This is a genomic window from Vibrio sp. 14N.309.X.WAT.E.F5 (assembly GCF_030397615.1).
GTDB lineage: Bacteria > Pseudomonadota > Gammaproteobacteria > Enterobacterales > Vibrionaceae > Vibrio > Vibrio lentus.
Window position 1 is genome coordinate 1 of sequence record NZ_JAPNXR010000030.1, and the last position, 41543, is coordinate 41543.

At 44.6% G+C, this 41543-nt stretch carries 39 protein-coding genes and 1 tRNA gene; 22 read left to right on the plus strand and 18 right to left on the minus strand.

Annotated elements, in window-relative coordinates; all coding sequences use genetic code 11:
* The 7 genes from OW495_RS22010 to purF form a co-directional block, all read left to right on the plus strand.
* Positions 1-1900 (plus strand): FimV/HubP family polar landmark protein (locus tag OW495_RS22010; protein ID WP_289888386.1); only part of this gene is annotated, 1900 nt, incomplete at its 5' end.
* Between the two features lie 145 nt (positions 1901-2045).
* Positions 2046-2840, plus strand: coding sequence for a tRNA pseudouridine(38-40) synthase TruA (gene truA, locus OW495_RS22015; protein ID WP_017072545.1), 795 nt, complete (start codon positions 2046-2048; stop codon positions 2838-2840).
* A 176-nt stretch (positions 2841-3016) separates the two neighbouring features.
* Positions 3017-3943 (plus strand): acetyl-CoA carboxylase, carboxyltransferase subunit beta, encoded by a 927-nt coding sequence (gene accD, locus OW495_RS22020; protein WP_017106162.1) that lies wholly within the window; start codon positions 3017-3019, stop codon positions 3941-3943.
* A 42-nt stretch (positions 3944-3985) separates the two neighbouring features.
* Positions 3986-5248: a bifunctional tetrahydrofolate synthase/dihydrofolate synthase gene (gene folC, locus OW495_RS22025; RefSeq protein WP_102514513.1), complete on the plus strand. Its 1263-nt coding sequence runs from the start codon at positions 3986-3988 to the stop codon at positions 5246-5248.
* The gene (locus OW495_RS22030; protein WP_017106164.1) at positions 5249-5815 is read left to right on the plus strand and encodes an SPOR domain-containing protein; all 567 of its coding nucleotides are present in this window, start codon (positions 5249-5251) and stop codon (positions 5813-5815) included.
* Between the two features lie 61 nt (positions 5816-5876).
* Entirely contained in the window at positions 5877-6368 is a 492-nt protein-coding gene (locus OW495_RS22035; protein WP_009848678.1) for a CvpA family protein, read from the plus strand.
* Positions 6369-6401: 33 nt separating this feature from the next.
* Positions 6402-7916 carry an amidophosphoribosyltransferase gene (gene purF, locus OW495_RS22040; protein ID WP_017106165.1) on the plus strand — a complete coding sequence of 505 codons (1515 nt, stop codon included), beginning with the start codon at positions 6402-6404 and terminating at the stop codon, positions 7914-7916.
* A 78-nt stretch (positions 7917-7994) separates the two neighbouring features.
* Here purF and OW495_RS22045 read toward each other — a convergent pair whose 3' ends face one another.
* Positions 7995-8870, minus strand: a complete 876-nt coding sequence (locus tag OW495_RS22045) for a LysR family transcriptional regulator (protein WP_102514514.1) — start codon at positions 8868-8870, stop codon at positions 7995-7997.
* Between the two features lie 228 nt (positions 8871-9098).
* On the opposite strand from OW495_RS22045, the gene OW495_RS22050 reads away from it, so the two are divergent.
* From OW495_RS22050 to recR, 7 genes are all read left to right on the plus strand, one after another.
* Positions 9099-10202, plus strand: a complete 1104-nt coding sequence (locus OW495_RS22050; protein WP_102311162.1) for a response regulator — start codon at positions 9099-9101, stop codon at positions 10200-10202.
* 148 nt (positions 10203-10350) lie between these two features.
* Complete coding sequence (locus tag OW495_RS22055) at positions 10351-10488, plus strand: hypothetical protein (protein WP_017106167.1); 138 nt, start codon at positions 10351-10353, stop codon at positions 10486-10488.
* 74 nt (positions 10489-10562) lie between these two features.
* Positions 10563-10934: a YbaN family protein gene (locus OW495_RS22060; RefSeq protein WP_029225617.1), complete on the plus strand. Its 372-nt coding sequence runs from the start codon at positions 10563-10565 to the stop codon at positions 10932-10934.
* 163 nt (positions 10935-11097) lie between these two features.
* Positions 11098-11643: an adenine phosphoribosyltransferase gene (gene apt, locus OW495_RS22065; RefSeq protein ID WP_102514515.1), complete on the plus strand. Its 546-nt coding sequence runs from the start codon at positions 11098-11100 to the stop codon at positions 11641-11643.
* A gap of 17 nt (positions 11644-11660) precedes the next feature.
* Entirely contained in the window at positions 11661-13931 is a 2271-nt protein-coding gene (gene dnaX / locus OW495_RS22070; RefSeq protein ID WP_289888394.1) for a DNA polymerase III subunit gamma/tau, read from the plus strand.
* Positions 13932-14116: 185 nt separating this feature from the next.
* Positions 14117-14446: a YbaB/EbfC family nucleoid-associated protein gene (locus OW495_RS22075; RefSeq protein ID WP_009848672.1), complete on the plus strand. Its 330-nt coding sequence runs from the start codon at positions 14117-14119 to the stop codon at positions 14444-14446.
* 81 nt (positions 14447-14527) lie between these two features.
* Positions 14528-15127, plus strand: coding sequence for a recombination mediator RecR (gene recR, locus OW495_RS22080; RefSeq protein ID WP_017111149.1), 600 nt, complete (start codon positions 14528-14530; stop codon positions 15125-15127).
* 56 nt (positions 15128-15183) lie between these two features.
* Here recR and aqpZ read toward each other — a convergent pair whose 3' ends face one another.
* Both aqpZ and OW495_RS22090 read right to left on the minus strand, forming a co-directional pair.
* Positions 15184-15873 carry an aquaporin Z gene (gene aqpZ, locus OW495_RS22085; RefSeq protein WP_017106171.1) on the minus strand — a complete coding sequence of 230 codons (690 nt, stop codon included), beginning with the start codon at positions 15871-15873 and terminating at the stop codon, positions 15184-15186.
* Positions 15874-15966: 93 nt separating this feature from the next.
* Positions 15967-16215: a YkgJ family cysteine cluster protein gene (locus OW495_RS22090; RefSeq protein ID WP_017106172.1), complete on the minus strand. Its 249-nt coding sequence runs from the start codon at positions 16213-16215 to the stop codon at positions 15967-15969.
* A 159-nt stretch (positions 16216-16374) separates the two neighbouring features.
* On the opposite strand from OW495_RS22090, the gene OW495_RS22095 reads away from it, so the two are divergent.
* Positions 16375-16812: a YcgN family cysteine cluster protein gene (locus OW495_RS22095; protein ID WP_017067609.1), complete on the plus strand. Its 438-nt coding sequence runs from the start codon at positions 16375-16377 to the stop codon at positions 16810-16812.
* Positions 16813-16972: 160 nt separating this feature from the next.
* Here the strand turns inward: OW495_RS22095 and OW495_RS22100 are convergent, their stop codons facing one another.
* The 5 genes from OW495_RS22100 to rlmA all read right to left on the minus strand — a co-directional run bounded on the left by OW495_RS22100 (position 16973) and on the right by rlmA (position 23271).
* Complete coding sequence (locus OW495_RS22100) at positions 16973-18550, minus strand: alkaline phosphatase (RefSeq protein ID WP_102514517.1); 1578 nt, start codon at positions 18548-18550, stop codon at positions 16973-16975.
* A gap of 193 nt (positions 18551-18743) precedes the next feature.
* Positions 18744-20630, minus strand: coding sequence for a BCCT family transporter (locus tag OW495_RS22105; protein ID WP_017111140.1), 1887 nt, complete (start codon positions 20628-20630; stop codon positions 18744-18746).
* 167 nt (positions 20631-20797) lie between these two features.
* Positions 20798-21151, minus strand: coding sequence for a hypothetical protein (locus OW495_RS22110; protein WP_029225934.1), 354 nt, complete (start codon positions 21149-21151; stop codon positions 20798-20800).
* A 269-nt stretch (positions 21152-21420) separates the two neighbouring features.
* Positions 21421-22380: a ChaN family lipoprotein gene (locus OW495_RS22115; protein ID WP_102514518.1), complete on the minus strand. Its 960-nt coding sequence runs from the start codon at positions 22378-22380 to the stop codon at positions 21421-21423.
* Between the two features lie 75 nt (positions 22381-22455).
* Positions 22456-23271 carry a 23S rRNA (guanine(745)-N(1))-methyltransferase gene (gene rlmA / locus OW495_RS22120; RefSeq protein WP_102326402.1) on the minus strand — a complete coding sequence of 272 codons (816 nt, stop codon included), beginning with the start codon at positions 23269-23271 and terminating at the stop codon, positions 22456-22458.
* A 204-nt stretch (positions 23272-23475) separates the two neighbouring features.
* Here rlmA and OW495_RS22125 point away from each other — a divergent pair, with 204 nt between their 5' ends.
* On the plus strand, positions 23476-24450 hold the full coding sequence (locus tag OW495_RS22125) for a nucleoside hydrolase (protein WP_102514519.1): 975 nt from the start codon (positions 23476-23478) through the stop codon (positions 24448-24450).
* Positions 24451-24531: 81 nt separating this feature from the next.
* On the opposite strand, the gene OW495_RS22130 is transcribed toward OW495_RS22125, so the two are convergent.
* Positions 24532-25416: a D-hexose-6-phosphate mutarotase gene (locus OW495_RS22130; RefSeq protein ID WP_289888405.1), complete on the minus strand. Its 885-nt coding sequence runs from the start codon at positions 25414-25416 to the stop codon at positions 24532-24534.
* Between the two features lie 243 nt (positions 25417-25659).
* Complete coding sequence (gap, locus tag OW495_RS22135; RefSeq protein ID WP_029223576.1) at positions 25660-26655, minus strand: type I glyceraldehyde-3-phosphate dehydrogenase; 996 nt, start codon at positions 26653-26655, stop codon at positions 25660-25662.
* Positions 26656-27013: 358 nt separating this feature from the next.
* On the opposite strand from gap, the gene msrB reads away from it, so the two are divergent.
* Positions 27014-27412 carry a peptide-methionine (R)-S-oxide reductase MsrB gene (gene msrB / locus OW495_RS22140; protein ID WP_289888407.1) on the plus strand — a complete coding sequence of 133 codons (399 nt, stop codon included), beginning with the start codon at positions 27014-27016 and terminating at the stop codon, positions 27410-27412.
* A gap of 142 nt (positions 27413-27554) precedes the next feature.
* Here the strand turns inward: msrB and OW495_RS22145 are convergent, their stop codons facing one another.
* Positions 27555-28361 carry a DUF2989 domain-containing protein gene (locus OW495_RS22145; RefSeq protein WP_029223574.1) on the minus strand — a complete coding sequence of 269 codons (807 nt, stop codon included), beginning with the start codon at positions 28359-28361 and terminating at the stop codon, positions 27555-27557.
* A 113-nt stretch (positions 28362-28474) separates the two neighbouring features.
* Here OW495_RS22145 and OW495_RS22150 point away from each other — a divergent pair, with 113 nt between their 5' ends.
* Positions 28475-28756, plus strand: coding sequence for a DUF1315 family protein (locus OW495_RS22150; RefSeq protein WP_017107368.1), 282 nt, complete (start codon positions 28475-28477; stop codon positions 28754-28756).
* Positions 28757-28862: 106 nt separating this feature from the next.
* Here OW495_RS22150 and ansA read toward each other — a convergent pair whose 3' ends face one another.
* Both ansA and sppA read right to left on the minus strand, forming a co-directional pair.
* Positions 28863-29879: an asparaginase gene (ansA, locus tag OW495_RS22155; RefSeq protein ID WP_017111133.1), complete on the minus strand. Its 1017-nt coding sequence runs from the start codon at positions 29877-29879 to the stop codon at positions 28863-28865.
* Positions 29880-29997: 118 nt separating this feature from the next.
* Positions 29998-31848 carry a signal peptide peptidase SppA gene (gene sppA, locus OW495_RS22160; protein ID WP_102514521.1) on the minus strand — a complete coding sequence of 617 codons (1851 nt, stop codon included), beginning with the start codon at positions 31846-31848 and terminating at the stop codon, positions 29998-30000.
* Between the two features lie 279 nt (positions 31849-32127).
* Between sppA and OW495_RS22165 the strand changes: the two genes are divergently transcribed.
* Both OW495_RS22165 and OW495_RS22170 read left to right on the plus strand, forming a co-directional pair.
* Positions 32128-34137 carry an NADPH-dependent 2,4-dienoyl-CoA reductase gene (locus OW495_RS22165; RefSeq protein WP_029223573.1) on the plus strand — a complete coding sequence of 670 codons (2010 nt, stop codon included), beginning with the start codon at positions 32128-32130 and terminating at the stop codon, positions 34135-34137.
* Positions 34138-34336: 199 nt separating this feature from the next.
* Positions 34337-34885, plus strand: a complete 549-nt coding sequence (locus OW495_RS22170) for an NAD(P)H nitroreductase (RefSeq protein WP_012603510.1) — start codon at positions 34337-34339, stop codon at positions 34883-34885.
* A 165-nt stretch (positions 34886-35050) separates the two neighbouring features.
* On the opposite strand, the gene OW495_RS22175 is transcribed toward OW495_RS22170, so the two are convergent.
* A complete protein-coding gene (locus tag OW495_RS22175; RefSeq protein ID WP_102514522.1) occupies positions 35051-35887 on the minus strand; it encodes a hypothetical protein in 837 nt (278 codons plus the stop codon).
* A 256-nt stretch (positions 35888-36143) separates the two neighbouring features.
* Here OW495_RS22175 and OW495_RS22180 point away from each other — a divergent pair, with 256 nt between their 5' ends.
* Entirely contained in the window at positions 36144-38117 is a 1974-nt protein-coding gene (locus OW495_RS22180) for a DNA topoisomerase III (RefSeq protein WP_102514523.1), read from the plus strand.
* A 39-nt stretch (positions 38118-38156) separates the two neighbouring features.
* Here OW495_RS22180 and OW495_RS22185 read toward each other — a convergent pair whose 3' ends face one another.
* From OW495_RS22185 to OW495_RS22195, 3 genes are read right to left on the minus strand one after another with little or no spacing between them, the layout of a single operon-like run.
* Complete coding sequence (locus OW495_RS22185; RefSeq protein WP_289888411.1) at positions 38157-39158, minus strand: DUF3080 domain-containing protein; 1002 nt, start codon at positions 39156-39158, stop codon at positions 38157-38159.
* 7 nt (positions 39159-39165) lie between these two features.
* Positions 39166-39852, minus strand: a complete 687-nt coding sequence (locus OW495_RS22190; protein WP_289888413.1) for an SDR family oxidoreductase — start codon at positions 39850-39852, stop codon at positions 39166-39168.
* Positions 39853-39877: 25 nt separating this feature from the next.
* Positions 39878-40003 carry a hypothetical protein gene (locus tag OW495_RS22195; RefSeq protein WP_261891219.1) on the minus strand — a complete coding sequence of 42 codons (126 nt, stop codon included), beginning with the start codon at positions 40001-40003 and terminating at the stop codon, positions 39878-39880.
* Between the two features lie 111 nt (positions 40004-40114).
* Between OW495_RS22195 and OW495_RS22200 the strand changes: the two genes are divergently transcribed.
* On the plus strand, positions 40115-41035 hold the full coding sequence (locus OW495_RS22200) for a histone deacetylase (protein WP_289888420.1): 921 nt from the start codon (positions 40115-40117) through the stop codon (positions 41033-41035).
* Between the two features lie 65 nt (positions 41036-41100).
* Here OW495_RS22200 and OW495_RS22205 read toward each other — a convergent pair.
* Positions 41101-41191: transfer RNA gene (locus tag OW495_RS22205), tRNA-Ser, on the minus strand.
* Positions 41192-41543: the final 352 nt, after the last annotated feature.

Below are 41543 nucleotides of genomic sequence, written 5' to 3' on the forward strand. Positions count from 1 at the left end.
AGAGCCAGAGCCAGAGCCAGAGCCAGAGCCAGTTCGTGCAGCGCATATGCCTGAAATCATTCCAAATGAATTCGGTGTGCCAGAAGACGATGATTGGCTGATTGAAGAAGACACGGCTAAACAAGAAACATTGGCACAAGCTGATGAAGTAGCGGAAGAGCCTGTGGTTCCTGCTGTTGATTCTCTGTTAGATGCTGAAACCCAATTAGACGCTGAACCGCAAGTTGAAGCTGCACCACAAACTGAAGTGGCAGAACAAGTTGAAGAGGTAGGGCAAGAAGGCGAAGAAGAATTCTCTTTTGATGACTTTGAGCTTCCTGAGTTTAACGAAGAAGACGCTTTGGCAGAAGTCGATGCCGAAGTAACACCAGAACCAGTAGCACCTGCCGTTGAGCCTCTTTTAGATGTTGAAACTCAACTAGACGCTGAGCCGCAAGTTGAAGCTGCACCACAAGCTGACGTCGCGGAAGTTGTAGAACAAAAAGACGAAGAAGAATTTTCGTTTGATGACTTTGAGCTTCCTGAGTTTGACGAGGAAGACGCATTAGCTGAGGCTGATACACAAGCTGCGTTAGAGCCAACACCAACGTCTGTAGACGCTCCTGATAGCCTTGAGCCTGAAGTCAGCCCGTTAGTCCCTGAAGCAAGTGCTGTTGCTCCTGAGCTTAAAGCTGAAGAGCCGACAGTGGAATCAGAAGAGTTCTCTTTCGACGATTTCGAACTTCCAGAGTTTGGTGAAGACGATGCGTTAGCGGAAGTGGTTAGTGAACCTGATGAAGCTCAGTTAGAGCAAGACCTATCTGATGGTACTGAGAAGTTCGAATTCGATGATCTTGACCTGCCAGAATACGATGAAGAGAGTGCCAAAGCGGACTCAGTTTTAGACGATATTGAACAAAGCAGTGCAGAACCGATAGCGGAAGTCCAAGGCGTAGAGCTGGATGTGCTTGATCTGCCAGAATACGGTGAAGATGAAGCTATCTCTGATGCGTTTGCTGAGAAGCCAACACCATTAACGTCTTTCAGCCCGCAAGGTGAAGAGCAAGACGCGCTGTATGACTTGTTCTCAAACCCGCAAAGCTTCAGTCATGCTGATGATTTCTCGGATACAGACGCTTTCTCGGACGTATCCGATTTATCAGATGCAAAAGAGCCTGAACTGGCGGCTTTCGGACAATCAGATGAGTTACCGGGTTCGGCTTCAGAATTAGCGCCTGCAGAATCAAACTCAGCACCGACAGCGGTGCAAGACGAGCCTCTAGAAGGCTTTGATGATTTTGATGAAACCGCGCTGGCTGAGTTGCTTTCAGAAGATGTTCAAGACTCTGTCGACAACATGTTCGATAAACCATTGGATGCAACGTCGATTGATAGTGCAGGGCTTGATATTGATGCGATGCTTGAAGTTGGTGGTGAAGATTGGAAAGGTTTTAACTTAGCACCAGAGCAGCAATCGAGCATGCACAATGATGTGCCTGATGATCAACAAGAGATTTGGGCGTCAGCTGAGCAACAAGCTGAACCTAAAATTAAAGAAGAGAATTGGGCTCAGCAAGACAACCTAACTGAACCGGGTAGCAGTCGTGATAAGCAATACATGACGATTGATGAACTGATGGCTCAAGTGGAACAAGAGGGCGAAGACGCGATTAATCCAGATGACGAAGAGCTGAAGCTGGATGTTGGCCTTAACGAGTTCCCAGATGTAATCGGTGACATTGGTAATTATGATGTCGACAGCAATGCAGAAGCCGCAGGCAAGCTTGATTTAGCTAAAATCTATATCGAGATGAGTGACTCACAAGGAGCGATAAAGCTCTTAGAGGAAGCGATAGTCGACGGCAGTGATGATATTCGCCGCGAGGCTAAGAACCTTATCGATACGATTAACGGCCGATAAATTAAACGATACGTAAAGGGTAGCATTGGCTACCCTTTATTTTTTGTAGACCTTTCTTTTAATATTGAAGATTTGGCCCCATCCGATTTGGGGTAGAACTGATTTCCGTATATACTTCTCGCCCATTTTCAAAGAGAACAAGAACATGAAAATTGCTTTAGGTATTGAATATAACGGTACCCACTACTTTGGTTGGCAGCGCCAACGAGACGTGAAAAGTGTCCAAGAAGAATTGGAAAAGGCTCTTTCTGTTGTCGCGAATCACCCTGTAGAAGTTATGTGCGCAGGCCGAACGGATGCCGGTGTTCACGGTACGGGACAAGTCGTTCACTTTGAAACTAATGTCGATCGTAAAATGGTGGCATGGACTATGGGCGCTAATGCAAACATGCCGAAAGATATCGCTGTTCGTTGGGCGACAGAAGTGAATGAAGATTTTCATGCTCGCTTTTCTGCTACTGCTCGTCGTTACCGCTACATTATCTTTAACCATGCACTGCGCCCAGGCATTCTTAATTCAGGAGTGAGCCACTATCATGGTCACCTTGATGAGAAAAAAATGCATGAAGCGGGTCAGTACTTGTTAGGCGAGAACGACTTCACTTCATTCAGAGCGACACATTGTCAATCTCGTAGCCCATGGCGAAATATGATTCACTTAAATGTGACTCGTCACGGACACTACATCGTGATTGATATTAAAGCGAATGCGTTTGTTCACCACATGGTGAGGAATATTACTGGCAGCTTAATTGCGGTAGGTAAAGGTGAGCAGAAACCAGAATGGATCCAGTGGCTTTTAGAGGCTAAAGATCGAAAAGTAGCAGGCGCGACCGCAAAAGCGGAAGGTTTGTATCTGGTTGATGTTGATTATCCTAAACATTTTGAGCTACCACGAGAGCCAATTGGTCCTCTATTTTTACCGGATAATTTGAACTAAATGTGAGACTTAGGTTCAAAAATTATTACGGTTTCGTGCGTAAAATAGCGTGAGAAAATAGGTACAACCAGTTTTTTATCTACAGTCGCTGTTTTATGTGCTTTAATTCCCACGCATAATTCCCAAATTTATTTCTTTCGCAATCAAGCGGAGGAATCGAAACAAAAAGGTCTTCCATGAGTTGGCTTGAAAAGATTTTAGAAAAAAGCAACATCGTTACATCTCGTAAAGCGTCTATCCCTGAGGGTGTTTGGACTAAATGTACTTCTTGTGAGCAGGTTCTCTACCATGCTGAACTTGAGCGTAACCTAGAAGTATGTCCAAAATGTGATCATCACATGCGCATGAAAGCTCGTCGTCGTCTGGATACATTCCTAGACAAAGGTGAGCGTGTTGAACTAGGTGCTGATCTTGAGCCACAAGACAAACTGAAGTTTAAAGATTCTAAGCGTTACAAAGAACGTATCTCTACTGCTCAGAAAAACAGTGGTGAGACAGATGCATTAGTTGCAATGAAAGGCGAACTGCTTGGTTTACCTATCGTAGCGTGTGCTTTTGAATTCTCATTCATGGGCGGTTCAATGGGTTCTGTTGTTGGTGCTCGTTTTGTGAAAGCAGTAGACGCAGCTATTGAAAACAACTGCGGTTTAGTGTGTTTCTCTGCAAGTGGTGGTGCACGTATGCAAGAGGCGCTTATGTCTCTAATGCAAATGGCAAAAACCAGTGCAGCGCTAGAGCGTTTATCTGCGAAAGGCCTACCGTTTGTTTCAGTCATGACTGATCCAACAATGGGTGGTGTTTCTGCAAGTTTGGCAATGCTTGGCGATATCAACATCGGTGAGCCAAAAGCACTGATCGGTTTCGCTGGACGTCGTGTAATCGAACAAACAGTACGTGAAGACCTTCCTGAAGGTTTCCAACGTAGTGAGTTCCTACTTGACCACGGTGCTATCGACATGATTGTTGACCGTCGTGAGATGCGTCAGCGCGTTGCAAGCCTTGTTGCTAAAATGACCAACCAGCCTTCACCATTAGTAGTTTCTGTGAACGATTCACCGAATGAAGCTACTTATGAAGTACCAGAAGCGCCAGAAAAAGGGTAAAGTACCTTCTAACAAACCTACTTAATCATGGTTATGAGTTAGATGAGTCAACAACCTATTCCTCAAGCCACATCCTCTTTGGAGATGTGGCTTGATTATTTATCAAACATCCACACAAGCGCTATTGACCTTGGGTTAGACCGAGTTCAGGCCGTCGCCTCTAAGGCAAACCTCACCAAACCTGCTAAACACGTGATTACCGTTGCCGGAACCAATGGCAAAGGCTCAACATGTGCCCTAATGGAAGCAATCCTATTGGACGCTGGTTACTCCGTTGGTGTCTACAGTTCTCCTCACTTAATTCGCTATAACGAACGCGTTCGTATTAACGGCCAAGATCTGTCTGATGAAAAGATGGTTCAATCTTTCGACTTCATTGAGAAAGAGCGTGGTGAAATCAGCCTGAGCTTCTTCGAATACGGTACTTTAGCGGCGTTACGTGCGTTTCAAACCGAAGCGGTTGATGTTGTGTTGTTAGAAGTGGGCCTAGGCGGGCGTTTAGACGCGACGAACATTGTTGAGCATGATGTGTCTGTGATCACCAGTTTGGCTGTCGACCACGTTGATTGGCTAGGTGATGACATTAATGTGATTGGTTTTGAGAAAGCGGGTATCTATCGCAGTGGTAAGCCAGCTATCTGTGGTCAACCTAAGCCGCCAGCAACGGTTGCTGCACATGCCGATGACATTAAGGCTGAGTTTTACCAAGTGGGCATTCAATATACCTACGAAGTGAATGGCGATAGCTGGAATTGGAACAGCGGAGCATTTCGACTGGACGCATTACCTATTCCTAGCTTACCGCTACCGAACGCGGCAACCGCATTAATGGCGCTAGGGACTTCAGATCTTAGCATTAGCGATGTGAACGTCGTTAACGGCTTGAACAACGCGCAGCTTCCAGGGCGTATGCAACAAATTAGCGACCAACCCGTGATTGTGTTAGATGTGGCGCACAACCCACATTCTGCTGAGTATTTTGCACAACAAGTTACTCAAAAGTATGCAGGAAAAAATTTACACGTTGTAGTCGCCATGCTTCATGACAAAGATATTCCCGCGACATTGGAAGTATTAGCACCAGTTGCAACTTATTGGTACCCAGCTTCACTGCAAGGCCCTCGTGCGGCAACCGCTGCCGAGTTATGTGAAAGCTTACCTGAAGGCGTAGAGCAGCATACAAACCCTGTAACGGCGTTTGAAGCAGCTTTAGCTTCTGTTAAGGGTGATGATGTTGTGTTGGTGGTTGGTTCTTTCCATACTGTTGGTGAAGTCTTGGAGCATTGGCAGAAAAAAGGAAATTAAATGGCAAGTAAATTCCAAAGCCGATTAGTCGGCACCATCATTTTAGTGGCGATTGGCGTTATCGTATTGCCAGATGTACTTGATGGTAAGAAGCTCCACTATAAAGAGGAGTTTGCAAGCATTCCGATTAAGCCTGAGCTTGATAGTAATGTAGAGGTGTTTGAGGTTCTCGATCCTGTGGAAGATCAGATTGCATTACCGGACTCTCCGGTTGAGCAAGTGATTGAAAGTGGTGATTCAGAAACCCAAACTGCGTCGGCTTCAAATAATAAAGAAGCGGATAAAGTGAAAGTGGTGGTTAAACCGGTACCTGAAAAAAATGAATACCAAGACAGTGCTTGGCTCATTCAATTGATGGCTTTGAAGAATGCTGACAATGCAAAAAGCATGGTTAAGGATTTACAAAAGCGCGGTTACCAAGCCCACACGAAGCAAGAAAAAACTTTTACGCGAGTAATTATTGGTCCCGATGTCTCTAAATCCAAACTTGAGCGACAAATTAAGGAATTAGAAAAAATTACGGGTTCAAAAGGCCAATTGCTCAAATTTAAACCGTTAAATCCATAAGAAAACGTTTGCGTCAGCATTTTTTCTGTTAAAATGCGCGCCAACTTAAGATGAAGAATTCATGAATTGGTTAGATTTTGTCATTTTAGGCGTGATCGGCTTCTCTGCCGTGATCAGTTTAGTTCGTGGTTTCGCTAAAGAAGCGTTGTCATTAGTTATTTGGTTTGGAGCATTTTTTATTGCTAGCCAGTACTACGCTAAATTAGCAATGTACTTCACCAATATCGAAGATGAGATGTTTCGTAACGGAACTGCGATAGCAGCATTGTTTGTTGCAACGTTAGTTGTTGGTGCCTTAGTTAACTATGTCATCGGTCAACTAGTTCAGAAAACAGGTCTGTCGGGTACAGACAGAATCCTCGGTGTCGTTTTTGGCGGTTTACGTGGTGTTCTGATTGTCTCAGCAGTGTTGTTTTTCATGGATGCGTTTACTGCATTCCCAAGTTCTGAGTGGTGGAAGAATTCGCAGTTGGTTCCGGAGTTTAGCCGAATCATTGCGCCGTTCTTTGAGCATTTACAAGCAACATCTAGTTTCTTATCTGGCGCGCTCTAGCGCCAGTTAATGTCGAAAATCGAGGATTAGGACATGTGTGGTATTGTTGGAATCGTGGGTTCAACACCTGTAAACCAGTCTATTTATGACGCTTTAACGGTATTGCAGCATCGTGGCCAAGATGCCGCTGGTATTTGTACCATAGAAAGCAATCGTTTCCGTCTGCGTAAGGCGAACGGTTTAGTTAAAGATGTTTTTGAAGCAAAACACATGCAGCGCCTCCAAGGTAACGTTGGTATTGGTCATGTTCGTTATCCTACAGCGGGAAGTTCGAGTGCTTCTGAAGCGCAACCTTTCTACGTAAACTCTCCTTTTGGCATCACGTTGGCGCACAACGGTAACCTAACGAATGCAAGTGAAGTTCGTGAGAAGTTGTTCGAAAAAGACCGCCGTCATGTCAACACAACGTCTGACTCTGAAGTTCTACTCAACGTATTAGCTCATGAGATCGATACGGTTAAAGGTAATGTGACTTCAGAAGATGTATTCCGCGCCGTTGCAAACGTGCACCGTACTATTCGTGGTGCTTACGCAGTGACAGCGATGATCATCGGCCACGGCATGATCGCATTCCGTGACCCACATGGTATTCGTCCACTGTGTCTTGGTAAGCGTGAAATTAACGGTAAAACAGAGTACATGGTTGCGTCTGAATCAGTAGCGTTAGACGCTGTTGGTTTTGATTTTATGCGCGACGTTGCTCCTGGTGAAGCTATCTACGCAACATTCGATGGTGAGCTTTTCACTAAACAATGCGCAGACAACCCACAACTAAACCCATGTATTTTTGAGTTTGTTTACTTTGCTCGTCCTGATTCATTCATCGATAAAATTTCGGTTTACAGCGCACGCGTTGAGATGGGTGAGATGTTAGGTAAGCGTATTAAAGAAGAGTACGCAGACCTAGACATTGACGTGGTTATTCCAATTCCTGAAACATCAAATGATATTGCGCTACGCATTGCTCAAGCGATTGATAAGCCATATCGTCAAGGTTTCGTGAAAAACCGTTACGTTGGCCGCACGTTTATCATGCCTGGTCAGCAGCAACGTAAGAAGTCGGTTCGCCGTAAACTCAACGCGATTCGTTCTGAGTTTAAAGGTAAGAACGTTCTATTGGTTGATGACTCGATTGTTCGTGGTACAACATCAGAGCAGATCATTGAGATGGCTCGTGACTCTGGTGCAAGCAAAGTGTTCATGGTTTCTGCTGCTCCTGAGGTTCGTTTCCCGAATGTTTACGGCATCGATATGCCAAGCGCGACGGAACTCATTGCTCATGGCCGTGATAACGAAACGATTTGTAAGCAGATTGGCGCAGACGCTTTGATCTTCCAAACGCTACCAGACTTAATCTCTGCTGTAGGTATGGGCAATCAAGACATCTCTCGTTTTGATACTTCAGTATTCAACGGCGAGTATGTAACAGGCGATATCGACCAAGCGTACCTAGATTTCCTAGATTCTTTACGTAATGACGATTCAAAGGTTGAGCGTGAGATTCAACAAGATCTCGCGAACCTAGAGTTACATAACGAAGGCGCTTAGCGTACTCATAAAACATGAGTAATAAAAAACCAGAGCATCGGCTCTGGTTTTTTTGTTTGCGGGGAAGGGGATTGAATCTTAGTGAATGTGGTATGCGATCACAAAATCGATAAACAATCTAACCTTCTCTGGCAGGTGGTCTTTGTGGTTATAAAGCATGTAAATATCACGAGGGTTAGCACTCCAGTCTTCTAGGACTTGCACTAAGCTGCCATCTTCAATGTATTCACGGATCATGACATCAGGCATTAGGGTGATACCTAGGCCCTCTGAACAGGCTTGTCTCACGACATTAAGCGCATTCGCATTGAAACGACCTTTCTCGCTATTAATAACTGTCTCGTCATTCGAATTACTCAGTTGCCACTTAATCAGCGGGTAACCTTTGAGTAAAGAATGATTCGCCAGTTCTTCAGCGTGGCTTGGAGCTGGGTTCTTCGCTAAATAGTCAGGGCTCGCGATCAGAATGTCTTTGACTTCACTGATCTTTCTGGCGATTAAGCTTGAATCACGCTGCGGGCCAACTCTGAAAATGACATCCCACTCTGTTGGGTCGAGCTGATCAGCTTGGTTATTCATCATTAACTCAATATTGATATCAGGGTATTGAGTCATGAATTCGCTGAACATCGGCATCATCATGCGCTTGGTCAGGTTAGAGGGAGCGGTAATGCGAATCTTCCCTGAAGCACCCTTACACACGTCAGTAAGTTCTTCTGCAGTAGAAGATAGACGTTGTAGTAACGGTGAGCATTCATTGAAAAAACGTTCGCCAGCCTCTGTTAAAGAGAGTTTACGCGCGTGTCTATTGAGAAGCCTTAGGTTCAAAGAATCTTCTAAGGCTTGGATGCGTCGTGTAATGGTCGCAACCGGAATCATAGTCTTGCGCGATGTTGCGGTGTAGCTCCCATTTTCAACGACGAGTCGAAAGAGGTTTAAATCATCTAATTTCATAAATCCAGACACATTTGTTTACAATCTCATCTAATTTATACGTAATATTGAGATCAATGTTTGCGTTAAGTCAACTCGTTGCACTATTTACCAGTATTCCAACCCTTGTCACGAATTACCAGTAAAGAGTGCACATTTGTGTATTTAGCATTTTATTACTAAGTTTTATATTAGTTCTTAGAACAGATAACAATAATAATTCGACTTAGTTTTGTGAGGTTAGAGATTATGTACAAAACTCACAGTCAGCCAGTAATGACCTCGGCTCAGGAAGTTCCCAACCAGAAATGCGTTATGTTGGTTGATGATGATCCTATTTTTCGCCGTATAACCAGCGCCTATTTAGACAAGATTGGTTATAAAGTGGTTGAGGCTGAAAATGGACTGGACGCTCTGCAAAAGCTTAGAGACTCAGCGCCAGATTTAATTGTGTGTGACTTATCAATGCCGATTCTGGACGGCATAGAGCTGGTAGAAGAGCTCAGCTTGGAGTACCCGTCATTGCCTATGATCGTTGTGTCTGGCACCGATGATATGTCTGATGTCGCAAAAGCACTGCGTTTTGGTATCAAAGACTTTTTAGCGAAACCTCTAGAGGATCACGGTCACTTAGGAAGTGCAATTGCGAATACATTGACAGATTCGTTCGATAACATTTCAGACCAACGAGATTTTTCAAGCCAATGGTTTTGTGTCGATGATGGGGGAGAGATCCCAGAAGACCAAGAGTTGCATTGGCATCTAAACTACCTGCAAGAGAACCCGAGTGCTGCAAGAGACTTATTGCACGCGCTGCTTCCAGAGAAAGACACACGACAAGGCTCATGGCGTTGTAGCTATCGATTGTTACAGTCGACAGAAATGATGCCGCTTGTTTTTGATTACGCGTGGATGATGAACGGACAGTTTGCTTTTTACCTCGTCGACTCGTCTTCTTCCGATAATGGCAGCTCAGCCAGTACCCTGTTGGTAAGAGCGCTATTCCACGATTACATACGCAATAGAAAAGATTTTAACGTTGATCTCAAAGATATTGCTGAGATTCTAGAGAAAGGCATTCAATGCTCCAAATGTGCAACACCGGTTAACGCTTTGTTCGGTGTCGCTGATCTCGCTGAAGGTACTATTTCTATTTTGCCTGCGGGCTTAGACGGGCAGTGGTCAAATGGTGAGTTGAATCAACACATTGCTGCTGGTGAACGTTTGGGAGAAAATTGTAAGAAGAACTTCATTACTCGTGACTTGCCCATTCAACAGGGCTGTCAGCTGACATTAAGCCTACTGGGTTCTGCGAGTTTCAGCTTAGATATCCACCAAGGGTCAACCGATTAACCCTATTTTTCCTCGGTTTTTGTGAATAATTGATTAAGGTATAGTTGCGCAAATGGTGTGGCTATGCCTTTTTTGTTAAATGTCGATTTAGCAAAGAGGGTTTGGTTCGCCAGATACTTACCTTTACTAACAAAAATAAGAAGCAATCATGGCAGATAACAAAGACTTTAAAGACCCGTTTAATGTATTCTATTTTCTCGGTTTTTTAGCCGCATTTTTAATGATTCCATTGCTACCAGCAACACTAACGTTGATTCGTGTATTCAATGGCTACGCAACATTCTAGTTAAGTTATTTTAGTCAACCTATGATAGCTAACTCAAGGAGGCCACAATTAGCGTTCGAGTTCTAAGCCTGAATATTGCTGGTGGCCTTTGTATATTCCTCGCGGTTTTAGGTATTGTTTTACCTGTTCTGCCCACAACACCTTTCCTCCTTCTTGCTAGCGCATGCTTTATGCGAAGTAATCCTAAAGTTCACAAATGGATGCATGAGCATAAAACACTCGGCCCGCTACTGAACAATTGGTATCAACATGGTGCTGTGACCAAACAAGTTAAAACGCGTGGCGTATTCTTTATCTTGTTGAGTTTTGCGTTATCGATCTACTTTGCCCCGATCATTTGGGTCAAGGCCTTCCTAATTTGTGTACTTGTTATTCTTCTCACATGGTTTATGCGACTTCCAACCCATGAGTTGGTTGCTGACAGCAAAGAAAATCACTACCATTAAGCCAGTGTGCCTGCTTCAATAGCGGGCGTTTATTATTTCAGCAATCAGAGTTATGACTCTCGTTGCAATGAATACCAATCGTACCTTTCCTTAATCCAGTGCATTAACGTGTTCGACTCGTTAATGAGAGTTTGGAAAGCGGCCTAATGAAGTGCATAAGATTATGAACACAGAAAAAATCGCTCTGATCAAAGCAAGCATCAAAACCATTCCTGATTACCCAAAAGCGGGTATCTTATTCCGTGACGTGACAAGCTTGATGGAAGATCCAGCCGCGTACAAAGCGACGATCGAACTGTTAGCGGAAACTTATAAGGACATGGGCTTTACTAAGATCGTGGGCACTGAAGCTCGTGGTTTCTTGTTTGGTGCACCTTTAGCTTTAGAGCTAGGTGTTGGCTTTGTTCCTGTTCGTAAGCCAGGCAAGCTGCCTCGTGAAGTTGTGGCACAATCTTATGAGCTTGAGTACGGCACGGATACGTTAGAAATCCATACGGATGCAATTGTTGAAGGCGACAAAGTCCTTATGGTTGATGACTTGTTAGCAACTGGCGGTACGATTGAAGCAACAACTAAGTTGATCCGCCAACTTGGCGGTGTGGCAGAGCACGCTGCATTCGTTATTAACCTTCCAGAAATCGGTGGTGAAAAACGCTTACAAGGTTTAGATCTTGAAGTGTTTAGCATCTGCGAATTCGACGGTCACTAATCCTTTCGGAATTATTCATGAGCTATCTTGCGTTAGCGCGAAAATGGCGACCAACCAAATTCAAAGAAGTGGTTGGTCAAGCCCATGTTTTAACAGCATTAGAGAATGCACTTAGCCAGAACAGGTTGCACCATGCTTACCTGTTCAGCGGGACTCGAGGTGTCGGTAAAACGACCATCGGCCGCTTATTCGCTAAGGGCCTAAACTGTGAAACAGGCATTACCTCAACACCTTGTGGTGAGTGTGCAACCTGTAAAGAGATCGATGAAGGTCGTTTTGTTGATCTTCTCGAAATCGATGCTGCATCTCGAACTAAGGTTGAAGATACCCGCGAGCTTCTGGACAACGTCCAGTACAAGCCTGCACGTGGTCGCTTCAAGGTTTACCTGATCGATGAAGTACACATGCTGTCTAGGCACAGTTTCAACGCGCTTCTAAAAACCTTAGAAGAGCCGCCTGAGTATGTGAAGTTCTTGCTCGCAACGACTGATCCACAAAAGCTTCCGGTTACGATTCTCTCGCGTTGTCTTCAGTTTCATCTCAAGCCGATTAGCGTCGATAATATCCACGAGCAGCTCGATCATATTCTTGAACAAGAAAGTGTGACCTCGGAGTCTCGTGCACTTGGTATGATTGCCCATGCAGCTGACGGCAGTATGCGTGACGCACTGAGCCTAACGGATCAAGCTATTGCGTTGGGTAACGGTAATGTTGAGACAGACACTGTGGCTCATATGCTCGGTACTCTGGACACTGATCAAGCGATTCATCTACTTGAAGCTATCAGCAGTAAGCAGCCACAAGTGGCAATGGCTTGCATTCAAGGTCTTGCCGAGAATGGCGTGGAATGGGATGGGTTGTTGAGTCAACTTGCGACCCAGTTGCATCGTCTGGCCATGTACCAAGCGCTGCCATCAACCTTAGATAAAGCGCAGCCTGATGCTGAACGTCTAGAACTGCTTAGCAAAGCGTTGAGCCCACAAGATATCCAGCTGTACTATCAGATTGTGTTGAAAGGGCGTCAAGACCTTCCATTATCACCAACCGCTCGTGTTGGCATTGAGATGGTGGTTCTGCGTTTGTTGGCATTCAGACCGGCAGAGCAAGTTAGTGCGACGGCTATCTCGACTGAGTCGACTCGCCCAGCGCAAGCAGGTCAAGCTCCAACTCAAAGTGTAGCTCAGCCTGTGAGCCCACCTGCGCCAATGGCAGCTCCGAGACAGCCAGTTCAGGCTCCTGTGGTTTCACAGCCTCAAGTGCAGCAACAAGCGCCTCAACAAGCTCCTGTTCAGCAGCCTGTGCAACAGCAACAACAGAACCCGGCGCAATATTCAGATTCGCAAGGTTACGCTGATCATTCAGGCAACCAAGGTTATCCAGAACAGGATTACCCACACAGTCAGTATGATGCGCCACCTGCTTATGACGAACGTCCTAGCTACGGTGCAGAGCAAGCGATGAGTCCTGCGACTCAGCAAATGCCACCACAGCAGAATCAAGCGACGAATCAGAGCCAGCCTCAACAGGCTAGCACTGGACCGACGCAACAAGAGCAACCAGCACGCTCTTCATCGCCAGTAAGTGGTTTACGCCACCAACTGCGTTCTCAACGCAGAGGCAGTGCAGCTCCAGAAAGCAAAGGCTCAACGCCAAAAAAGGCTAAAGCGACACCAGCTAAAACTTCAGTTCTTGACCGAGTTGCTCAGCAACACGGTGGTTCTGAGCGGGTGTCGCAAGCTTCTTTAAAGACCTCTTCGACAGAAAATGTTACCAATGATAATGAACCTTATCGTTGGAAACCGTCTAAACCTGTAGTAAAAGAAGTCAGCAAAGAGCTTACACCTACTCAGATCAAGCGCGCGCTTGAGCATATTAAGACACCAGAAATGGTCGAGAAATTGCTCAAAGAATCTATTGCTCAAGATGACTGGTCCGCCACGATTCAAAAGCTAGAGACCGCGAAGCTTGTTGAACAGTTAGCGTTGAACTCCGTGTTTGATAAAAATGGCACTTCGATTGCCTTAACGTTGAGAGCGAGCCAAGCTCACTTGAATACCGACCGTGCACAAAGCGAGCTATTACAGTCGCTCAATGCTGTGCTCGGAGAAGAGTGTCATTTGAGTGTGGAAATCGGCGATGGTGGGGAAACGCCACTAGAATTAAGAGAAAGGCTGTATCAAAGCAAGTTGAAAGACGCGTTTTCCAGTTTGGAGAACGATGCCAACGTACAGTTTATCGAAAGACGTTTTGCTGCCGAGCTTGATAGAGATAGCGTTCGTCCAATATAACGTTCCTCCAATGCAACGTTCTATCAGGATAGAGAGATCTTTCATTTAGTGATGGGCATATCATCCTTGGAACGCAAATCAGAGAACTGAACTCGTGGGGTTGAATCACAAAGCTTTAACCCCCATTTAAGCCCTTAGTAGCTTAAATGATTTTATATAAACCAATTAGACCAGAGAGTAATAACATGTTTGGTAAAGGCGGTATGGGCAACATGATGAAGCAAGCCCAGCAAATGCAAGAGCGCATGCAAAAGCTTCAAGAAGAAATCGCAAATATGGAAGTTACAGGTGAGTCAGGTGCTGGCCTTGTAAAAGTTACGATTACTGGTAGTCACAGTGTTCGTCGCGTTGATATCGATGAAAGCCTAATGGAAGACGATAAAGAGATGCTTGAAGATCTTATCGCAGCCGCTTTCAACGATGCAGCTCGTCGTGTTGAAGAGACTCAAAAAGAGAAAATGGCTGGCGTAACTGGTGGGATGCAACTTCCACCAGGTATGAAAATGCCTTTCTAAGCGACTTATTTATAAGAGACTTGTCTCTATCAACGGCCTATTTTGAATAGGCCGTTACTTTAAAAGTTAGAACGGTTAAATATGCGTACCAGTCATATGCTGGAGCATTTGATGGAGGCCTTACGTTGTCTACCTGGGGTTGGCCCCAAGTCGGCGCAGCGTATGGCCTTTCATTTGTTACAGCGCGATAGAAAAGGCGGCCTACAGTTGGCTGAAGCTCTTAGCCAAGCAATGACTGAAATTGGTCATTGTAATGAGTGCCGTACTTTTACTGAAGAAGATACTTGCCACATTTGTACCAATCCTAAACGTCAGGATAACGGTCAAATCTGTGTAGTTGAGAGCCCTGCAGACATTGCAGCCATTGAAGCAACTGGCCAATATTCAGGTCGTTACTTTGTGCTTATGGGGCATCTTTCACCACTTGATGGTATCGGTCCAAGTGATATCGGTCTCGATGTTTTGGATTACCGTTTACGTCGTGGTGATATCACTGAAGTAATTCTAGCGACCAACCCGACAGTTGAAGGGGAAGCAACAGCGCATTACATTGCTGAGCTATGTAATGCGCATGAAGTGAACGCAAGTCGTATCGCCCATGGTGTTCCCGTTGGTGGTGAGCTAGAGCTGGTGGATGGCACCACGCTTTCGCACTCCTTACTCGGTCGTCATAAGATCTAAAAAAGCCGCTCATTGAGCGGCTTTTTATTTGTTCTAAACTCTTATCTATTTAATGCTTAATCCTTGCCACGTACTGCTTTGTAAATCATCGCGCCAATCACGGCGCCAATAATCGGTGCAACCCAGAATAGCCATAATTGCGACACAGCCCAATCACCGACAAACACAGCTACGCCAGTACTTCGAGCGGGGTTCACTGAGGTATTGGTTACAGGGATACTGATAAGGTGAATTAGGGTTAAACAAAGACCGATAGCAATAGGTGCAAATCCAGCCGGTGCTTTTGAATCGGTTGCGCCCATGATCACGAACAGGAACACCATGGTCATGACCACTTCACACACGAGTGCTGCGGTAAGTGAATAACCACCAGGAGAATGTTCACCATAACCATTTGAAGCAAAGCCTGATGAGACAACGTCAAAACCTGCTTGGCCGGAAGCTATGACAAATAGCACGCCACCCGCGATAATACCGCCTATCACTTGGGCGATAATATAAGGCGCAACATCTTTGCCATCAAAGCGACCACCACTCCATAGACCGATGGTGACAGCAGGGTTGAGGTGACAACCTGATATATGCCCAATAGCAAAGGCCATGGTGAGTACGGTTAAACCAAAGGCGAGGGAAACTCCGAGTAGACCAATTCCCACATCGGGGAAAGCGGCGGCCAAGACTGCACTACCACAACCACCTAACACCAACCAAAATGTACCGAACATTTCTGCGATATACTTATTCATAACTATCCTTATTAATCTTTACCAGTATCAATAAGATAGTTTAAATTTATCAAAGTTGTGAAATCTTGGGCATATATAAAAAGAAAAGTATTCTTAGGTTATTGCTTCGAGCTCAATAAGGTTATCAAGTGCTTCTTGATCTGTTTTTCCACAGATGACAGGACAAGCTTTAAATTGGTGACACACCTTGGGGCGTGAAGACTGACCAAATAGCTTACAGAGGTTTTGCTCATTTAATTGAATGCAACGCACGCCAGCAGGCTTGCCATTTGGCATTCCAGGAATAGCAGATGTAATACTTGGAGCAACACAGCATGCTCCACAACCTAGGCGACATTCCATCAAATTAAACTCACTAAATAACAGGGTGCGCGATAGTAGCAAAAAATGATGAGAGTGACAGCTGTTGATTGAATCAAAGAATGAACAATTATTATCCTTGAACTTTTTATGGGCTAGCGGTATAACACGCACCCCAGTAAAAGAGTAAGAAGTAATCCTATGACGAATCCATTTTGGCAAGAAAAGACACTAGAGCAAATGACCGAGAACGAGTGGGAATCACTGTGTGACGGTTGTGGTAAGTGTTGCCTACATAAACTAATGGATGAAGATAGCGATGAAGTTTACTACACCAACGTGGCGTGCAGCTGGTTAAACGACAAAACATGTTCGTGTAAAGACTACCCGAACCGCTTTACTTCAGGTGAAGAGTGTTTGAAGCTGACTCGTGACAAGATTCATGAATTCCACTGGCTACCAGATACTTGTGCTTACCGCCTTCTATCGGAATCTAAGCCGATTCCAGAGTGGCACCCATTGATCACGGGTTCTAAATCAGAGATGCATGCTGCTGGTGAAAGCGTTCGTAACAAAGTGGTATACGAAATCGATGTTGTCGATTGGGAAGACCACATCTTGAATCACCCGAATCGCTAGCTATTCTACAAACAGCCGCTCTTTAGCGGCTGTTTTGCTATTTGGCGTCGCCTAAATTTAAAACTTACTTAACTTAAAGGCTTAAATATTTAGAGCCTTAAAAATTAAAACAAAAAACGCCCCGAAGGGCGTTAAGTGAAACGAGCAAAAAAGATTCAGGCTAGTTTACTTGTTGTTTAATGTACTCACCCAGTTCTGAGTGGTGCATGATTTTCGAAACTGGCAATATCTTCTCGGCAGGGCCCCAAGCAAACACGTTTACTGGTGTGTGAGTATGTGTACCTGTACCCCAAACGATGTTTTGACCTGTTGCTTGTTCGCGGGCAAGCAAGTTGCCACGGTCGTTATAAGGGAAGAATGCATCGAAATCGTTGATAGCAGGCACTTCTTCTGCCGATAAATATTTGTGTTGAGCCAATCGGTATGGATTCGGCTTACTCGCTAACACGTTTTTCGCTTGTTCCGCTGTGATAGGGAACTCACTACTTTTGTTAACGATTTCAGCGAGCTTTTCAGGTGTTTGCTGCGCTTTATCCAGCTTCTGAAATTCACTGATCATGCCGTAGTAGCTTTGCTTCTGATTGTATAAACCATCAAGAATATCGAATGCGCCAAAGTTAAAGTTGGGTGCATAGTCGCGATCAGCGAAGGCTTCGCCAGAACGTTTCTGTGGTTTTGGAAGCTCATTAGAAGAGTAGCTGAACCCAAAAGAACCTGTTTCGTGGTCTGCGGTCACAATCACAAGCGTGTCTTCACGATCTTTCGCCCATTCATACACAGTTTGGATTGCTTCATCGAACTTAAGCAATTCATGCAGCATCGTACCTGCATCGTTACTGTGGCCTGCCCAGTCTATTTGGCCACCTTCGACCATTAGGAAAAAGCCATCTTCATCTTTGGATAGGATGTTGAGCGCTTTTTGTGTCATCTCTTTCAAGCTTGGCTGAGTTCGTTCGCCACTCTTTTTCTTATTGCTATAAGCGATGCCATCGTCCATGCCTGAGTAGGCAAACAGACCAAGTAACTTTTCGCCTTTAGCGTCGTCTAGCATGTTGCGGTTAAACGCTAATTGGTAGCCGTCTTTCTCTGCTTCAGTAAGAAGGTTACGGTTGTCTTTACGCTTTGATTTTAGGTAAACATCACCTTGAGTCAGTTGCTCAAGCTGCTTATAGGTTTCACCTTTGTCGTTGGTCGATTTAGGAATCCAATGACGTAGCCCTCCAGATAGCATCACATCAGCGCCAGTTGCAAGCATATCGGATGCGATTTGATTCTCTAAAGATCGGTGAGGTTGGTGAGCGGCAAAAGAAGCTGGAGTCGCGTGAGTTAAGCGCGTGTCGGAAACTAAGCCAGTCGCTTTGCCTGCTTTTTTCGCTTTCTCAAGTACTGTCTCAACATGGTTACCCTGGGAATCGATACCGATTACTTCTGAACCGCTGTAAATACCCGTTGCAAGCATGGTCGCAGAGCAAGCTGAATCCACTACGATTGCGTCTTCCGGATGTGTAAGGGATGAACCAATAACCCCTTCTTGAGCAAGTTGATAAAGGGCCGTTTTTTTCCCTTTATAGATGGAGTTTGGCGCTTGGTTTGCGTAGGTTTCCAATAAACCAACTTGCTGAGGTCCCATACCATCGCCAATCATCAGAATGACATTTTTGATTTCTGCTGAAAGTACGTTGAATGAGAGTGTAGAGGTTACCACTGCGGTAACAATTGGTTTCATAAAGTGCTTCATTAGTTATCCCTTTTTATATAAGCGGGATGATTAGAACACCGATTTGTGTCAAAGTCGTTTCATATTTGTTTCATCAATATGAAATTGAGCAATAACTCAAGTTTTTAGAAAAGCATAAAAAAAGGCTCACATTTCTGTGAGCCTTTGTCGTATTTAGGAGAGTCCAAATAAATGGACTGTGTCATGGCTAATGTCAAGCAAGTGGCAGTTCAGCAACCACCTGATTGAACGCGACTCGAGCTTTCTGAGCTTGCTCTGATAACTCAACTTTTTTCGCTTGAGCTGTACTTAGGCTGTTTTCAGCCTGCTCAAGTGCTTGTTGTAGGTTTTCAGGAAGTTCATGTGTTTCCATTTGCGCACCTTGTTCAAGAACATAAGCGCGGATTTCTTTCTTCACGTCGGCAAGGGCTTTGTAAGCTTCACGTTCAAGTTCTGCGGCATCTTGTGCTGCATCTTTCTCTTTCTCGAACTGTGCCAGTGCCATACCTTCTGCCGACCATGGGTCCATGTCTGGCAGCTCTTCGATGTTAATCGTTGGCTCGATGTAACTCTCTTGGTGACGTAAATCGAGGCTCGTTGCACGAACGGCTGAGATCATCAACATCACAGAGATAGCCAGTAGCGGTAAACCACCAACAATCGCAGCTGTTTGAAGCGTACTTAAACCACCAAGGAACATTAGAATCGTCGGTAGGAATGATAGGGTAAATGCCCAGAACATACGGTTCCAACGCATTGGCTCTTCGGTCACGTTATTCTGAACCACAGAAGCCAGAATGTAAGAAATCGAGTCAAAGGTTGTCGCAGTGAAAATAATACACAGCAGTGTAAATACTGCGATCACTAACGTGCTCATTGGCAGTTGTGCCAGCATTGAAAAAATCGCTTTGGTTGCGCCTTCTTCGTTTAGGATTGCGACAACATCGAGTTCACCAGATAACTGCAGGGATAAACCGTAGTTACCTAAGATCATGAAGAATAAGAAACAGCCTAATGAACCAAAGAAGATAGAGCCTGACACCATCTGTTTAATGGTTCTGCCGCGAGAGATACGCGCAACAAACAGGCCCATACTTGGTGCGAAAACTAGCCACCACGCCCAGTAGAAAATGGTCCAATCTTGTGGGAAATGTGTGTTTTCGAACGTGCCGTAGCCGCCGAATGGTTCAGCCCATGTTGCCATCACGAAGAAGTTAGACAATAGGCGACCAATCGAGTCTAAGCCTGTTTCAAGCATGAAAATCGTTGGACCAGCGATTAGGACGAATACCAATAATCCCATCGCACCCCAGAAGTTAATGTTACTGAGGATCTTGATGCCTTTTTCCAAACCCGCATACGATGAGTACGCGAATATCGCAGTACAAACCAGAAGCACCATAACTTGAGTTAGGTTATTTTTTGGCAAGCCGAATAGGTGGTTAAGACCTTCAGTAATAAGAGGAGCAGCTAAACCTAACGTTGTCGCAGCACCACCTAATAGGCCGAAGATAAATAGGATATCTACTACTTTACCGGCAACACCGCGGCTATGGTGTTCACCTAGTACAGGCATTAATGCGCTAGAAATTTTTAGTACAGGCTGTTTACGTACATAGAAAAAGTAGGCAATAGGAATTGCAGGGATTAGGTAAATAGACCAAGCAATTGGACCCCAGTGGAATAAACCATAGGTCGCAGCCCAACGAACGGCTTCTTCACTGCCAGGTTCTAGTTGGAAAGGTGGTGATTGATAGTAGTAAGCCCACTCAATACAACCCCAGTACAAGATACTTGCCCCGATACCACCACAGAAAAGCATTGCTGCCCATGATGCGGTTTTGAACTCAGGTTCTTCATCAGCTTCACCCAGTTTAATTTGTCCCATGTCACTGAACACAACGTAAACCATGAAGGCACAAGCTGCGAGTCCAAGCGCTAGGTACAAGAAACCAAGTTGGTCTGTCATAAATGTTTTAGCTACCGCAATCCAGTCTGCTCCTTGCGTCGGGAACATAATCAGCGGGAAGACGATCGTGAGTAGGAGTGCTATCGCACCAAAAAAGGTTGGCTTATCAATAAGCGCAAAAGAGTTTTTCACGAGTATTATTCCATTAAAATGAGAGCGGAATTATGTCGTGAACTCGTTTTTTAGGACAAATCGGGTCTGTTGTCGTGACGACAAATCGTTTTTGCAATGAAGAGGCTCAGTGCAATAGGGACAATGCACTTGGTGCAGAGAAAGGAATACAGTAAAGGTAGATAAAGTTAAATCAGAGCGAGAAGAATGCCACCAACCGTTGCCGCTGCGGATAAGTATTGCCCTGCTGAATAAGAGTTATCTTCCTCTTCTTCAATCTTATCTGGGTGATCCATACCAAGCGCGCCATGAGCAAATGACTCAACCTTATCCGTTACGGTTTCATTCTCTGCTGCAACTCTCTTCGCTTCTTTATCGATTTCTTTAAGGGCAGATAATAGGGCTTTGCCTTCATCGGAAAGCTTAACGGTATTTTGCTCAACCTTAAGAGGTGCAGGCTTTTCAGCTTCAATGCTTTTAGCTTGTGCGTTCATTTGCGAAGGTGAATACAGCTGAGTGTTACTCGTTCCTACTGGCGTCATATCGCTCTCCTTACCTATCCTTAAATATAGTATCGGCAGAGGTGTGAAAAACTTGTGCAATTAATCACCGTGCTGATGATTTTTTATTCGCACATTACATTTTCGTCTGCTTAGTCAAACTGCTTGGTAATTAAGCAATTCCTATGCCGATAACAATATTTATCTCAGGTCGCGATTGAAGAAACCTTTAGCGTACTAGGTTTCTCGCTTACCAGACTTCTCGCTTACCAGACTTCAACTTAAATAAAGCTTAAGTCTGGAGAGCGAGTTTAATCGCACTTGAGCTCGGATCCGCGCTTAGATAGGTGCTTGTATGCCTTCATTCGGTTCTCTTTTTTAACAAAGCGAGCCGGTGGCGAAAGCACTTCAAGCTGATAGTCACTGCTATCCGATGAGATTTCTTCAACTGGGCTGATGATGGCAATTTTCAAATCAGGGTTACGACGTAGAATTGATGCTGCAGTACCTAAACCACCTTCGGTGTGGAATTTACCCGCTACATGGATCACCTGTTGTTCAGGGTTCGATGCTAGGTAATCCACAATCGATTCAGCCATAGTTTCGTCCCACGTTACCTGAGCAGCAAACTGTTTTTCTGTTTGCTCTGGTGTGCCGTGATGCATTGAAGCCATGAACTTTTCTTTGTAAGGGCTATTGCCAGTATCGACTTCGGATGCAACCCAGTTTCGTTGCTCTGAAGATAGCTGATCTAGATAGGATAATCCCTTACGGCCAATACACTGTACAAACGGCTTTGGTGCGTTGGCCGCAATGATATCGACGTCGTTGGTTTTAGCGAACTCAACTAACGCGCGGTAATCACTTTCGTAGTTTGGCCAAGCAGCCGCTTGAGACATAAGAACTTGTTCGCCAATCTCATCATTTAGATATTGGTTTAATGTGTCTTGATGTTCTCGAGTGAATTGTTCCATTGAAAGCGCGATGTTTGATGTGGCATTGCGGCGCGCTTTTAAGAAGTCGGTTTGAAAGCGATGGATTGCCGAGTGAGTGTGCCATTCGCCAATAAGAACCACATCAGCATCAATCAACTGTTGAGGGAGAGCCTCAAGAGAAAGCGTTTTGCCTTGTGGAGAAGCAAACTGGTAGTCATAGAATGTGGAAACGACTTGCGTCTGCGTGTTAGCTACTTTTTGAGAAGTGCTGTTTGAAGGTTGATTAGCACAAGCTGTAAGCAGGGTAGCTAATCCGATAAGAATAATACGTTGCATGAAATGCCTCCTTGAAGAACACGCATACTAAAGGAGGCAAGATGAGATTTCAATGCAAACGATAATCAATATCAATTAAAGTTGTTTGCGGTACACTCGCAGCATAAAGTCAGCTTCACAGTTGAATAGCTCGGTATCGATGAGTTGTTGTTTAAACTCTTCACTCGCTTTCCAAGCAAACGGCGTCATCTGTAGCAGGTCAAATGCATCCGACCCAGATAGTTCCATCATATAGTTTAGTTGCTCTTGGTGTTCAAGAGTAAAACCTTCGATCACTTCTGGGTCTTCATCGTGCAAACGAACGCCATCATAAATAGCATCACGTAGTTGATACAGGTGTCGACTGGCTGGTGTCACGGTGATCACGACGCCATTGTCTTTGATTGTGCGCTGTAACTCTTCAGCCTTACATGGTGCATAAATGCGCAGAATGCCGTCTAAGCTATTTTCAGCAAAGGGTAGGCGATGACTCGAAGCAACAGAGAAATCGACCGCAGGGTAGCGTTTAGCCGCGTATTTGATAGCAATCTTAGAAATGTCTAGGCCAAAAGTAGCGCCGTTCTTTTCTTGAAGATTTACCGCAATTTCGTTGGTGTAGTAACCTTCGCCACAACCAATATCTAATAGGCTAGGCGCCTCTTCTGGTAGATAGCGAGAACATAATGTCACCACCGCTTGGCGCATTGGATCGTAATGGTTGCCTTCAAGGAAGCGGCGACGTGCCTGCATCATCTCTTTGTTGTCACCTGGATCTTTTGAGCGTTTGTGGTGCGCTGGCATCAAATTGACATAGCCTTCTTTCGCTAGGTCGAACTGATGGTTCTTTTCACACTTAAACGTACGATCGTTTTGAGATAAAGGTTGGTGACACAAAGGGCATTGGTAAGTCATGACGATCTCAGAGGCATAGAGTTGGGCGAAGATTCTATCAAAAAGGTCTGCATCAGGCTAAATAAAAAGGCGAGAATATCCGCTTCTAGAATAGTGGGCTTATGGCTTATTACAATAAAAATCAGAGCTTAGGTTTAGGTCACGTTTATCTGCGTTTTTTCTGGGTATCGTCAACGCTTTCCTACTGTTTAATTAGAAGCTGATATGACAAAGAAAATCATCCTAGATACAGATCCGGGCATCGATGATGCAATGGCCATCCTATTTGCGGAAGCACATCCGGATATTGAGCTGGTGGGCATCACCACTGTTTATGGTAATGCGACGATTGACAACGGAACTCAAAATGCTCTTTATCTGAAGCAGAAGTTTGGAATGAAGGCGCTTGTGGCTAAGGGAACGGATAAGCCGTTAATAAGAGATCCCGTTGGAGCCACGGTTGTGGTGCATGGCGAGGCTGGATTTGGGGATGTGAAAGCGCCAAGTTCATTAGATGTTACAGCGATTGATAAGCCGGCTTACCAGTTCATTATCGACAGTGTTCGAGCGGAACCGGGAGAGATCACTCTTGTGGCGGTTGGCCCTCTTACTAACCTCGCGCTCGCTCTGGAAGCGGATCCTGAAATTGTCGACTTAGTAAAAGAAGTGGTCATTATGGGGGGCGCGTTCGGTGAAAATGACCATAGAGGTAACGTGACGCCATTTGCTGAAGCGAATATCCATGATGATCCTCACGCTGCGGATAAGGTGTTTACGGCATCATGGCCAGTGGTAATTATCGGGCTAGATGTCACTGAGGAGAGCTTCTTTACTGGTCAATACCTTGATGATTTACGAGATGATGCTGGAGAGGTAGGGCAGTTTATCTGGGATGTTAGTCGTTACTACTTAAAGTTCTATTCTGAAAAGGTAGGAATGGAAGGTTGTCATGTTCACGATCCTTCAGCCATTGCTTATGTTATCCAACCATCTCTATTTACCTGTCGTAGTGGCTCGGTCAGAGTAGTGACTGATGGCCCCGCAGAAGGAATGACAATTCAGAAAGTTGATCAACGTAAATATATGAATGATGAGTGGAGTGCATTCCCTGCACAAAAGGTCGGCGTTCAAGTGGACAACAATGCTCTATTGTCACTCTATAGAGAAACTTTAGTTCACTATTCACAGCAGCAAAGCTAATTGATAGTCATCGTAGTGTTGTAAAAAATAGCTGTAAAAAAGGCCGGATAAACCGGCCTTTGAAGAGCTTTTTTGAGTCGCTTACTGAGCTGAAATCACCGTAATCAACTGGTGGCTTTCGCCAGGCTGTAGCGTTTTGCCTGTTTCTAGGCTTGGTGCATGCAGTGTTGATTCTACACACATCATCGTTAGGTAACCGTCGTCTTGCATGTCGCCCATACCTGCAGCGCCTTCCGCCCACGGGTTCCACAATACTGCAGAGTTATGACCGTGGTTCTCAACCGTTAGTGTGCGATCCAGTTTTTTGTCGGTAACAAGAATTTGAGCTTCTGGCTGTGTGTAAACACGGTCAATAGTGTCAGTCAGTACTAGCTCAGCACCACCTTGGCAGATCTTGCCACCTTGTAGGCTATCTATGTACTCAGCCCCCATACCTGTAGTCGTAGTATTGTGAATATCACCGACATTTAGGTAAGTGTGCAGTGCGCCAGAGAAAGCCCATGGTTGCGAATCAGTGTTCTTCACATCCAAAGTGACTTTTAGCTGGTCGCCAATCTCAACGTTCAATCGAGCATCGAATTGATGAGGCCATACTGCCAGAGTCGTTTCACTAGGTTTTAGGCCTAAGCTAACAATTACGCCAGCTTCGCTTTCACGGTGCTCAACCAATTGCCATTCGCTTGAACGTGCAAAACCATGCGCTGGTGCTGCAATACGACCAAACCAAGGGCAACATACTGGAATACCGCCACGTAGGGCTGTTTTTCCGTCGAATTTAGCTTGTTGGCTCATCCAAATTAGGTCTTCTTGACCTTGTGGTTGAAATGACACGACATGACCGCCAAACAACGAAATCGCTGCGTTTGCTTTATCGTGTATAACGCGAACCAGTTTTACACCTTCGTGTTCAACGATAGTGACGTTGTCAGAAAGTACAGTCAGTGCAGGTAGAGTAGATAAATCCATTACGTGATCCTTCTAAGGAAATTGAATTCAAATGCTGACAAGAACTAGGGTGCTTGTGATTTCATGAGTGACAAGCAGAGTCAGTATTGGAATTGAATTTCAGTGTCTTGGTGATCGGGATTGAAGTCGGAAGTCGTTTAAAAGATAGCAGGTATTAAAAAGGCGACACTAAGGTCGCCTTTTTCAAAGTCTGCTCAAAACAGTCTTCGCTAATGCTTATCTAAAGCGATTTCTAAAAAGAAATTACTTAGAGATGTGAGCGATTAGGTCTAGAACTTTGTTTGAGTAACCGATTTCGTTGTCGTACCAAGATACAACTTTAACGAATTTGTCAGTTAGAGCAACACCAGCTTTAGCATCGAATACTGAAGTTTGAACTTCACCGATGAAATCTTGTGATACTACTTGGTCTTCAGTGTAACCAAGAACGCCAGCCATTTCGCCTTCAGAAGCTTCTTTCATTGCAGCACAAATTTCTTCGTAAGATGCAGCTTCTTTTAGGTTAACAGTTAGGTCAACTACAGATACGTTAGCAGTTGGTACACGGAAAGCCATACCAGTTAGAAGGCCGTTTAGTTCTGGAAGAACAACGCCTACAGCTTTAGCAGCACCAGTTGAAGATGGGATGATGTTTTGAGAAGCACCACGGCCACCGCGCCAGTCTTTAGCAGAAGGGCCATCTACAGTTTTTTGAGTTGCTGTAGTAGCGTGAACTGTAGTCATAAGACCAGACTCAATGCCCCACTTATCGTTAAGTACTTTAGCGATAGGTGCAAGACAGTTAGTAGTACAAGAAGCGTTAGAAACGATGTCTTGACCAGCGTAAGATGCTTGGTTAACGCCCATTACGAACATTGGAGTAGCATCTTTAGAAGGACCAGTAAGAACTACTTTCTTAGCGCCAGCAGTGATGTGCTTACGTGCAGTCTCGTCAGTTAGGAAAAGACCAGTTGCTTCAGCAACTACGTCTACTTCGATAGCATCCCACTTAAGATCTTCTGGGTTACGCTCAGCTGTAACACGTACAGTTTTACCGTTAACGATTAGGTTACCGCCTTCAACTTCAACAGTACCGTTGAAACGGCCGTGAGTTGAGTCGTACTTAAGCATGTATGCCATGTATTCAACGTCGATAAGGTCGTTGATACCAACAACTTCGATGTCATTGCGCTCTTGCGCTGCACGGAATACGAAACGACCGATACGGCCAAAACCATTAATACCTACTTTGATAGTCATTGTAGTTGCTCCACAACTTAATTTCTGATTAAAGATAACTGGTAGTAAAATTACAGAATCCAGTATACATCTGCAATAGATAATCCGACTTAACTTGTTTAATGTCAAAAAAAAGCGACGCTTTTCTTAACAATTGGGTGTAAGTGGTTGAAATTTGACCATTGCGACTGGCTCTGAACCCTTCCAGTTGGGTAAAATACCCCTAAATGATGATTCACTTATGAGTGTATATGTACAATGTTTCCTGGTGAGAAAGTATGTGCTACAAAACGACTCATATGCAAGCCTTTATAGAAAAAAGTAAATATAATAAAAGAGAATGTGGACGGATATTAACGTGATTCACGAGGAAGAAATTATGACAAAGCCTGATGAATACTGGCGTGAACGCCTAACTGATGATGAATATGAGGTGTGTCGATTACGTGGTACAGAGGCCCCTTATAGCGGTAAGTTGTTACATAACCATGATACGGGTATCTATAGCTGTACCTGCTGTGAAACCCCTTTGTTTATATCGGATAACAAATATGATTCAGGGTGCGGTTGGCCTAGCTTTGACGCCCCTGTGAATGATGAAGCAGTACGCTGTATAGAAGATCTAAGTCACGGAATGAAGCGTGTAGAGATCCGTTGTGCAGCCTGTGATAGCCATTTAGGTCACGTTTTCCCTGATGGACCTAAGACAACTGGTGAGCGATTTTGTGTTAACTCAGTGTCGTTAATTTTCAACAAAAATGACAAAACTACGAAATAACTTGTAACTATTGTCTAATCCTTACAAGTTGCTTTTAGGCACTTAAAGGGATGAATAGCCAAGTGAGTAGGGTTAACTCTAGTACAAATAAAAACAGCTACCATGAAGGTAGCTGTTTTTTTGTGCATTAAGAAATCAAAAACTAATAGTTTGGCACTATGGATGCGGTGTAAACGCCGTCTTCAATGGCTTCGACAATCTTTTCGGCATCGTCATTGAATTGCTTGTATTGAGGTTTGTCGAAACGATACAACACATTAAGTTCTGCTTCTGAAGCGATGGGGACATCAAAATCTTTGGCGACCATGGCCCATAAATACGCTTTCTCTAAATGACCTAGGCTGTGATTAATACTGGCCATGGATTTGAAAATTTCAGTATTGACGGCAGAACCATTGGAAAGCGTTAAAGCATTATTGAGCAGCGTTAAGGTTTTTTCATGATCACGAGTCGTGTAGAAGGTGGCTAATGCATATTGCATTTCTGCCGTGTTTAACGCTTCTTTTCCTTCTAGCTGCAAGAAACTGCGTCTGGCATTGGTGTCACCGGTTTGTGACCACAAGAAGTAGAGCGTTTCTGGTGTATCCGATTGAGACAGCTCTTTAACGATTCGTTCAGATTCTTCAATACTATGCATTAAAGCCGTGAAGCGACGTTCTTGAAGTTTAGATTGATCGATGGTTTCAATTTGCGCAGCTAACTCTAGACACTTCTTATAAGAGGCGACCAACTCAAATTCTTTGATTTTATTGATTTCGGTTGGTTGTTTTAGGACTTCGAAGCGATGCCAGATGAGATCGGTACGTGCCACACGGCATTGTCCGTCGTTCATATTGAGCTGCTCACATTGTAATGCCGAGTTGCTTTGGCATAGCTGATCCGTGTTCTTGTTCCCTTCAAGGCAACCAGCAAGCGCAAGAGGCAATATGCCAATAGCCAACCATTTCATAATCTTCATATTCCTTCACTTGTGATCAATTACACTTATTTTCGGTGAGGTTCTTGACTCAATTCTGTTACAGGTTATTTTCTGGTGAAAATTGTTAAAACTAGGGCTCTATCATGGATGCAGAACAACTTCTTAGCGCAATGACTCCTGAGGTCTACGAGCGTTTAACTTATGCCGTTGAAACGGGCAAATGGCCAGAAGGTACGGCGCTTTCCAAAGAACAACGTGATTCGTGTATGCAAGCTGTCATGTTATACCAATCTAAACATAATGATGAAGCTCAGCATATGACAATTGCGGCTGGTGGTGACATTAGCTTTAAATCAAAGGCTGAACTCAAGAAACAGTTTAAATCAGACCAAGAAGATATTGTTAGGGTTAACCCGAATCATTAGGCTTAAATTACAACAAAGGGGAGGCACTGTGCCACCCCTTTTTAATGTTAAGCTGTTTATTTGTAAGCAATAAATCTAAATAACTTACGTTAAAATACCCGCTTACTTACAAGCTCATCTCGCCACGTAACACTTGTTGCATCTTATTTTTTACTTCTTCGTAGCCTAGGTTTTGGCTGAGCAAGTAATGCAGTTTCGCAAGTGCTGCTTCTGGTGTCATATCGTAACCACTCACCACGCCAGCTTCCGCTAACGCACAACCCGTCGCGTAACCACCCATGTTGACTTTACCTGCCAAACATTGAGTTAGGTTAACCACAATTACACCACGTTCAGAGGCATCTTTTAGGTGCTGAAGCAGTTCTGGGTTCTGTGGCGCATTACCAACACCAAAAGTAAGCAGAATCATCGCGTTAACAGGCTGTAGTAGCGTGTTACGGATCACTTCATGTGATATGCCAGGGTACATAGTGATCACACCGATGGGTTGCGGTGTGATGTTATGAACCTTGAAAGCACCTTCAGGTTGTTCGTTTACCTTTACGTTATTGCTGATCTGGATATTGATACCGGCTTCTAGCAATGGGGTTAGGTTTGGAGAAGTAAATGCATTGAAGCCATCAGCGTGTGATTTTGTGCTGCGGTTACCACGCATCAACTTGTTGTTGAAGAACAATGTCACTTCGTTGATAGGGTAGTTTGCTGCAATGTGCAGTGCATTTAGCAGGTTTGCTTGTCCGTCTGAACGTAACTCTGCTAATGGGATCTGAGAGCCCGTAACAATCACAGGTTTGCCGAGGTTTTCTAACATGAAAGACAGAGCTGAGGCGGTGTAAGCCATAGTGTCTGTGCCATGCAGTATAACGAAACCATCGTATTTATCGTAGTTCGCGCGAATATCATCAGCGATAGTCTGCCAATCAAGTGGCGTCATATCTGAAGAGTCCATAAGTGGAGAATATTCGTGAATGGTGTACTCAGGCATCTCCGGGCGATGGAACTCAGGCATGCCAGCTAGCTGCTTATCCATAAAACCAGCGACAGGAACATAGCCGTGATCTGCAGATTTTTGCATGCCAATTGTGCCGCCGGTGTACGCGATATAGATGTGTTTTCTTTCCATGGCGATGATTACTTAGTGTGATGTAGGGAACAGGGGGGCGATTATAGCGAATTATCGTGCAATAAAAAGAGGCACCTCACACAGAGGTGCCTCTCGAGCATTGAGCTTTTGGGTTAACCTATTGAACTTGGCAGTTTAAGCAAAAAGCATAACGTCCTTGTGGGTCGTTAAAGTTGCCTAATAGTTGGCTATCTTGAGCTAACTGCTGAGTAACAGGCTGTAAACTGCTTGGTATCATCGATTGAATATCAAGACCTATCGACATCTGTACTTGGTTCATAAATTGCTGAATAAACTGTTCAGTCGCCGTAAGAGGCTCTTCTACCCAGTAGATATTGTAGCTTTCTAGTTCAGCGAGTGAAGCGGCCGCTTCAATTGCGTCATCAAAGTCACCAATCTCATCCACTAAACCTTTCTGCATAGCATCTTGACCCGTCCATACTCGACCTTGAGCTATTTTGTCGACAGCATCGACTTCCATGCCACGGTTTTCTCCAACTAAGCTAATGAATCGGCGGTAGCCATTTTCAATACCCATTTGGAACGCATCTTTCGCACCATCGCTTAAGCCTGTTGTAATACCAAGGCCAGAGAAAGGCGACGTGCCGACACCGTCTGTGTAAACCCCAATATCGTTCAAACCTTTTTCGAAGGTTGTAATAACACTGAAGATACCAATTGACCCCGTTAGTGTCGTTGGTTGCGCTAGGATTTTGTCTGCACTCATTGAGATCCAGTAACCACCAGAAGCAGCAAGGCTAGACATGGAAACCACAACCGGTTTGCCGGTTTCTTTAAGCGCTTCGACTTCGTTGCGAATCACTTCTGAAGCAAAAGCACTGCCGCCCGGGCTATCTACTCGAAGCACAACCGCTTTCACCTTGTCGTCGTTACGCGCTTGGCGAAGTAGGGCCGCAGTGGTATCACCACCAACAGTGCCACGAGGTTGTTTGCCATCCATAATGGCGCCGCTAGCAACAATCACTGCTACATCATGTGATTCGCTGGTCATGTCTGGAATCATGGTTGAACGGTATTCGTAGTAACCAAATGCGTTGTAGCTATCTTGGCCATCACTACCGAACACATCTGCTAGCTCTAATCGAACTTGTTGGCGCGTTGCCAGTTCATCAACTAAGCCAAGTTTCTCGGCCAGTTTTGCAATATCACCGTCAACCGATTCAAGCTCTTTCAAAAATGTATCCATGCTTGGATTCAGTGTTTTCGCATCGATTTGACGGTTGTTAGAGACATCATCAACGTATGCTCCCCACAGTTGGCCTAACCAACGAGAAGTGGACTCTTTCGCTGCGTCTGACATGTCGTCGCGAATGAAAGGTTCGATTGCAGACTTGTAAGTACCGACGCGGAATACATGTGTATTTACGTCAAGCTTCTCTAATAGAGTTTTGTAGAATAACGAGTAAGCACTGTAGCCTTTAAGTAGCACGCCGCCGTCTGGTGATAAGAAGACTTTGTTAGCGTAACTGGCTAGGTAGTACTGGCTTTGATTGTAAAAGTCACCCACCGCATAAATCGGCTTGCCTGTTGCTTTGAATTCATTAAGAGCCTTAGCAATGTAACGAAGCTTGGTTAGGTTGGTTTCTGGCAGCTCTTTGAGTGCTAAAACAAGACCAGTGACGTTTTCGTCGTCTTTTGCATAGCGAATCGTTTCAACGATATCAAACAGGACATTCTCTTTCGGGAGGTCTTTGCCAAGCAGTGAACCTGTTACGGAGTCCATCGGATTAATGTAGCGACTTTGCTCGACAATCGGCCCTGAAAGGTTAAGTACCAATGCCGATTGTTGCGGAACGGTTGGTTGAGTCGTATCTGAGTGAAAGTACACAAAGTAAATAATGGCGATACTGAGCAAAAAGAACAGGTTAACAAGCGCAAGACGCACAAACGTAATGAGCTTCCAAATCCCTTTAAAGATCATACCGATAAATTTGAATATTTTTTTCATTCTGTCTCCACAGTGAGATTACGTCGCTTTAACAAGTCGTAGTACCATTAATCTCAATAATATTAACTGCTTAGTATCCTACGATAATTCCCTAGCTCAAACTACACCAAGAATTGTTAATCGATATATATTCTCATTAAGTGTAGTCAAATTAAGGGTTTCTGAACGATTAATATGTCCTGCATTATGATCGGTGTTACAAAAATGTAAACGGTTGTTTGAACTTTTGGTGATTGAGCTATACTGTGGTCTGACCACAAGGATAAAATAATAGAAGTGATGTCTGCCATGTACCCACATTTACTCGAACCACTCGATCTTGGATTTACTCAGTTACGTAACCGTGTATTGATGGGATCAATGCACACGGGTTTAGAAGAAAATAAAGAAGGCCTACACAAACTCGCCGCATTTTACGAAGAGCGAGCTAGAGGAGGCGTTGGCCTTATTGTAACCGGTGGTTTTTCTCCAAATCTACGTGGCAGATTAACTCCGTTCAGTGCTGAGTTCAGCAAGGTTAAACACGCGAAAGCTCACCAAGTTGTCACAGAGGCCGTGCACAAACATGGCGGTAAAATTGCCCTTCAATTGTTGCATGCTGGCCGCTACGCGATGCACCCTTTTGCTCAAAGTGCTTCGGGCATTAAAGCGCCTATCGCTAAATTCGCACCGAGCGAAATGAGCCCGCGTCAGATTAAGAAAACCATTGATGCCTTTGCAAATAGTGCGGAGCTTGCTCAAGTTGCCGGTTATGACGGTGTCGAGATCATGGGCTCTGAAGGTTACTTGATTAACCAATTCATCTGTAAGCGTACCAACATGCGTTACGACGAGTGGGGCGGTTCTTATGAAAAACGCATGCGCTTCCCATTAGAGATTGTTAAGTCGATTCGTGAAGCCGTTGGCGACGATTTTATTATTATTTTCAGACTGTCGATGCTTGATTTGGTTGAACAAGGCAGCACGTTTGAAGATGTTGTATTGCTTGCTCAAAAGCTTGAAGAAGCGGGCGTGACCATTATCAATACGGGTATCGGTTGGCACGAAGCTCGTGTTCCTACGATTGCGACTCAAGTACCACGTGGTGCTTTCTCTTGGGTGACGGAAAAGGTGAAGCCTTACGTGTCTATCCCTGTTGTGACATGTAACCGCATCAATACGCCAGAAGAAGCAGAACGCATTCTCAGCTCTGGTCAGGCGGATATGGTGTCTATGGCTCGCCCATTCTTGGCTGACCCTGATTTCGTTAATAAGGCCGCTCAAGACCAAGCTCAATTTATTAATACCTGTATCGGTTGTAACCAAGCTTGTCTTGATAACGTATTCAAAGGTAAAAGAGCGAGCTGCTTAGTTAACCCACGAGCGTGTTACGAAACAGAAATTGTTGTTCAACCTGCTCAAGCCACTAAAACTATTGCCGTAGTCGGTGCTGGCCCCGCAGGTCTAGCTTGTGCGACAACGTTAGCGCAGCGTGGACACACAGTTGACTTGATTGAGAAAAATGACCGAATCGGTGGCCAATTTAGACTGGCGATGCAGATTCCGGGTAAAGAAGAATTTAGAGAAACCATTCGTTACTTTGCGAACCAAATTGATGCAGCTGGTGTAAATCTTAAACTCGATACTGAAGCGACGTTTGAGATGCTGCTTAAGTACGATGAAGTCGTTATGGCGGCGGGTGTTGAACCTAGAAAGCTAAACCTTGAAGGGATTGACCAAGAAAAGGTAGTCGATTACCAAACGTTAATTCGTGAAAAGACACCGGTAGGCGAAAAGGTTGCGATTGTTGGTGCTGGTGGTATTGGGATCGATGTGGCAACCATGCTGACAGAGCCGACTTCTCATAGCTTGGACGACTGGCTGCATGAGTGGGGCATTGATAAGAACATGGAACACCCAGGTGGACTTTATCCTTATCCGGACTCGTTCAGTGACAAAACGGTTTGGGTGATGCAGCGTAAAGCCGGTCGTGTGGGTAAAGGCCCAGGTAAAACTACTGGCTGGATTCATAAGCGCACTCTAGAAAAACGTGGTGTTAACTTGTTAGGTGGTGTCAGCTACAACAAGATTGATGACCAAGGTTTGCACATTACGATTGATAAGAAAGAGCAGGTACTCGATGCCGATTCCGTCATCGTGTGTGCGGGTCAAGTTTCTGTTCGTCCGTTTGAAGATATGTGGCAAGAGTTTGGTGGCAAACTGCACGTGATCGGTGGTGCTGATTACGCGGGTGAACTTGATGCGGTACGTGCTATTCGCCAAGGTGTTGAGTTAGCGATTAAGCTCTAACAACAAACAGAATACACTCGTTCATAAACTTGAACGAAACCTGTAAATAAGGCTCCTAAGTCATAGATTTAGGAGCCTTTATTGTTTCCAGTCTTGTTTGAACTATTGTGTCAATTGGACAGCCGTTGAGATTTATTATCGTTTGTATTCTGTGCTACAGTTCAACTATACAAACAATAAAAATTAGTAAGGACTTCAAATGGATGCTTTGGATCTATTGCTCAACAGACGCTCTATTGCAAAACTCTCTGATCCAGCACCTGAAGGTGTCGCGTTAGAAAATATCATCAAAGCAGGTTTACGAGCTCCAGACCACGGCGCACTGACACCGTGGCGCTTTGTTATCGCACAAGGTTCAGGGCTACAGAAACTCTCAGACATCTTGGTTCGTGCTGCCGAAGCGGATAAAAGCGAAGAAGCGGTCATTGAGAAAGTAAAAAAAGCGCCGTTCCGAGCTCCAATGGTGATCACTATCATCGCAAAGGTAACTGAGCACGAGAAAGTGCCTGCGTTCGAACAACACCTATCTGCGGGTTGCGCTGCACAAGCAATGCAAATGGCAGCCGTCGCACAAGGTTTTCAAGGTTTTTGGCGTTCAGGTAAATGGATGTTCCATCCTGAAGTGCACCAAGCTTTCGGCCTAGAAGGCGACGATGAAATTGTTGGTTTCCTATACCTAGGTACTCCGGGCTGTACGCCAATGAAAGTGCCAGAGCGTGACTTCTCAAAGTTCGTCGAGTTCTTATAGATCTCGTCAGGAAAACAACGACACAACGAATTGTTGAATGCTAACTGTATAAACTAGCTTTTTGATCGCAGACTGCTTTTAGGTGTTGATTAATAGCGCTCTAGCGTTGGTAAGATGTGGTATTAGCCTGTGATATAAACAAACAGCTACTAGTGGGTTGTTTGTTTATATGTATTTTTTGTTCAGCCAATCATCGATAGCTGCAACTTTCGGGCATTTCCATTTAATATTTACGTGTCCAAGTGTTCCAAGCAAAAGATCATTTACGATGTTTAGTTTATTGATTTCTAAGTAGTAGTTTTTAAAAAGAAAAATATCGTGAATCTTTTCTCTCAGCTCTAACCCATCTCCCCACGTGTTTAATAATAGTAGCGAAAACTGGTAGTCCCGTTCCGTGTCAGGAAGACTCAACTTATTGATTTGTTTCCATTCATCTGATGTGTCGAATGTAAAAGGGTCTCCTCTTTCCGACAGAATTAACGTTCTTACGTCAAACTTTCTGATTGCAGTATGAAGATGGTTAAAGTACATATCTTGCCAACGCATCCTTACTATTGCTTTGTTGACGTCTTCATCCATTGCTCTAAACAAAGTGTCAAAATTAGTGCCTAAGTTACTCATACGTGTAATGTAATGGTTAAAGTCGTCAATGGTTACGTCTTCCATTTTAGGAACTTGAGCACAGACTTTGATCATCTCAGCAACTTGTAGCTTTGCTTCTTCTCCGATGTGACTTTGTCTAATATCTCTGTGGTTTTGTTTAACTTCTTTTCTAGTGTTTATGTATTGCTTTAAACCAATGATAAAAACACCCGTTGTAGCAATTTGAGCAACAGCATTGATAATTTCCGTTGCTTTGGCAGATGTTCCAACAACAGCAACGAAAGATGTGTATAGGTGCAATAGATAAACTGAGATCAAAACGGCTGTTGCGAACCACAATATATAATCTTGAAAGTTTCGAGTTTGTTTGCTTTCTTTTTTTTCGTATAACAAAGTCATCTACACTGCCTATGGTTTTATCTAATGTGTATATGATGTCACATAATGGCTAATCAGTGCATCATTCCAATATTTACGCCAATGAAAGTGCCAGAGCGTGACTTCTCAAAGTTCGTCGAGTTCTTATAGATCTCTTCAGGAAAATAGTTATACAACGAATTGTTGAATGCTAACTGTATAAACAACCAGTTTTCCTTGATTTCTAGGAGCCACATTAGATAATGTGGCTCTAATTGTTTGTAGCATCTGGAAAAACATGTCTCGCCTTATTATTGCTGAAAAACCAAGCCTAGGCCGCGCGATCGCCGCCGCATTACCAAATCCACAAAAGAAAGACCAAGGGTTTATCAAGTGTGGTAATGGAGATGTGGTGACTTGGTGTATTGGACATTTATTGGAGCAAGTTGAGCCAGACGCTTATGATGACCGTTATAAGAAGTGGAACCTCGCCGATCTTCCTATTGTGCCAGAGCAATGGCAGCTGAGACCGCGCAAGACTTCCAGCAAACAGCTTACTGTGATCCGAAAGCTATTGAAGGACGCGACCCAAATTGTCCATGCGGGTGATCCGGATAGAGAAGGGCAGCTGCTGGTTGATGAAGTGATTGATTACTGCAAGGTGTCTAAGGCTAAGAAAGAGTCGATGGACAGGTTACTTATTAGTGACTTGAACTTGCCAGCGGTAAAGCGTGCGCTCTCTCAAATGCGCAGTAACCGCGATTTTATTCCACTTTCGATTTCTGCATTGGCGCGCTCTAGAGCCGATTGGCTTTATGGCATGAACATGACTCGCGCGTATACCTTGCTTGGTCAAAAGGCGGGCTACCAAGGGGTATTGTCAGTCGGGCGAGTACAAACTCCTGTACTTGGTTTGGTCGTAAGGCGTGATGAAGAGATCGAAAACTTCATTCCTAAAGATTACTTCACGCTGCATGCTTTGATCCCATATCAAAATAACGGTCAGAGCTTTGATATTCGTGCGCGTTGGAAACCAAGCGAAGCATGTAAGCCATGGCAAGATGAAGAAGGCCGGGTGCTCAATCGAAAACTGGTTGAGAACGTGGCTCAGCGAATTGCGAACCAACCTGCAACCGTGACGGAATCAGAGCAGAAGCAAAGCAAACAAGCGGCGCCACTTCCTTACTCACTGTCAGCTCTACAAATTGACGCGTCTAAGCGTTTTGGAATGAGTGCTCAGCAGGTACTCGACACTTGTCAGTCATTGTATGAGAAACACAAACTTATCACTTACCCACGTTCTGACAGCCGATACCTTCCTAAAGATCACTACGCACAAAGAGAGTCAGTCGTCGATGCTATCGCCAATAATGCGAAAGAGCTGCAAAGTGGTGCTCAAGGCGCGGATCTTTCCCTTAAATCCAAAGCATGGAATGACAGTAAGGTCGACGCTCACCACGCGATAATTCCAACACCGAAGAAATCATCGGTTAATGGCTTGTCTGCTAATGAGATGAAAATCTATCAGCAAATCGCTCGTCAGTATCTAATGCAATTCTACCCACCTGCCATTTTTGCCGATGCCAAGCTTGTGTTTGATATCGCTGGTGGCGTGTTCATCGCAAAAGGACGTCAGCTTATCAACCCAGGTTGGAAGGTGTTGATAGGTAAAACGGACACCGAAGAGAAAGGCGATGGCACAGATACGGTTCCTCCACTGGATAAAGGAACGGTGCTGACGTGTCGTGAAGGTATTATTGGCGATAAGAAAACCGAGCCACCAAAACACTTTACCGAAGCGACGTTGTTACAAGCGATGACCGGTATTGCGCGCTTTGTGGCGAACAAAGATCTGAAAGCTATTTTGAAAGAGACCGATGGCCTTGGAACTGAGGCAACTCGTGCGGGGATTCTAGATACTTTGTTCAAAAGACAGCTACTAACTCGACAAGGTAAAAGCATTCACAGTAGCCCTGCGGGGAGAGGTTTGATTAATGCCTTACCTGAGGACTCGACCTTTCCCGACATGACCGCTCACTGGGAGCATCAGTTGCAAGGTATGGCTGAACGAAATCAAGCGTATCAACCCTTCATGCAAGAGTTAGAAAGCAAGATTGATGGTTTGATGGGCAAGGTAAAAACGGGTGAAGTTCCTGAATCCCTGCGCCATCTTCCTAAAGTCGAAAGACCTGCCTTTAAACGCCGCAAAGGTGGTGGTGCGAAGTCTTACGCCAAGAAAGGGACGTATGCAAAGAAAGGCACTAAAAGCTAGGAACTGAGAGCAAATGGCTATTTCTTTGCGATATTGGAATTAACGTCCGACTTTGCGTCCGCAGCGCTTAAACAGCTGTTGCCAATAGTCGACATGGCGGCGAGTGGATGATCGAAAGGCTTGATGCGCATCTTTGATGGGAAAGTAATAACTGTGCAGCTCAGGCTGCGCGTCAAACATAGCAAGTTGCGGGGCTAGCTGCTGATAGTAGCCATCCAATTGCGCCATGTAAGGCTGAACCTTGTCAATATACTGTTGTTCGAACACATTGTTGAGATAGCGAAACTTAGTCGTGTCTCGTTGCTTCCCACAGATGATGTTGGCGTCAAAAGTAGCCAGCTGCTGGGTGATGGTATCAAGCTCTGCCGAAGCACGAGATAGTGAGTAGTACAAATCCCCAAGCGTCGAACTCTTCTCTAATCCTTCTTGAACCTCAGTAGTCTTGCCGGAAACGAGCGGTGTGTTTAACGCTAGATTTATGTGCTCTAGCGCGTCACTTGTCTGTCGAACTTGATCGCCAATATCAGCACGTAACCACTGGCTACCACGCATTTGCGACTGCATAGCTTCACTGGCATAGATGAGATTCCATTGGTGCAGTGGAAATTGTGCGAGTTTCTGTTGCTCGATTTCTCTGAGTAATTCTACGATCTCTGGTTCTAATTCGTTATTAGATAAACATTGACCAACACCTTCCAGTAAAGCGACTTGATAATCGTAATTTCTGAACTCGTCGGCGACTTTCCCAAGTACAGAGTTTCTTTCTGCAATCAGGTTGAATAATCCGCATTGTCGAAGTTGATAGCTGTCGATAAGCCCGATAGAGAGCGAAGGAACTTCAATAAACAGTTCTCGCTTTCTCGGTAAGCTGTAGAGCTCCCAGTCTTCCTGTATCTCGTCAGCATCTTGCACGTTGGCGATTTTGGTCTGATAGTTGTCGAAATAGTTTTGTGGGCTGTCATCGAAACATCCAGTGATCACCATGGTTAGACACAACAGTGTTGAACGTACGAGTAGGCTTGAGATCATGCGACGACCCATGTGACGGCTACCAGTCTATTTCGCTACCATCGAAATTAAAGAAGTGACCACTCACTTCAGTATTCGATGACTCTATTACAGTCACAAGGCCTTTAGCTGAAGTCTCTGTATCAATAAGAGCATTAGGGCCGCCCATTTCCGTCTGTACCCAACCAGGATGTAACGCTAACACTGTAAAGCCATTCGCGGTTAGGTCGTTGCTTAAACTCTTCACTACCGAGTTTAGAGCCGCTTTCGATGAACGATAGATGTAGCCTCCGCCTGATGTGTTTTCAGACATGCTGCCCACTCTTGATGAAAGACAGGCGATCTTTTTTATTGGGCTCTTTGTTAGCAGAGGCAGTAAAGATTCAACGAGTTTAAGAGGTGCGATGGTGTTGATTTCAAAAACACGACGCCACTCTTCTACATCGGTATTACCTAACCCGTAACCTTTAGGGCCATAGTAGCCAGCGTTGTTGATGAGAATATCGATGGATTCAAGTTTTGAAGGAAGTTCATTGACGGATTGATAGTCCGTGATGTCGAGCTGTATGCACGAAAGGTTGTTGTTTTCGTTTGCGAGAGCAAGTAACTCTTGTGCTGTGGAAGCATCGCGATAGGTGGCATACACGGTGTGGCTATCATTGACGTAGTGTCGAGCTAGGCTTAGACCAATACCTCGGTTCGCACCAGTGATAAAAATAACGCTCATAATGATTCCTTGTCAGTTCAATCAGTTAAGTGTGATGGGTTAACGCGAGAAAATCAACGCTCCACCAACTGACCATCAGCATGCTCACGAAAATCATTACTGCTGCGACAGAGCCGCAGATCACACCACAGATGAGTATTACGTTTTTCATTGTTGTCTCTGGAATTAATTAAATGTAATGATAACCATTATCATTAATTAAGGTTGTCGCCAAGTCTGAGACTGTTATGATTTTGAGATTGATACGTAATACGCCCGATCTATGACTCCTTTAATTTACCATCCAATTTATTCTCAGTTGCCTTTACCAGAAGGGCATCGTTATCCAATCCATAAATACCAACTGTTGCACAGTGCTGTGAAGCACCACATGGATAGCGATCCAAAATGGGGTAATGCATTCGAAATGTTCCAGCCAATGCCTGTTTCGGTAGAACAAGTAAAGCAGGTACACGATGGTGAATATGTCGATTTGCTAGTTTCTGGAAGTTTGCCTGCAGCAAAAATGAGACGTATCGGCTTTCCGTGGAGTGAACAGCTTATAGAAAGGACACTCTATTCAAGTGGTGGAACTTGCTTGGCCGCTGAAATGGCCATCGAGAGTGGTTTAGCGATTCATTTAAGTGGTGGCTATCATCATGCACACCGAGATTTTGGCAGTGGCTTCTGTTTGTTGAATGATCTGGTTTTGGCGGCTAAGCATGCGCTAACGTTTGAGCATATAGATAAAGTGCTTATCGTCGACAGTGATGTTCACCATGGCGATGGTACAGCGACACTTTGCCAAGAGAGCGGTGAGATTATTACTTTGTCGTTCCACTGCGATAAGAACTTCCCTGCGCGTAAACCTGTGTCTGACTTGGATGTGCCGTTAAGCCGTGAAACAGAAGATGAAGAGTTTCTGCGTTGCTTTGAACAAGTCACTAACATGGCTATTGCTCACCATCAACCGGATCTGATTATCTATGATGCGGGTGTCGATATTCATCAAGATGACGAATTGGGGTATTTGAATGTTTCGACAAAAGGAATATTTGAACGCGATTGTTTGATGCTCAACTTAGCAAAGAGTAAAGCGATTCCAATAGCGTGTGTTGTAGGTGGCGGTTATCGGTCGGAACACAAAGATCTGGTGCCGATTCACATGCAGTTACTAAACGCTGCATTGGTTGTGAATAGCTGAACCGTTGAGCTCCGTGATCTTCAGATACAAAAAAGCCGCTGATTTCTCAGCGGCTTTCTTTAATGTGGTGGAGGGATAGGGATTTGAACCCTAGAACCGCTATTAACGGTTGCCGGTTTTCAAGACCGGTGCTTTCGACCACTCAGCCATCCCTCCAGTGCCGCGAATAATATAGTGGTGTGATTCGCTTGTAAATACCCTTGTGAACTGACTGCTTTTTTTATGAACGGTTTGGTCGTTTTTTATCTATATTGATGAAAATTTCACGTAACAATAAGTGTGTTGATTGGCATTGGCTCTAGACAGAAGAGAAGTCACTGAGAACGATGACCAAGAAGGGGGAACGAAAGACTCATGTAACGCAGTAATAGAATATCTCGGAAATAGCAGTATTTAAAAAATAGACGAGATACCAGAAACGAAAAAAGCCGCTGATTTCTCAGCGGCTTTTCGAATGTGGTGGAGGGATAGGGATTTGAACCCTAGAACCGCTATTAACGGTTGCCGG

Coding starts and splice junctions, on each gene's coding strand:
- OW495_RS22200 (WP_289888420.1), top strand. CDS start 40,115: ATGACTCCTTTAATTTACCATCCAATTTATTCTCAGTTGCCTTTACCA.
- purF (WP_017106165.1), top strand. CDS start 6,402: ATGTGTGGTATTGTTGGAATCGTGGGTTCAACACCTGTAAACCAGTCT.
- OW495_RS22180 (WP_102514523.1), top strand. CDS start 36,144: ATGTCTCGCCTTATTATTGCTGAAAAACCAAGCCTAGGCCGCGCGATC.
- OW495_RS22150 (WP_017107368.1), top strand. CDS start 28,475: ATGGATGCAGAACAACTTCTTAGCGCAATGACTCCTGAGGTCTACGAG.
- accD (WP_017106162.1), top strand. CDS start 3,017: ATGAGTTGGCTTGAAAAGATTTTAGAAAAAAGCAACATCGTTACATCT.
- rlmA (WP_102326402.1), bottom strand. CDS start 23,271: ATGACTTACCAATGCCCTTTGTGTCACCAACCTTTATCTCAAAACGAT.
- OW495_RS22075 (WP_009848672.1), top strand. CDS start 14,117: ATGTTTGGTAAAGGCGGTATGGGCAACATGATGAAGCAAGCCCAGCAA.
- OW495_RS22095 (WP_017067609.1), top strand. CDS start 16,375: ATGACGAATCCATTTTGGCAAGAAAAGACACTAGAGCAAATGACCGAG.
- OW495_RS22145 (WP_029223574.1), bottom strand. CDS start 28,361: ATGAAATGGTTGGCTATTGGCATATTGCCTCTTGCGCTTGCTGGTTGC.
- folC (WP_102514513.1), top strand. CDS start 3,986: ATGAGTCAACAACCTATTCCTCAAGCCACATCCTCTTTGGAGATGTGG.
- dnaX (WP_289888394.1), top strand. CDS start 11,661: ATGAGCTATCTTGCGTTAGCGCGAAAATGGCGACCAACCAAATTCAAA.
- OW495_RS22165 (WP_029223573.1), top strand. CDS start 32,128: ATGTCTGCCATGTACCCACATTTACTCGAACCACTCGATCTTGGATTT.
- OW495_RS22100 (WP_102514517.1), bottom strand. CDS start 18,550: ATGAAGCACTTTATGAAACCAATTGTTACCGCAGTGGTAACCTCTACA.
- OW495_RS22045 (WP_102514514.1), bottom strand. CDS start 8,870: ATGAAATTAGATGATTTAAACCTCTTTCGACTCGTCGTTGAAAATGGG.
- OW495_RS22090 (WP_017106172.1), bottom strand. CDS start 16,215: ATGGAATGTCGCCTAGGTTGTGGAGCATGCTGTGTTGCTCCAAGTATT.
- truA (WP_017072545.1), top strand. CDS start 2,046: ATGAAAATTGCTTTAGGTATTGAATATAACGGTACCCACTACTTTGGT.
- OW495_RS22050 (WP_102311162.1), top strand. CDS start 9,099: ATGTACAAAACTCACAGTCAGCCAGTAATGACCTCGGCTCAGGAAGTT.
- gap (WP_029223576.1), bottom strand. CDS start 26,655: ATGACTATCAAAGTAGGTATTAATGGTTTTGGCCGTATCGGTCGTTTC.
- OW495_RS22130 (WP_289888405.1), bottom strand. CDS start 25,416: ATGGATTTATCTACTCTACCTGCACTGACTGTACTTTCTGACAACGTC.
- OW495_RS22170 (WP_012603510.1), top strand. CDS start 34,337: ATGGATGCTTTGGATCTATTGCTCAACAGACGCTCTATTGCAAAACTC.
- OW495_RS22175 (WP_102514522.1), bottom strand. CDS start 35,887: ATGACTTTGTTATACGAAAAAAAAGAAAGCAAACAAACTCGAAACTTT.
- OW495_RS22115 (WP_102514518.1), bottom strand. CDS start 22,380: ATGCAACGTATTATTCTTATCGGATTAGCTACCCTGCTTACAGCTTGT.
- OW495_RS22055 (WP_017106167.1), top strand. CDS start 10,351: ATGGCAGATAACAAAGACTTTAAAGACCCGTTTAATGTATTCTATTTT.
- OW495_RS22190 (WP_289888413.1), bottom strand. CDS start 39,852: ATGAGCGTTATTTTTATCACTGGTGCGAACCGAGGTATTGGTCTAAGC.
- aqpZ (WP_017106171.1), bottom strand. CDS start 15,873: ATGAATAAGTATATCGCAGAAATGTTCGGTACATTTTGGTTGGTGTTA.
- ansA (WP_017111133.1), bottom strand. CDS start 29,879: ATGGAAAGAAAACACATCTATATCGCGTACACCGGCGGCACAATTGGC.
- OW495_RS22185 (WP_289888411.1), bottom strand. CDS start 39,158: ATGGGTCGTCGCATGATCTCAAGCCTACTCGTACGTTCAACACTGTTG.
- OW495_RS22035 (WP_009848678.1), top strand. CDS start 5,877: ATGAATTGGTTAGATTTTGTCATTTTAGGCGTGATCGGCTTCTCTGCC.
- apt (WP_102514515.1), top strand. CDS start 11,098: ATGAACACAGAAAAAATCGCTCTGATCAAAGCAAGCATCAAAACCATT.
- OW495_RS22125 (WP_102514519.1), top strand. CDS start 23,476: ATGACAAAGAAAATCATCCTAGATACAGATCCGGGCATCGATGATGCA.
- msrB (WP_289888407.1), top strand. CDS start 27,014: ATGACAAAGCCTGATGAATACTGGCGTGAACGCCTAACTGATGATGAA.
- OW495_RS22030 (WP_017106164.1), top strand. CDS start 5,249: ATGGCAAGTAAATTCCAAAGCCGATTAGTCGGCACCATCATTTTAGTG.
- recR (WP_017111149.1), top strand. CDS start 14,528: ATGCGTACCAGTCATATGCTGGAGCATTTGATGGAGGCCTTACGTTGT.
- sppA (WP_102514521.1), bottom strand. CDS start 31,848: ATGAAAAAAATATTCAAATTTATCGGTATGATCTTTAAAGGGATTTGG.
- OW495_RS22195 (WP_261891219.1), bottom strand. CDS start 40,003: ATGAAAAACGTAATACTCATCTGTGGTGTGATCTGCGGCTCTGTCGCA.
- OW495_RS22110 (WP_029225934.1), bottom strand. CDS start 21,151: ATGACGCCAGTAGGAACGAGTAACACTCAGCTGTATTCACCTTCGCAA.